This window comes from Pseudomonas migulae NBRC 103157, assembly GCF_002091715.1.
Classification (GTDB): Bacteria; Pseudomonadota; Gammaproteobacteria; order Pseudomonadales; family Pseudomonadaceae; genus Aquipseudomonas; species Aquipseudomonas migulae_A.
This window is the reverse complement of the sequence record NZ_BDAG01000042.1, coordinates 1-57,671: the sequence shown is the minus strand read 5'-3', so window position 1 is coordinate 57,671 and position 57,671 is coordinate 1. Positions and strand designations below refer to the sequence as shown.

Sequence of the window (57,671 nt, the reverse complement as noted above, 5' to 3'; positions counted from 1 at the left end):
GGAAGCGCAGAACACTTCGGCTTCGGTGTCCACCGCATCAGTGGCTTCATAGAGTTCGATCAGCTCGAACTTGCGTCCTTGGGCATCGCTGGCCAGTTCCAGCGCGCGGCGATTCTCGCGGGCCACTTCGGCATACACCGACTGCTTGTCATGGGTGGCATCCACCAGCAACACGCCGGGGCGTGCGAACGCGCAAACGCCATCGACATGGCCGTCCGTCATGTCGCCGGTCACATAGTCCGGATCACCCGGCAGCCAGATGGTTTTCTTCACGCCCAGCAGACGCGTGAAGATCTCCTCCATTTCAGCCTTGTTCATTCCGGGATTGCGGTTGGGATTGAGCAACACCGACTCGGTGGTGATCAGCGTGCCCTCGCCGTCCACATGAATTGCGCCGCCTTCGTTGCTCAACGGTGTGCCAAAGCACGGCAAGCCAAGGTGATTCAGCGCCCGCCGCGCCAGGCCTTCATCCAGATCGTGCGCCGACTTGCCGCCCCAGGCGTTGAAGCGCCAGCTCACCCCGGCCAGGCCTTGTTGCGGGTGGCAGACGAAGCTTGGGCCGGAGTCACGGCACCAACTGTCGTTCACCTCCAATTCGATCAGCTCGATGCCGGGTCCACACAGCGCCTGGGCACTCGCCATCGCCGACGGATCGACCACCATTTTCACCGGTTCGAAACGGGCGATGGCGTTGGCCACCCCGGCAAAATCGTTCTGCACTTGCGCCAGGGTAACGCGCCAACCCGACTCCCAGAGTGCCTGGTTGTGCGGCCAGACCATCCAGGTCGCGGCGTGTTTTACCCATTCTGCCGGCATCCACCAGCCATTGTTTTGATGTGCGTGCTGCTGCATGTTAAAAGCCCTTAGTTAAGTCATTGTGTTCAATGAAAACTGCCTTGGCGGTCTTGGCATGCATGCTACGGCCGTAAAAACAGGCGAACAAACGATGGATTTTGCAGAAAAGTGATTAGAGGAACTTATCAATATGCTCAAGCATTGGCCGCCGCTCAGCACCCTTCGCGGCTTCGAAGCAGCCGCTCGGCTGGGCAGTTTTCACAAGGCCGCCGACGAGTTGCACCTGACTCAGTCGGCCATCAGCCAGCAGATTCGAACCCTTGAGGCGTACCTTGAGCAGCCGCTGTTTTTCCGCAGTGGGCGCAGTGTCAGCCTGACCGATGCCGGTCACGATTTGCTCAGCACCACTCAGGCGCTATTGCAGCAACTGGCGGTCGGCATTCGCCGTCTGGGGCAATACCAGAAACCCAACCAACTGGTGCTCAACACCACGCCGACGTTTGCCCGCCATTGGTTGTTGCCACGCCTCGGAGATTTTCGTCGGCAACATCCGGAAGTCGATTTGTGGATTTTCAGCACCGACGAAGTCCCGGACATGACCACCCAGACCATCGACCTCGCGGTACGCGATGACATCAGCTCCCAGGCCGAATGCAGCTTCAAGGTCCTGCACGCAGACCGCCTCTATCCGGCCTGTCACCCGGATGTGTTGGCGGTGCCCATCGAACAGCGCACCACCCTTCACGGCGAGCGCGAAATGGACTGGAGTCATTGGGCCGTGGAGGCTGGTATCGACGTGGGGCAGAAGGATCAGGGGTTGAATTTTTCCGATCCTGGCTTGCTGCTGGATGCGGCGTGCGCGGGGCTGGGGATTGCGTTGGTCAGTCAGTTACTGAGTCGGCAGGCGCGCGCCGATGGACTGTTGCAACCGTTGGTAGAGGAAACCATTCGCGGGCCGAACTGGGCGTTGTTGACGCATCGGGACAGCGAGAACAATCCGTTGGCGCGGAGTTTTGTCGAGTGGTTGCTGGACAACCTGGCACCCGCCAGCGAGACGATGTAACGAACAGTTTTCCAAAAAGCGCCATCGTTGCAGGAGCCGGCTTGCTGGCGATCGCATCACCGCGGTGTTCCTGAAAAACCGAGGCTTACTCAATCGCCAGCAAGCCGGCTCCTACAGGTCGTGTATCACGCTCGCGAACTCAGCCTTTGGCCGCCATTGCGGTGACTTCCACACGCATGCCTTCAACCGCCAGCGAAGCCACGCCAACCGCAGCGCGAACCGGCCACGGTTTGGCGAAGAAACGCGTGTAAACCTCATTGAACGCGGCGCGGTCGGCCATGTCGGTGAGGTAGATGGTCAGGTGCATGACGCGGTCCATGGAACTGCCGGCGCGCTCCAGCGCAACCTTCAATGCCTGCAACGTGCACTCGCTCTGCAGGGTGATGTCACCCAGTTCCAGGCTGCCATCGGCGCGGGTAGGGATCTGCGTGGAGACCAGGATACCGTTGAAGCCGGCAACGTCGGAGGAGATGGAATCCGCGTCGGGATCGGGAGTAAAGGTGATGTCTTGGTTGGCCATGGGGTTCTCTTGTTTGAGGGAATAAAAAGTGTGGGCAGTTTACAGCGTCACATGGTGACTTGCGCCTTCTGACAGAGCATCGGGCCTGCGGCGGGTGAATTGCTGTTCGGTGACGACGCGACCCCACTGACTCCCTTGCTCCTCTTGCGTCAGCACAAATCCAGCCGATTCATAGAGTCGACGCGCGGCGTCAAGACCCTTGAACGTCGATAGCTCGATGGCCTCGAAGCCAAACCGATCGCAGAACTCGACCGCCTCGCGCAACAACTGGCGGCCAACCCCGCCACCACGACAACCATCGTCAAGGATGAACCAGCGCAGGTGGGCCTGGTTGTTGCCCAGATCCTGCCCATCGATGGCGATCGAGCCGACGATGCGATCATTCACTGTCGCCACCCAGAGGTTGTTGCATGGCTGATCCAGACGCCCCACGAACTCGGCAACGCCGCTGGCGACCATGCTCTCAAAAAACTGCCCGAATCCGGAGTGCCTGGCGTAGAAGGCGGCATGCATTTCCGTCACGCGCCCAACCACTCCAGGGCGGTAACCGGCGCTGATTTCGACCGAGGTGCGCGGCGTTTGGCCTTCGCCTGTACGACGCGCAGTCAAGGCATGGGCATACGCAGAAAGCCCCTGGGCGACCGCCTGTTGTTGCGAGGGATTCAAGTAGTCCAACGCCGTTTTGACTTGCGTTTGACTGTAGGCATGGATCGCAGCAACCGTGCGCCGGCCCTGCTTCGTCAGTTGCAGTCGCTTGATGCGACCATCGGTGCCGGCACTTTCCAACAACTCTCCGGCCTTGATGAGCCTGGCCACCATGCGGCTGACACTGGACTTGTCCAGGTCGAGCAACTGCACGAGCTGAGCGGCAGTCAGGGCCACTCGTGCCTCGATTTCCAACAGTGTGTGTACAGCGGAAGGTGAATAGTCGGTGGCCGCCAATGTGGCACGCATAAAGCCCAACTCACGAACCATTGTGCGCGAGGCAGAGCGGATTTCTTCAACCAGAGCGGGATGAGCAGTCACTTCAGGCCTCCCCTGAAAATAGTTGCACTATACAACCATATCCTGGCGCAGGGGTTCAACAGGCGCTGAGTCAAACGCTCTGCCTCAGTTATTTATACTCAAATGCCAGCTTAATAATATTTTACCGATACCAGGGTCATCCCTAGTCTTGAGCCCAAGAAATGGCAGGCCGCTCGCGACCTGACTCCAACGTCGAAGGGTATTGAGATGACCACTGAAAAAATAAAAACAGATACGCTGATTGTTGGCGCCGGTCAGGCTGGCGTGGCCATGAGTGAACACCTGAGCAAACTGGGCGTGCCGCACCTGGTGCTGGAACGTAACCGTATTGCCGAGCGCTGGCGCACCGGGCGTTGGGATTCGCTGGTGGCGAATGGTCCGGCGTGGCACGACCGCTTTCCGGGCCTTGATTTTGACGACCTCAGCCCCGACGCGTTTGCGCCCAAAGAACGTGTCGCCGATTACTTCGAAGCCTATGCGAAGAAGTTCAACGCGCCGATCCGCACCGGTGTGGAGGTGCTGAAGGTCGAACGCAACGTCGGTCGCGCGGGATTCACCATTGAAACCTCTGAAGGCGTGATCGAAGCCAACCGCGTGGTCGCCGCCACCGGGCCGTTCCAGCGTCCGGTCATCCCGCCGATTGCACCGCAAGATCAGCCGTTCCTGCAGATTCACTCCGCCGATTACCGCAACCCGCAGCAATTGCCGGAAGGTGCTGTTCTGGTCGTCGGTGCCGGCTCGTCGGGCGTGCAGATCGCCGATGAATTGCAGCGTGACGGCAAGCAGGTTTATCTCTCCGTCGGCGCCCACGACCGCCCTCCTCGCGCCTATCGCAACCGGGATTTCTGCTGGTGGCTGGGTGTGCTCGGCGAATGGGACCAGGCGGCGATGAAGCCGGGCCGGGAACACGTCACCATCGCGGTAAGTGGCGCGCATGGCGGCCGCACCGTGGACTTCCGTGGCCTCGCTCATCGCGGAATGACGCTGGTCGGCCTGACTCAATCATTCAATGGCGGTGTGGCGACGTTCCAACCGAACCTGGCCGAGAACCTGGCGCGTGGTGATGAGAATTATCTGGCGTTGCTCAACGCTGCCGACGCTTACATCGAACGCAATGGCCTCGATCTGCCGGAAGAACCTGAAGCGCGCATCACCTTCCCCGATCCGGCCTGCGTGACCCACCCGATTCTTGAACTCAACCTGGCCAAGGCCGGCGTGACCTCGATCATCTGGGCCACCGGGTTTGCCACGGATTACAGCTGGCTCAACGTTGACGCCTTCGACGACAAGGGCAAACCGCAACATCAACGCGGCGTGTCCAGTGAACCGGGTGTGTATTTCCTCGGGCTGCCCTGGCAGTCGCGTCGCGGGTCTTCGTTTATCTGGGGCGTTTGGCACGACGCCAAGTATGTGGCTGATCACATCGCCATTCAGCGTTCCTATCTCGACTACCACGATGCGGCGCAACGCGAGGCCGAAAAAGCCCCGGTCGCCCACAAAACAACGGTCAATGCCTAAGCCTTTTTCTGTCAGGAGCTTTAAATGTCCACGCCAACCCACACCCGTATTCGCATGTTCAACACCAAGGAAACCTACCCGAACCAGAGCCTGGACAACGACCTGTGCCAAGCCGTCCGCGCGGGCAACACGGTTTATGTTCGCGGCCAGGTCGGGACTGATTTCGAAGGCAATCTGGTGGGTCTCGGTGACCCGAGAGCCCAGGCCGAGCAGGCCATGCGCAACGTCAAGCAGTTGCTGGAAGAAGCTGGCAGCGACCTGAGCCACATCGTGAAAACCACGACTTACCTGATCGATCCGCGGTATCGCGAGCCGGTTTATCAGGAAGTGGGCAAGTGGTTGAAAGGCGTGTTTCCGATTTCGACCGGGTTGGTGGTGTCGGCGTTAGGGCAGCCGCAGTGGTTGATGGAGATTGATGTGATTGCGGTGATTCCCGAATAAACCGGTAGACCGCGTCGCGGCCATCGCAGGCAAGCCAGCTCCCACAGGTCAGTCGTCGTGTACACATTTTTGGGCCGCTGAAGATCCCTGCGGGAGCGGGCTTGCCCGCGAAGGCGTCAGATCTGACAACCACTTTGCCAAGGCAAACCAAGGAGCAAAAAACATGACCTTCTCCATCGCCGCCCGTTGCCCCGAAACCGGTCAGCTCGGCATTGCGATCAGTTCCTCCAGCATCGCCGTCGGCGCCCGCTGCCCCTGGCTGCTGCCGGGTGTCGGAGCCGTCTCCACACAGAACATCACCCTCCCGTCCCTAGGACCGGACGTCCTCGCCCTCCTGGAGCAAGGCCTCGCCCCAGCCGAAGCGCTGGACAAAGTGCTCACGCGCAACGGCTACAGCCAATACCGGCAGATCACTGCGATTGACCACCTCGGCCAGACCGCCCATTTCAGCGGCGCGCAAACCCTGGGCAACCACAACGCCGTGTCCGGCGAACAATGCGTCGCCGCCGGCAACATGCTTGCGGACCGCTCGGTGATTGAAGCCATGGTTGAAGCCTTCGAGCACGGCGAAGGGCAACTGGCCGACCGCTTGCTGGCCGCGATGAAAGCCGCCATCGCTGCCGGTGGCGAAGCCGGGCCGGTGCATTCGGCGGCGATGGTGGTGGTCGGCGAACTGACCTGGCCGATCATCAACCTGCGGGTCGACTGGGCGGACAAAGACCCCATCGGCCAGTTGGAAAAACTGTGGGACGCCTATCGCCCACAAGTCCAGGACTACATCGACCGCGCCCTCGCCCCGGACAAATCCCCCGGCTACGGTGTCGCCGGAGACGACCGATGAGCACCAGCCGCGATTTGCTGAAGACGCTGGTTGCATTCGACACCACAAGCCGCGAATCAAACCTGCACCTCATCGACTTTGTCCGCGACTACCTCGCGAGCTTTGACGTGCCGTGTGAGCGGGTCTACAACGAGCAACGCAGCAAGGCCAATCTGTTCGCCACCATAGGCCCGGCGCAGTTGCCGGGCATCGTGCTCTCGGGACATACCGATGTGGTGCCCGTCGACGGCCAGCCGTGGACCGTTGCACCGTTCGATCTCACTGAGCGCGATGGCAAGTTGTACGGTCGTGGAACGGCGGACATGAAGGGCTACATTGCCTGTGTGCTTGCCCTCGTTCCATCCTTGGTGAACGCCTCGTTGCGGCTGCCCGTGCATATCGCGCTCTCCTATGATGAAGAAGTCGGTTGCCTCGGCGTGCGTTCGTTGCTGGCGGAGCTGGAGCAACGGCCAGTCAAGCCGATGCTGTGCATCATCGGCGAGCCGACCGAGCTGAAACCGGTGCTCGGTCACAAAGGCAAACTGGCGATGCGCTGCGATATTCAGGGTCACGCGTGCCATTCGGCGTATGCGCCGCTTGGGGTCAATGCCATTGAATACGCCGCCGAACTGATCGGTGAGCTGGGACGGATCGGCGACAGGCTCAAAGCACCCGAGCATCAAGACGCGCGTTTTGATCCGCCTTTCAGCACCGTACAAACCGGCGTGATTGACGGCGGCAAGGCCTTGAACATCGTCCCTGCCGATTGCCGCTTCGACTTCGAGGTCCGTACCCTTCCATCCCACGATCCAGGCGACGTCGCCCAGGAACTGAAAACCTATGCCGAGCAGCAAGTGCTGCCGCGAATGCGTGCGGTGAGTGAACAGAGCGCGATTCGCTTCAGTGAACTCTCGGCATATCCCGGATTGGCGACGGATGCCCACAGCGAAGCGGCTGAGTTGATCGCCGCATTCTGCGGTTCCCGAGAGTTCGGCACAGTGGCCTTCGGCACCGAGGGCGGCCTTTTCGATGCCGCCGGAATTCCCACCGTCGTGTGCGGCCCCGGCAGTATGGATCAGGGCCACAAACCGGATGAATTCGTCAGCCTCGAACAACTGAATGGCTGTGACGCCATGCTGCAACGGATGCTGCTAACGATCAGCGAATAACAAAGATTTTGAACACCCCGAAAACCCTGCGGAAGCGGGCTTGCTCGCGAAGGCGGAGTGTCAGTCGACAATGATGTTGCCTGACACTCTGCCTTCGCGAGCAAGCCCGCTCCCACAGGGTTTTCGGCTGCCCGGCGACCTACATTTTTTAACGTCTATAACAACAATCTTTGTAATTTATCTATCCCCATCCACCGCACATCATCAACTCCAACAAGAAAAGCGTCGCCCCCGCGCGGCGCTCACCGAAGTACGTCCACGTACTCAAATTGCCTTGGAGTCCGTCATGGTTACCGCAGCAACAACCTCCGCCCCGCTCATCGAAAAACACACCATCGGCTATGTGCCGCCCGAAGATCGCCACGGCAAAACCCGTGACCTGTTCACCCTCTGGTTCGGCGGCAACATCGCCCCGCTGCCCATCGTCACCGGCGCCCTCGGCGTGCAGATGTTCCACCTGAATTTGGTGTGGGGCATCGTCGCCATCCTCGTCGGCCACCTGGTCGGCGGCGTGCTGATGGCGCTGCACTCGGCCCAAGGCCCGCAGATGGGCATTCCGCAGATGATCCAGAGCCGCGCCCAGTTCGGCTCCCTCGGCGCGCTGCTGGTGGTGCTGATCGCCGGCATCATGTACATCGGCTTCTTCGCCTCCAACATCGTCCTCGCCGGCAAATCCCTGCATGGCGTGGTCGACAGCGTGCCGGTGCCGGTGGGCATCGTCATCGGCGCCCTCGGTTCCGGCATCATCGGCATCATCGGCTATCGCTTCATCCATGTACTCAACCGCATCGGCACCTGGGTGCTCGGCGCCGGCATCGTGCTCGGCTTCGGCTACATCTTCACCCACGTGCAGACCGCCGACTTCCTCACCCGCGGCAGCTTCAACATCTCCGGCTGGCTCGCCACCGTCTCCCTCGCCGCGCTCTGGCAAATCGCCTTTGCGCCGTACGTCTCCGACTATTCGCGCTACCTGCCGGCCAACGTGCCCGTGGCCGCCACGTTCTGGACGACTTATCTGGGCACCGTGCTCGGTTCCAGCCTCTCGTTCATCTTCGGCGCCGTCGCCGTGCTCGCCACACCTGTCGGCATGGACACCATGGATGCCGTCAAACTCGCCACCGGCTCCATCGGCCCGCTGATGCTCGTGCTGTTCCTGCTCAGCGTCATCAGCCACAACGCCCTCAACCTCTACGGTGCCGTGCTGTCGCTGATCACCCTGGTACAAACGTTCGCCTACCGCTGGATTCCCACCGCGAAAAGCCGCGCCATCCTCTCGATCATCATTCTCGCCGCCTGCTGCTTCGCCGCCGTCGGTGCTTCCGCCAATTTCATCGGCCACTTCGTCGACATGGTGCTGGTGCTGCTCGTGGTGCTGGTGCCGTGGACCGCGATCAATCTGATCGACTTCTACGCCATTCACAAAGGTCAGTACGACATCAACTCGATCTTCAAGGTGGATGGCGGGATCTATGGCCGGTACAACCCCCAGGCGTTGCTGGCGTATGCGATCGGGATTGCGGTGCAGATTCCGTTCATGAACACGCCGCTGTATGTCGGGCCAATTTCGGAGCACATCAATGGGGCCGACTTGTCCTGGCTGGTGGGCCTGATCATCACCTCGCCGCTCTACTACTGGCTGGCCAACCGCGACACCGCATACAAACGCCGCCTCTCCACCGCAAAACTCGCCAACAGCCTCTAGCCCTCCACACTTCGATCGCAAAAAAACCGCATTGATTGCGGTTTTTTTATTGCTTGATCGTTTTCCGCAGTTCCAAGACTTTGACTATCGAACACCCTCAAAACGCCAACAAAACTGTTATTAAAAAATTGACATGTCTCAGCAACTTTACACCCCAAGTAAAATTTGATTTCGCTGATTAAAAAACTGTAAAGCTGGTGTTGCACTGCGCCAGTGCCCGCTCAAAAAATCGATATAGCCACTCGCCTGTTTTTGGTGCAAAAACACATACCCAGCTTATAGAATCAATCTCGATAAGTTTGTCATATAACTGTTTTTATTAACATTTTTTATTATTTTGTCTTTTGGCACTTTCCTTGTAAGCCCTACCACTTATATTGGCAGCTTGAACTGTTCGAAATTTCTGTTAAAAAAAATGACAGTGCCGGCGCAATGTTTGTCTACACTCTTGTTTCTGCAAGTTCTGCCCGAAAAACACGTTGAACCAAACTGCCGCTTAGTTAGCCAGATAGAGCAACTGTCGGCCTGTATGGCATGCCGATGGCCTTTCGAAATCAGGGTATACGGGGAACTCACCAATGCGTATCAGCATATTTGGTTTGGGGTATGTGGGCGCTGTATGCGCGGGCTGTCTGTGTGCTCGCGGTCATGACGTAATCGGGGTGGATATCTCGCAGGTAAAAATCGACCTGATCAATCAGGGCAAGTCGCCCATCGTTGAGCCAGGCCTGGAGACTCTGCTCGAGCAGGGGGTGCATGTTGGGCGGCTGCGGGGGACCGGTGATGTAAAGGCCGCCATGATGGACACGGATATGTCGTTCATCGCCGTCGCTACACCCTGCAAGAAGAACGGCGATCTGGATCTGGTGTACATAGAGTCAGTCTGTCGCGAAATCGGCGAAGCCCTGCACACCAAGGACAGCTGGCACACGGTGGTGGTGCGCAGCACCGTACTGCCGGGCACCGTGAAGAACGTGGTGATCCCGATTCTTGAAGACTGCTCCGGCAAGAAGGCCGGGGTCGACTTCGGCGTGGCGATCAACCCGGAGTTCCTGCGTGAAAGCACCGCGATCAAGGATTACAACTGTCCGCCCATGACGGTGATCGGTGAACTCGACCAACGCAGCGGTGACATGCTCGTCGCGCTCTATCAAGAGCTGGACGCCCCGCTCCTGCGCAGGAGCATCGAAGTGGCGGAGATGATCAAGTACACCTGCAACGTCTGGCACGCGACCAAAGTGACCTTCGCCAATGAGATCGGCAATATTGCGAAGGCCGCCGGCGTGGACGGTCGCGATGTGATGGACGTGGTCTGCCAGGACACCAAACTCAACCTCTCGCGTTATTACATGCGCCCCGGCTTCGCGTTCGGCGGTTCGTGCCTGCCCAAGGATGTGCGTGCACTGAACTATCGCGCCGGGCAACTGGATGTCGAGCACCCGCTGCTGGCCTCGATCATGCGCAGCAATGCGGCGCAGGTACAGCGAGCCTTCGACATTATCACCAGCTACGGCAAACGGCGTATCGCCCTGCTCGGCCTGAGCTTCAAGGCGGGCACCGATGACCTGCGCGAAAGCCCGCTGGTCGAGTTGGCCGAAATGCTGATCGGCAAGGGCTATGACCTGCATATCTTCGACCGCAACGTTGAATACGCGCGCATCTACGGGGCCAACAAGGACTACATCGAGTCGAAGATCCCGCACCTGGCTTCGCTGTTACGCGCCGACCTTACGAAAGTGATCGAGGAGGCGGATGTGATTGTGCTGGGTAACGGTGACGAGTCCTTCAAAGCCATCGCACTCGATGTGCCCGAAGGCAAGCAAGTGGTCGACCTGGTGGGTTTCATGCCGTACGCCAGTGACGATCGGCTCGAAGGCATCTGCTGGTAAGAGAAGCACCGAACTGCAACCCGAGCGATACGGGTCTATCGAACAGGGGCCACAGGTATGGATGATTCCAGGGATTACTTGCGCGAAGCTGCGGGGTGGCTGCTCTACGTCACCGCGTTGATGGGGCTTGCACTGTTGCTGCCGCGCTCAGTGTTCGATCCCCAATCCAGGGACTTTCTCCTGTTGCTGGGGGCGGTCGGTATCTGGCGCTATACGATGGGCGCGATCCATTACCTTCGCGGATTACTGTTCCTTTATCTGGTGTTCCCTTACTACCGGCGCAAAGTCACCCGGCTCGGCAGCAGTGCCGATCCGTCCCACGTGTTTTTGCTGGTCACCAGTTTTCGTATCGATGCGTTGACCACGTCGCAGGTTTACCGCTCGGTGATCGAAGAGGCCATCGGTTGTGGTTACCCGACCACGGTGGTCTGTTCCATCGTAGAGCTGGCCGATGAGCTGCTGATAAAGGCACTCTGGGACAGCTATACCCCACCGAGTCGGGTCAAGTTGAGCTTTGTGCGGATTCCCGGCACCGGCAAGCGCGATGGCCTGGCCCACGGTTTTCGGGCGATTTCCCGGCACGTGCCGGATGCCGATGCAGTGGTGGCGGTGGTCGATGGCGATACCGTGCTCTCCGCCGGACTGGTGCGTCAGACCGTCTGCTGGTTCAAGCTGTTTCCGAACGTCGGCGGGTTGACCACCAATGAGTTCTGCGAGGTACGCGGAAGCTACCTGATGAGCCAATGGCACAAGCTGCGGTTCGCCCAGCGGCACATCAATATGTGTTCGATGGCACTGGGCAAGCGCGTGCTGACCATGACCGGGCGGATGTCGGTGTTTCGCGCCCAGGTGGTGACCAACCCCGGCTTTATCCAGGACGTTGAGCGCGATTATCTGGAGCACTGGCGCCTGGGACGATTCCGCTTTTTGACCGGTGATGACAAGTCCAGTTGGTACAGCTTGATGCGGCTGGGCTACGACACCTTTTATGTACCCGATGCAGCGATCAACACCGTCGAGCATCCCCCGGAAAAAAACTTCTTCAAGGCCAGCCGCAAGCTGATGTTCCGCTGGTATGGCAACAACCTGCGCCAGAACTCGCGGGCCCTGCACCTGGGTGTGCGGCGGTTGGGCTGGTTCACCTCGCTGGTGCTGCTGGACCAACGCGTATCGATGTGGGCCAGCCTGCTCGGGCCTTCAGTGGCGATCATTGCCAGCCTCAAATACACCTTCGCCTACCTGATGATTTATGTGCTCTGGATCGGCGTGACGCGCTTGATCCTGAGTCTTCTGTTGCTGGCTTCGGGACACCCGGTCGGTCCGGCTTACCCACTGATTCTCTATTACAACCAGCTGGTCGGCGCCATGGTGAAAATCTATGTGTTCTTCCGTCTCGACCAGCAATCGTGGACGCGCCAGAAAACCAGACTCGACCGCGGCCTGGCCAGCTATCAGCGCTGGTTCAATACCTGGTCGTCGCGGGCCATGACGTTTTCGGCGGGCAGTGTGTTTTGCGCACTGCTGATGTGGATTGTGTAGCACAGGTGTCAGGGCAGTCGGCAGGCCGTGCCGGATCGGTATCCATCGATGGGAAGGAACGCGTTATGAACACAGCTTTTGTTGCTGCTGATGACAATGTCGTGCATGAGTCGGAGGTGCAGCGTCAGCATGCGCGGCTGACGCTACCGGCGAGGATCAAGTTCCACGGACCTGACCGGGAGGCGCTCGATTGCGAGCTGATCGACTTGTCGGCCGGCGGATTCAGCCTGAGTCAGCCGGGTACATCGCTGATCGTGGGCCGGCAACACAAAGGCAAACTGGTGTTCCAGGTCGATGCGCTCGGGTTTGCCATCGACGTGGAATTTGTCGTGCGCTCGATCAACGACGATGGGCAGCGGATAGGTTGCGAGTTTCACAACCTGCGCCCTCGTGCGATTTCCGCCTTGCGCTACGTGATCACCTCTTACCTCTCAGGCGGGGTGATCAGCCTGGGTGACATGCTTGCGACCCAGCAACGCGACAACTTCACCAAGCCGCGCAAGCACGAAAGCGGCAACGGAATGGGCATTTTCGCACGCTTGCGGGCGACCACGATAAGCCTGCTGATGTTCCTGGTGGGACTGGCTGCCTTTGGGTATGTGGTGCATCAGTTGTATGGCATTTACTACGTCACTCATGCCGAATCGGCGCGGGTCAATGTCCCGGGTCAGTTGATTGGCCTACCGCGCGACGGCAGCGTCAATTCGTTGGTCAAGGTCGGATCGGTGGTGGCCAAGGGGGCGCCGCTGGCGACCTTTTCCGCCTCGCTGCTGGATGTGATGAAAGGCAATTTGCCGCCCGGGCAGGCGACCCCGGAGAACCTTGAGCGCCTGTTCAGCCGAACCCTGCAAGGCTCGCTGACCAGCCCTTGCGATTGCCGGGTGGTGTCGCAGCTGGTGCCGGACGGCCAGGTCGTCGGCAAGGGCACCACGGTGTACGAATTGATGCCGATCGACGGTGTGGCAACCATCGAGGCGCGCTTCCCCTACAAGAACTTTGCCAAGATCCAGCCTGGCAAAGTGGTGAATTTCCAGCTGATCGGTGAAGAACTGCCTCGCACGGGCAAAATCACCGCGGTGGCGCTGGACAACGGCGGCCTGGCCTCCGACCTGCGGGTCACCATTGAGCCTGACAGCCCCTTGCAGACTGATCAGGCCGGGCGTCCGGTGGAGGTCAGTATCGAAGAGCTGCAGGGCAACGCTTTGGTGCAGAACGCCACGGCAGCCAATACCTGGGTGAAAAACGCCTGGATGAATAAAGTCATGGCGGCCGGAAAATGAACGGCGCATGGCGATCGGGGCTGCAGTTTTCAGCGCTGGCCGCTGCGCTGACGATAATCCACGGTTGCGGCACCCTGCCCGATCAAGGGTTGGCGCGCGAGGCCATGGAGCGCGGCGATTATGAAACGGCGCGCAAGAATTACGCGGCGCTGGCCGAGGACGGCTATGCCGATGCCCAGGCCGGGATGGGCGACTTGACCGCATCGGCGGGCGACCCGGCGAGCCTGAAAGAAGCAGAGGTCTTGTACCGGCAGGCCGCGCCGGAATCGGTCAAGGCGCAGTCGCGCCTGGGCCGTTTGTTGCTGCGTCAGAGCCCGGGCGATCCCCAGAAAGTGCAAGAAGCCCGGCAGTTGCTGGAAGGTGCGCTGGATAAAGGCGAATTCAGTGCGGTGGTGCCGCTGACGTTGTTGTACCTGGGCTACCCGCGAATGGCGCCCGTGGTGGATCCGCAGCAGAAAGTCGATAGCTGGCGTGCCCAGGGCATTGTCGAGGCGGACCTGGCGCAGATTCTGATTTACCGCAATCAAGGCACCTATAACGCGCACCTGCCGCAGATCGAACAGTTGTGCCGGGCTCGGCTGGCGGTACTCGATGCCTGTTATGTGGAGCTGGCCACCATCAACCGGATGCGTGCCCAGCCCAAGGCGCAGGCAGACCTGCTGGCGCAGTTGCGCCAAGGCTTTCGCGAGGGACGAGTCGCGCCCCTGCGAGTCGAATCAGTGGCGCGCGTACTGTCGTCGCCCGCCCTCGAAGGCCCGCCCGATCCGCAAAGCGCCCAGCGTCTGCTCGAGGAACTGGCACCGGTCTATCCGCCGGCCTGGACCAGCCTGGCACGGTTGATCGACGACTACCCCGCGCAAGGCGACGCGCCGCAATTGATCTCGGCCTTGCAGCGCGGGCGCGAAGCGGGCGATCCACGGGCGGAACTGCTGACCGGGCGGCTGTACTACCTCGGCAAATGGTTGCCACAGGATCCGCGCCTGGCGCAAGAGCATTTGCTCAAGGCGGCCGCAGCCGGTGAAGTCGGGGCGCATTACTACCTGGGCCAGTTGTACCGACGCGGTTATCTGGGCCAGGTCGAACCACAAAAAGCGCTGCTACATTTGTTGCTGGCAGCCCGCAATGGCTCGCCCAACGCCGATTTGGCCCTGGCCCACATGTTTTCCGACTCCCGTGGGGTCAAGGTCAATCGGATCAACGCTTATGTCTTTGCGCAACTCGCGCAACGCCAAGGCGCGGTCAATGCAGGGCCAGTACTGTCGGCCCTGCAGTCGGGTATGACCCCGGCGGAAAAGAAAATCGCGCAGCCCTTGCTTGAGGAAGAAGCCCAGGCTCGTCTGACGGGCGCGACTCTAGCCAGACTGCAAACTCCGGAAAATGGACAGGACTTACTATGAAGCAAGCATTATTGGCTGGTTGTGGTCTGGGAGTTTCGCTGTTGTGCAGCGCCGGTCTGGTGTTGGCAGCGGAAGTGGCGCCGAAGAATTTCGGCCTGGATGTGAAGATTACCGGTGAGTCGCAGGACGACCGGGACCTTGGCACGGCATCCGGTGGCACCCTCAACGATATAGGCATCGACTTGCGCCCCTGGGCCTTTGGCCAATGGGGCAACTGGAGTGCCTATACGATGGCGCAGGCGGTGGCGGCGACCGACACCATCGACACCGATACGGTGAACAACGGCGCCGACCAGAACAACACCCGTGAAGCGGATGACAGCTACCTCGCGCTTCGCGAGTTCTGGGTTGATTACTCGGGCATCACGGCCTATCCGGGCGAGCATCTGCGCCTGGGACGCCAGCGTCTGCGGGAGGACAGTGGCCAGTGGATGGACACCAACATCGAAGCGCTCAACTGGACTTTCGAAACCACGCTGCTGCGCACCCACATCGGCGCCGCCCAACGCTTTTCCGACTATCGCACCGATTTCGACGACCTGGCGCCCGAAGATGAAGATCGCTCCCATGTCTTCGCCGACATCTCTACGCAATGGACGCCCAATAACTGGGTGGGCCTGCGTGTCCATCACTCTGAGGACAGCGGCAGCCTGCCCGATCCTGGCGAGCAGGTCGATACACTCGACAAGACCAACACCGGCAGCCTGACCTGGGTCGGCCTCGAAGCGAACGGCGACGGCTACAACTATCGCTCGACGATGCCGGTCAATTACTGGGCCTCCGCGACCTGGCTGACCGGTGATCGCGAAAACCTCACCAGCGTGATCGACCCCGTCGGCGATCGAATCGCGACGGGCCACACCAGTGGCGACGTCAATGCCTGGGCCGCGGACCTGGGCCTGCGCTGGAACATCGATGAAAGCTGGCGCGTCGGTGCTGCCGCCGCCCGCGGCGACGGCGGTGGCAATGACCAGGAAAATCAGTACCAGCAAACCGGCCTGCAGAGCAACCGCTCCAACTTCACCGGCACGCGTTCACGCGTACACCGTTTCGGTGAAGCCTTTCGCGGTGAACTGAGCAACCTCCAGACGGCGACGCTGTTTGGCTCCTGGCAGATGCGCGAGGACTACGACGCCAGTCTCGTCTACCACCGCTTCTGGCGGGTCGACGACGAGCAGCAAACCGGCGACGACGGGATCGTCAATGCGGCGCTGGTGGACGGCGAGAAGGACCTGGGCCAGGAAGTCGATCTGGTCATGACCAAGTACTTCAAGCAAGGCCTGTTGCCCGCGAGCATGGTGGATTGGGTCGACGAACCTTCGGCGCTGATCCGCTTGCGCCTGGGCGTGTTCTTCCCGGGTGATGCCTACGCCAACGACACCGACTCGAGCATGCATCGGGCGTTCATTGATTTTGTCTGGAAAATCTAGGACCCGGTGATTGCCCACGGTGATGCCACCGTGGGCAACCGCACATTGATCACACCAGGCTGCATTTTTGATGAGTGAAACTTATGGACCGTGTCGTCAAGATAGGACTATTGCTCGCCGCAATGCTGTTGATGCAGACGGCAGGCGCCACGGCGGGTGACGTTCTGATACCGCGCTACTCCATCACCGAGGCTCCGGGAAAGCCGTTGCTGATCAAGGAACCGAAAATGCCCGACCTGTCCGGCTATACCGCCGAGGCAGTCGCCGCGAAGATTACCTACAAACCCGCCGGCCGCGCCTTGATCCAGCCGATGCTCAAGGAAAACGCACTCGACGAGTTCATCGGCGGACAGGATCGCTTCAAGGAATGGGTGGTGCGCCAGAAGCAAATGCCCGTGGCGATCTTCATCGACCGTGGCTACATGAGCCTGACGCAACTGGCCCGCAGCCTGCCGCAGACCGCCTTGCGCGAAACCGCGCCGGGGGTGTTTCTGGCGCGCCTGCCGATCGTCATTCGTCCCGGCGGGACTCTGCATATCGACAAATCGGTCAAGGAGTTGCGCTTGTCCCAGGACGGCGGTTCCTTCCTGGTCAATGACGGCAAACTCTTTATTACCGACACCAAGGTCAGCGCCTGGAGCGAGAAAGACAACAGCCCGGCCTGGTTCAAAAAAGACGACGTGTTTCGGCCGTTTCTCATCTCTTGGGGCGGCACCGAGACCTACATCGTCAACAGCACCATCACCAGCTTCGGCTACACCGAGAGCAAGAGCTATGGGGTGAGTATTTCCCAGTACAGCCCGAGCATGGCGCCGAAGATGAAGCGCAAAAAACCGACCGGCTGGCTGATCAATTCGCAGTTCGTCGACAACTATTTCGGCTTCTATTGCTACGAAGCCGACGACGTAGTGATTCTGCGCAACACCTATCGCGCAAACATCGTCTATGGCATCGACCCGCACGATCGTTCGCGTCGGCTGATCATTGCCCATAACGATGTCTTCGACACCCACAAGAAGCACGGCATCATCCTCTCGCGCGAGGTCAACGACAGCTGGATCATCTACAACCGCACCTACAACAATCAGCTGTCCGGCATTGTCCTGGACCGTTCCAGCTCAAATAACCTGCTGGCCTACAACGAGACCTACAAAAATCGCTCCGACGGCATCACCTTGTACGAGAGCGGCAATAACCTGATGTGGCGCAACCGCGCGGCAGACAATGACCGGCACGGGATCCGGGTGCGCAACAGCACCGGCGTGCGGCTGTATGAAAACGAGCTGATGGCCAATGCCCTGACCGGGATCTACGGTCACATCAAGGATTTGCGTGGCAGCGACCGCGATCTTAAAGAGGACCCCTACGAAGAAAAACTGTCGCTCACCGTGGTCGGCGGCAAGCTGATCGGTAACGGTTCCAGCCCCATCGCTGTGTTTTCACCCTCGCGCCTGGAACTCTATGACCTGACCTTTCTGGCGCCACAGAAACAGGACGGCCTGGCCTTCACCGGTTTGCTGGGAGAGGTTCAGGGTGACTTGATGGACATCCTCCTGCGCCGCCATGCCGCCGCGCTGATTTTGCCCGAGACACTGTGAGGAGCCTGCCGATGAACACCCTTCATGGATTTGCCGCTGTGTACCTGCTGTCCATGTCGATGGGGGCACAGGCGCTGCCGGAGTACACGGCCGAAGCCTGCTGCAAGCTGTGCCCGCAAGCGGCGCAGGCAACATTTTACGAGCAACCGGAGCTGAAAAATTATGCGACGCTGGTGGAGGCCAAAGACCAGTGGCTCTTCCGCACCCGTAGCGATTTGCGCACTGACTTCGGCCTCGATGACAACGGTTACAGAGCCCTCAAGCGCTTGCGCGACGGGCTCGCCCAACGCGGGGTCGAACTGGTGCTGGTGATGCCACCCAGTCGCGGCTTGTTGCACGCCGACCGCCTGACGCCGCTGGAACTGGCCACCTTCGATCAGGCCCGGGCACGGCAGAACTACGTGCAAACGCTGGACCGGGTGCGTGATTTGGGCATTCAGGTCGCCGACTTCAGCAACCTGCTGGGTGCGCCCCAGCCCGCCGGGCAGCCCTTCTACTTCAAGGGCGACCACAACTGGACACCCTTTGGCGCCGACCGCAGTGCCCAGTTGGTGGCGCAGACGCTCAAGGGCAGCGATGTGCTCAAGGCGTTGCCGCACCAGACCTTCACCAGCCAGCCGACCGGCCTGCTGGGACGCTCGGGTACGTTGCAAAAAGCCGCCGCGCAGATCTGCGGCAACGGCTATGCGGCGCAGTACGTCACCCGTTATCAAACCCGGGCCCAGGGCAACGCCAAAGGCCCCGCCAAGGTCGCCTTGATCGGCACCAGTGCCAGCGGCGAACTGTTCAACTTTGCCGGTTTCCTCGAACAATACCTGGAGACGCCGGTGCGCAATTTCAGCGTACCGGGCGGTGGCTACGATGATTCGATGATCGCCTACCTGCTCGGCGACGACTTCCAGAAAGACCCGCCAGCCGTGCTGGTTTGGGAAACCGATAATCTCGACAGCCTCGGCAAATCCAGCTTCTACCGGCAGGCGATGGCGGCGCTGAGCGATGGCTGCGAAAACCAGACGCCGCTGCTCAGAAGCCAGGCAAACCTGCACAGCGGACGCAACCAGGTGTTGTTCAACGGCGGTGGCGGCAATGTGTATCCGATCAAGGGCAATCGTTATCAGGTCGACCTCAGGTTCGCCGACCCGAGCGTGCGCATGATGAACGCGACCCTGACCTACATGAACGGTCGCCAGGAAAATATCAGTTTGAGCCGTTCCCCGACGGTCAATACCCAGGGCCGCTTCGCCTTCGAGCTGCGCGGCGACGGTGACTGGGACGATCAGACGTTTCTGTCCATGGACGTGCAGCCACCGCCGGGCATGAACACCACGTCGCTCTCGACCCGCTTGTGTGCCAAACCCGCCATCACGGCGGCACCGTCTCTGCGCACCGCGCAGTCGGAGGGACAATGATCCGTCAGGCGCACTGGGCCGCCATCAGCGTGGCCTTCATTCTGGCGGTGTCGAGCGTGCCGGTGACGGCCGCTCAACTTCGCCCGCCCCAGGGCTATTACGCGCCGGCCGTAGACAAAAAAGGCGACGCGCCGAGCTGCCCGACGACACCCAAACCCTATACCGGTGACCTGTTGATCCCCAGCAAGTACGAAGGCTCAGGCAAGGCGCGGGATCAGCTCAACGCCGAATCCAACAAACGCTACAAAGAAATGTCAGGCGATATCAACGAACTGGAAAAAGGCGTCAACAAACAAGTCGCCGCCTATTTGCGGCAAGGTCGCGCCGGTCATGTGGACTGCACATTGAGCTGGCTGGGCGACTGGGCCAAGGCGCAGGCGCTGCTGAGTACCACCTACACCCATACCGGCAAGTCGATGCGCAAATGGGCGCTGGGCAGTATTTCTTCGGCGTATTTGCGTCTCAAGTTTTCGCGCTCGCAACCATTGAAAGGCCGCGAGGCGCAGACCCGGCCGATCGAAGCCTGGATCGGCAAGGTTGCCGAACAGGTGGTGCGCGATTGGCGCGATCAGCCGCTGGACCGGCTCAACAACCACCAGTATTGGGCGGCATGGTCGGTCATGGCGGCCTCAGTGGTGGTCGATCGACGCGATCTGTTCGACTGGTCGGTTGCGCAGTTTCGCATCGGCGCTTCCCAGGTTGATGCGGACGGCTATCTGCCCAACGAATTGGGCCGCGAAACCCGCGCACTGGCTTACCACAACTACGCGATGGGGCCGCTGATGATGATCGCCTCCTTCGCCCAAGCCAACGGCGTCGACCTGCGCGAAGAAAACAATGGCGCCATGCGGCGTCTGGCCGCGCGGGTGGAAGAAGGCATCAAGGACCCAGGTTTGTTTGAACGCAAAACCGGCTACAAGCAGGCACTTGAGGACCTCAACGAGGACGGCAAGTTTGCCTGGCTGGAACCTTACTGCGCGCTGTACGACTGCTCGGCGCAAACCAACCGCTGGCGCCAGTCAGTCGAGCCGATGAAAAACTACCGCCTGGGCGGCGACATCACCCAGCTCTTTGCTGACCAGAAGGAATAACTGCATCAGCCGATGCGGCCATTCTGGATCGGGCTTGTGTTTTGAATAATGGAAGGCAGTCCTTCGCTGTGCGAAGCGCCTTTATGTCGATTGATGAAGGTGCGGGAGGTAAGAAAAATGATTCCAGTCATCCTGTCCGGCGGCAGTGGTTCGCGATTGTGGCCGCTGTCGCGCAAGTTGTACCCCAAACAATTCCTGAGCCTGGCCGGCGAAGGATCGCTGTTTCAACAAACCCTGCAGCGCCTGGCGTTCGATGGCATCGGCAAGCCGATCGTGGTCTGTAATCAGGAGCATCGCTTCCTCGTCAATGAGCAACTCGCCGCCATCGGCTGCACCCCGAAGGCGATCCTGCTCGAACCCTTCGGTCGCAACACCGCACCGGCGGTGGCGCTGGCGGCCCTGAAACTGATCGCCGATGGTCGCGACGAGCTCATGCTGGTACTGCCTGCCGACCATGTGATCAGCGACGTTCCCGCCTTGCGCGCCACACTGGCAAACGCGCAGGAGGAAGCGCTCAAAGGCAACCTCGTGCTGTTCGGCATTCCGGCAACGCGCCCGGAAACCGGCTTCGGCTACATCAAGGCCGACTGCAGTGATGCCGACGCCAGTGCTTTCAAGGTCGAAAAATTCATCGAGAAACCCGACGCACAAACCGCCGCCGAATTTGTCCGCTCCGGCGAGTACTTCTGGAACAGCGGCATGTTCCTGTTCCGTGCCAGCCGCTATCTCGAAGAGCTGCGCACGCACGAACCGGACATGTACGAGAACTGCGTGCTCGCCCTGGAGCGTAGCCCCAGCAGCGAAGGCGTGACCAGCATCGATCGGGCCACCTTCGAATGCTGCCCGGACAACTCCATCGACTACGCGGTAATGGAACGCACCCAGCGCGCCTGGGTCGTCCCGCTCAGCGCTGGCTGGAGCGATGTCGGTTGCTGGTCTTCGCTGTGGGATGTGCACGAAAAGGACACCAACGGCAACGTACTCAAGGGCGATGTCGTCAGCTACAACAGCCGCAGTTGCTACGTACATGGCAGTAGCAAGCTGGTGACCCTGCTCGGGGTGGAAAATCTGGTCGTGATAGAAACCGAGGATGCACTGATGGTCGCGCACCGCGACAACGTGCAAGACGTGAAAAAACTGGTGAATACGCTCGACGCCCAAAACCGCTCGGAAACCCAGAACAACTGTGCGGTGTATCGTCCTTGGGGCAGTTACCATTCGGTGGACAACGGCATCCGCCACCAGGTCAAACACATCACCGTGAAGCCTGGCGCGCAACTGTCCCTGCAAATGCATCACCACCGCGCCGAACACTGGATCGTGGTCTCAGGCACCGCCCAGGTGACCTGCAACGACAAGGTGTTCCTGCTCACTGAAAACCAGTCCACCTACCTCCCGATCGCATCGGTACATCGGCTGGCCAACCCCGGAAAAATCCCGTTGGAAGTTATCGAAGTGCAGACCGGCAGCTACCTGGGCGAGGACGATATCAAGCGTCTGGAAGATGTCTACGGCAGGAACCAGGAGGTAAAGAGCTGAGCCGGATCAGTAACCACACTGAGAATCACAAAGAGGTTATCAATTCAATAGTAACTTGTCGAATGCCTTTTGAGTGGTTACGCTAAACCTTATCAATCCAGGCTTTAGTGGACACCCTCATGAACAGCACTTCCCGTGGACCGGCCCTCTTCGTCGCCGACGCCGCCGCTCTCGATTTCCTGAACTCGATAGCAACGCCCGTCGATGAACCCGTCGACTGGATCGACGACGGCAACGGCTGGCTCGATTGGCTGAAACAATCGGGCTGGGTGGAAGACGAGATACTGCAACGGCTTCAGGCCCAAGCGATGCCGGGCGAGCTGGAAACAGTTGCGGCGCAGGCACGTTCATTGCGCGAGTGGTTTCGTGGCTTTGTCCTGAAATACAAAGGCAAACCGCTGGAGGCCGCGGCCCTGAAAGAGCTCGACGCCTTGAACCGCTTGCTCGAACGGGACGAGAAGTACACACAGATCAGGCTGCAGGACGGTAAAACACCGAAACTCGCCTGGGAACTGAAACGCCGCTGGCGCAGCCCGGATTCCCTGCTGCTGCCCCTGGGCGAAGTGCTCGCGCAGTTCGTCAGCGATGAAGATTTTACCAACGTCAAATGCTGTGAAGGACCGAGCTGCACCCTGATGTTCGTCGACCACACCCGTGGCAGAAAACGCCGCTGGTGCAGCATGGCCGTCTGCGGAAACAGGGCGAAAGCGGCGGCCCATCGCGAACGGCAAAAGAAAGCAATCGATGCATGAGGCCGAAAACAAGTAACCCCTTAAAATTGCTTTGACAGGTTACTTTTATCGTGCCAGATTCAGTCTCGCAAACCGGCTTGAACTCATCCAGGCGGTTACGAGGACAATAATCATGACGACCACCACTGCACCCATTCGCTACACATTCGCCGACGTCGACGGCGTCCGCGTCTTCTACCGTGAGGCAGGAGAACCAGGCAAGCCGACCCTCCTTCTGCTCCATGGCTTTCCCAGCTCATCCCACCAGTTCCGCCAGCTCATCCCGTTGCTCTCTGCGCACTTCCACATCATCGCCCCGGACCTGCCCGGGTTTGGATTCACCGAGGTGCCTGCGGAGCGCGAATACGCGTACAGCTTCGACGCACTGGCAGAAACGCTGGGCCATTTCGTCGAGACCCTCGGGCTGAAACGCTACGCGATGTACGTCTTCGATTACGGCGCACCGACCGGCCTGAGACTGGCGGTCAAACACCCCGAAAGAATGACCGCGCTGATCTCGCAAAACGGCAACGCCTACCTCGAAGGACTGGGCGATGCCTGGGCGCCGATCAGAGCTTACTGGGCAGAACCGTCGGCCGAGAACCGCCAGGTCATCGCCGATGCGATCCTGCACCTGGAAGGCACGCTCTGGCAGTACGAACACGGCGTCAGCACGCCGGAGCTCATCGCCCCCGAGTCCTACACCCTCGACGCGCTGCTATTGGAGCGGCCGGGCAACAAAGACATCCAGCTCGACCTGTTCCTGGACTACGCGAACAACCTCAAACGCTACCCGGACTTTCAGCGCTTCTTCCGTGAGACCCAACTGCCGACACTGGCCATCTGGGGCCAGAACGACCCCTTCTTCATCCCGCCTGGCGCAGAAGCGTTCAAACGCGACAACCCCAATGCCGTAGTCGAACTACTCGACACCGGACACTTCGCCCTCGAAACACACGTGGACTACATCGCGCAGCGCATCATCGAAGTGATTGGCAACGCCGCATAAAGGGATCACAGGCGGACGCAACAATGCGCCCGCCTAAACCACCCCACTGTGGGAGCGGGCTTGCTCGCGAAGGGGCCCGGACATTCAACATCACCCTCGACTGTCACACCTTTCGCGAACACACCCACCAAACACCCACAAATCTCAAAATTTAATGAACCCCACTTACCGCTCTCCACCTAACTGAATGACTATCAGGAGGTGACTCATGCAAATAGAAACGATCTGGATCGTACTCGCGGCAGTACTTTTGCTGGTTGAGTTGTGGGCGATAACCCGGGTACGCAAAGCCGAAGGCAAATCCAGCAACAAACTCGTATGGATGGTGGTCATCGTGTTTGTGCCGCTGTTCGGACTGATCGCGTGGGTATTGGCCGGCCCCAAACACACCGATCCGAATCCACATTCACCACAGACTCGCCAATGACGCCGGACAATCCGCGCTAACGATTTGGAAACCGCACGATTTGAAACGACAAAGCCCCGAGGATTCGGGGCTTTGTCGTTTCTGGCCACTCGACTTTCAAACCAGACATCCGAAAATCTCGTAGGAATTTACGCTTTGTGGCGAGGGGATTTATCCCCGTTGGGTCGCGAAGAGGCCCCAAAACCTGCACCCCATTTCCCAAGGCACTCCACACGGCCCAGAACACCGCGACAAGCCCTAAAACAGTGGCATTCAGCCTTGTCACAACAAACGCGAAAGCGTCCTACAGCCCGGTTGTGAGCACCAAAATAGCCGCCTATATTCGACCCGTCGCTGACACAGTTAGCGATGGGTTTCGCAGCCCAAAAACGAGATGTCCGATACCGTCGAATGAGAACTCTGGCAAACTTCGCCCGCGTTTCATTTCATGGCGGTTGTGCGTGGGAGACTTTCGAGTCTGCCGGGTGTCGGTCATCGCTCGGTCTGCGAACCCGCGTACAGCTGCCACCCAATTGTTTCGCAGCGAAAAGGTGGTGCCTCTATTTGCTTCCGCAGAGAGTTACTTATGACCATGAACAACCCGCCCCGCCGCTTCACCCCCATGTCCCAATTCGCCACCGACTACCCCGTCCTCCTCATCGACAGCGACGCCCCACTCCGCGAACTCCACAACTGCGTCAGCGAACGCCTCAACGCCGTCCTCAAGTATCTCAACCTCATGGCCTGCACCAGCCTGCCGGACTACGCCGAAAACGACATCAACACCGTCACCAACATCGCCCGGATCCTGGTCCAGGATGTAAGCGATGTGTTTCGGGTGATTGAGCAGCGGGGATTTGATACATCCAAGGGGCAGTGACTACGTTTTAGTCGTAGAAAACCCGCATTGATGCGGGTTTTCTAGCAATAACACTTGCTCAGATTTTTTGAAAACGGTCCAGACTTGTTTAAGCAGCGTCGTACACTTTTCTCAGTACTCAACCAATTGTAACCGCAGCCACTTCAAGCACACACCACCAGCCGGCCCTCTCTCAACTCTAACCGTCTATCACGCACCAGTTGTTCGATTCTTTCCTCCAGCAGCGCTGTTACTTTCGCTGTGGCGCGACCAAAGCCGAGTAGCCGAAGAGCTCCAGAGATCGCCTCGTCATGATTCATGGAAAAACCCGAGATGATGATTTCTATCACGGCCTGATCGAGCTCTTCAGGCGCGACCCACTCCAACTTACGCTCGGCGGACTCCCAATGCGCTCGGCTACGGATAACAACTGGCCGACTCTCGGCCAAGTGAAGAAATTCCCCTCGGCGTAAAAAGTGCCTCTGCTTAACGCCCATTCCGATGGCTTGCTCGACGGCGGCAGTAATTCTAGAACCTTGTCGCGTTACGCCGAAAGCGTCCATGAGCCGTCGGGTAACCTCCACAGAATGCACCGGTGATTCAACATCGACCACTGTCCGGATCAGTCGGAGCAAGTGTTCCGTCTGGTGTTGGTGCAGTTCCATCTGGGTGGTCATAGCGGTAAGCCGCGCCTTTTCATAAGGCCGGCTGGTCACCGGGTCGATTTCAGCAACGGTTTCATCGCGGAGAATTTCATGCAAAGGGTCGATCGCCGCTTCATTGACCGAGAAACTACGACGCTTGGCTATCCGTTCGCGGGCTGCCTCAATTGCCTCTACCGTACGAGTAATTTCTTGCTGCGGATTGCGAAACCAATCAGTGCTCCAGATGCGATGGAAGTTCCAACCCAACCCCTCAAGCACGCCTTGGCGTAGGCGGTCGCGGTCACGCGCAGAACGCGAACTGTGGTAGGCCGCACCATCGCACTCAACAGCCAGCACGTACCGGCCCGGGAACTCTGGGTCTCTCACGGCGAGGTCAATAAAATAGCCGGCAGTGCCGACTTGCGGTTCTACCTGATAGTTAAGATCGCGCAATGCGCGGACAACTTCATCTTCAAAGGGCGAGTCCGTAGCCTTGCCGGTTTCTTTGGCGACTTCAAGTTCGCCCGTTTCCGCGTACTTGAGGAAGTTTTTCAAGGCTCGTACGCCGTGTTTGGCGGTGGCATCGACGTCCAGTTCGTCACCTCGGAAGTTACAGAACACACGCATTGCCAATTTAGCCCGCGTGATCAAGACGTTAAGCCGACGATGCCCGCCATCCTTGTTGAGTGGACCAAATTCACGGGCGATACGACCGGATTCATTTCTGCCATAACCAATGCTGATGAAGATCACATCTCGCTCATCACCTTGAATGTTTTCAAGGTTTTTTACGAAGAATGATTCACTGCCCTGTCCGGTGAAAAATACTTCGGCCTGAGGTGTCTTACGCCGCAATAATTCAACTTCCACGCTGATCAAATCTCGCTGCGGGACACTAAATGCAGCCACCCCCAGGGAAAGTTCCGGCGTCTCCAGCGCATGTTTCATCACCGCATACGCGACTGCTTTGGCTTCATCCTTGTTGGTTCGTGTGCGACCACGATCATATAGTGCGTTTGGCAGATAATCGAAGCTCACACCCTTCGCGTGGAGATGCTGGCCAGCAGAAGGAAATACCACCAGCTTGCTGTCATAGAACTCAACGTTGGAGACGGCGATAAGTGATTCGTGCCGGCTGCGGTAGTGCCAACGCAAGTAACGCTCCTGGCTACCCGCAGCCTTGAACAGACTGAGGATGCTTTCGATGTCTGCGGTGGCGTCGTTCTCGTCATCAGGCGCGATGTCGCGGCTAAACAAATCGCTAGGCGGCATCTGCCGTGTGTCACCTACCACCACCACCTGCTTACCGCGCAATATCGCGCCGAATGCATCGACGGCCTTGACTTGAGACGCTTCGTCGAACACCACCACATCGAATGCCAGCTTGCCTGGAGGCAAAAAGTTGGCGATCGACATAGGGCTCATCATGAATACCGGCTTGATTTGCTGAATCGCCCGACCAGCCTTGTCGATCAGCTGGCGAATCGGGATATGCCGGCGCTTCTTGTTCAGCTCTGCACGCAGCGTTGCCATTTCACCGGGTTGGTTCACATTGGGCATGTGTTCCCATACTTGACGGGCCAAATAGGTTTGAGCATGGTTCAACGAGGCAGCATCAAGTGCCTTGAACCTGGCGATCTGATGTTCGTGTTTGATGCGGTCAAATTGCTGAAGCGCGGGCTTGTCGGCGTAGGCCTTTTGCACGAGCCCCGAATACCAGGAAAAGTCGAGAATAGCGGGTATCTGATCGGGCGTTCCACTGCACAGAGCGATGTTCAACAACTCGTCCAGTTGTGCCTGATGCATTTCGCCCGCCAGCACATTGAGACGAGCTATCTGGTAAAGCGAGCTCAGGCTGGTCTTCCACAGCTGTAAGCGCGCACCCAAGGCAGACAGATCCAGCTTGCGCAGCGCTTGAGCGTTGTCATCCTGCATGCCGATGACTTCCAAACCAGTCAGCAATGCCTGATCAAAGCCAGCGAGATGTGCCTCGATGTCACTGACCGTTTCCCCAAGCCCACTGGCATCCGTGTGCCCGGCGAGAAACGCAATGATGCCTTGTGGTACATGGCCATTACCGAGGTCTTCGTAAAGCTGGACTACCCAGCCACTGACACGCTCGAGTACCGCCCAGTCGGACTGTTGACGCTGCCATTGAGCACCGAAAAGCGCACTGCCTAAGCCCTCGTGCTGGTCATAAACCTTCTGGCTTTGTTGATAGCTCAGAACCGAATCAACCAGAGTAAGTTGGTCGGCATTGCTGCCCGGCAGCGCGCCCTGTGCAAGCCCTTGCAAACGAGCCTTTGAAGCGCGATAGCGTCCCGAAAACACCTTCCACCATTTGTCACCGTAAGCCAGCAGATTCTGCCGAACTTCCAACAGATCCTGCTCCCACGCGGCCTCGATCAACTGAGCACCATGGTTGACTCTGCACGTGCTCATGCGCTGGCCCGCATCAAGCAAGTCACGAATGGCGTCGCGGCGCAGCTGCCAATCGCCCGTGCTCAGCTCTACGCCTTGCAAACGGGGCGCTTCGGCCGCTCGCCTTGCGGCGCGGCAGATGACAGCAACGTCCGTGAGAGTGGCAGGCTGAGTCAGCATTAGTCGCATCGACAGAGCGTTGGCGGCGGCGTCCAGAGCAGCCAAATGCGCACTTGCTTGTTGCAACGCATCGTTCGCATCGTTCTGTTCAATAGGAGAGAAAAACGTTCGCTTGCTTCCCCAGAACGGATTTTGGTCCGGGCGGCCCATTTCCTTAAGATGAAGCGTTAATTCCTCGACCAGTTCGCGGCGTTTCAGCTGATCAGCCTGGGTCCATGATGCCATTGGCGCGAAAGCGATCGTAGGCAACACTCCGTAGCTGTGCTTGAGTTTAAGGTACCGCCCCAGCACCCCGACGAAATCCATGCCACTTACCCCCACAGGCGCACTCACCGCGGAGCAATAACGGTTCAAGCTGCCTTGCAATTCCGCCAGGTTGGCCAGATCATCCTCGCCCACCTTAGTCAGCGGCCGCCCTTGCTCAAGCGTGCGTCCAAGTTCTTTGAGCACCGACGTTTTGGTCGACTTGTGGCTGTGGAGCTCAAGCACTGCATCACCCAAGTGGCATTCATCGAGTCGACGCTTAACCACTTCAAGGGCGGCCATTTTTTCGGCAACAAACAACACAGTTTTTTTCTGGGCAATCAGTTCCGCGATGATATTAGTGATGGTTTGAGACTTACCGGTACCCGGCGGCCCCTGAATAACAAGATTGGCGCCCTCTCGTACTTCTAGAATCGCTTCAGTCTGGCTACTGTCTGCATCTTTAACGAATCGCACTTCCCCAGGTTGGAGAACCGAGTCGATGTTCACGTCTTCGGCATATGCAGGTCGCTGGTCACCGAAGCCAGACCCGAGAAGACGGTTCATTACCGGGTGAGCATCGGGCTGCAGGTCTTGAGGCCAGCTCTTCGGATCCAGATCTTTGAACATAAGAAACTTACCGAAGGAAAAAAACCCGAGAGCAGCCTCGTTTGTTGAAACCTTCCAGCGCGGTTGTTTGCATATTAAGTCTGAAACTTCGGCATAAAAGCTGTCGAGACTGCCCTCCGTAGCATCGAAGCGTTCCTCACTGAACTCACAGGCCGCAAGGTCGAGACCAAAATCAGTCTTGAGTTTCGCGATCAAAGACAGATTAGGCATCAACTCGTCGCCGGAGTATTTCAGCTTAAATGCGTCCTTTGCACCGCTTCGTTCAAGGGTCACTGGCAGCAACATCAAGGGAGCCTTGCGAAGGTTCTCTGAACTGTCCGCTTCGTACCAATGAAGGAAACCCAGTGCCAGAAACAGGGTGTTTACGCCTTGTTCTTCGATGAAAGCTCGCGCCTCACTGTGAATCCTCAACAACTGGAGGAACAGGCGCTCTTCATCCAAGGATGTCTGCAGGCGCGTGTCCGTATGTCGACGCGCTCGACCGGAATCGTCCAGTTCATCGTCGACAAAACCCGACTCGTCCACGCCGTTGAGTTCATGCAACAGCAATTCATCAGTCGCCACGTCCAGAGCGTCTTCGCCATCAGGCGTTGTGGTTTTATCCAACACCGCCAGCTTTTGGCGAGCCATTGGCGAAAAGCTCATGGCTCTATCTTGCCTGTAAAGCAGGTGGAACACCGACTCTGACAACTCATCCACCACTGCCAAGGTCTTGGCTGACGCGCGGAAGTTCAGCATGGTGTTGCGAAGGCCTATATCGAGCAGCTCCTTGCGGCTACCCTGCAGCTTTTGACTAATCCCTGAACTCATGAGAACTCTCTTGAAACGTGGTCGAGGCGGGAACGATGGGAAACAGATTTCCGTCGGTTCACTACAAATGCTGGATCATGAACGACGATCATAGCTGTCACAACGGACTAATGGTCCCAACACCACTATTTTTCTTTATGCCCCCAAATGCTGAAAGAAAAAATGCCCTCCTTTTACGTGAAGTAAGCGCTCCAATGCGCTGCACGAGCGAAACAATACCTGCTCCGATTTCCTGCAGCATCTACTGCTGACGCAGCTCCCGCGGTCCATGATGCCAAAATTGGCACGTTCATACCCGACACACGTTAGATGCCCACGCTATTGCTGATTGAAGGTAAAAAAACCGCTTGTAGGGTTCTTCCATCACAAATTTCTTTACTCGCCGTAAGACAACTCCGAACTCACTGGAATACTCAACCACACCAGACTATTCCCCGCAACGCACCTGTTATGTTCGAAATAGAGCGATCAGTTGACTATAGGGGCAGCACATATGGCTAATCACGGCTACATGACCATCACCGGCAACCGACAAGGTTTAATTTCGGCCGGTTGCTCCGGGGTGGATTCAATCGGAAACAAATGCCAGATCACTCATAAAGACGAAATCATGATTTTGGCCTATTCGCACAATATGATTACCGGCAATGACGGTGGAATTTCTGGTGGTCGCGGCAAGCATCTACCGATTGTAATTACCAAGAACATCGATAAATCTTCACCCTTACTGGCTAGCGCGCTCCATGAGCGCGAAACAATTGAGTGCACTATCCACTTCTACCGAACATCGGCCGCGGGAGGTCAGGACAAGTACTACACGATAAAACTCACTGGTGCAAAAATCGCTCATATCACACTTCAAGTTCCTCACGCCATCCATATGAACGATGCAGAACCACAAGAGTTGGTATCCATTCGATATCGGGATATTAGCTGGACGCACGTTCAGGCCGGGACGTGTGCCTATAGTGTTTGGGGGAGTGAGGATGAATGATGAGTATTGTGACCTTCATGACGTGACTAAAGCTGCGTCCGATCTAGTTGCGCTTGGCTGCTCTATCGGTGCCACGCAGTTGTACGATAGTTTTTTACAGCTTCAGTTTAGCGCGGTTGTTTCATCTTTTGCCAACGAGATTATTGATGCTGTAGATAAGGGCTTAATTAGTGCCCGACAGGGTTTACAGGATATCAGTAATGAGTACGCCGAGTTATCATCCAAAGCACTGTTTTACGCTCAGAATGGAGTCGGGGTCACAGCGGGAGTAATTCAAGTCCAAACTGGTGTTTCAATCATCGGGAATAAGAAAGTATTTAACGGCGTCACTGGCATCGCATACATTGGTCACGGAATGAACAATATTTATGAAGGTGTCGGAAATGTTTACAATGGCCCCGAGGCACCTGGTGTTGTAGGCCCGATTCGAAAAGGGTATCAATGGGTTGCTCAGGACGTTTATGCGGGCAACATGGCCTACTACTCTGTTGACTTGGGTCTATCAGCTAACGGCATGCTGAGATTTGTACGAAAAACTGGATCTACAGAATTTTTTTCTAGAGACCCTTTGAATTACGAGCGGGCATACAAACAAATGAGCCGCATATCTTTAGCCTTCGAAGTTTTGATTGATGCCATAACGATCAAATTCATGACTGACGAAAATACAGCAAAGCAGTAACGTGCCAACGCAACACTTTCCACAGACAAAATAACAACAATAGAAACATTCATATTCAAACATCCACAACAAAACCAAAACCAAAACCAAAACCAAAACCAAAACCAAAACCAAAACCAAAACCAAAACCAAAACCAAAACCAAAACTATCGTACACCAACACAAACCAAACACTGCACGCCCCTTGAATTCATCGGGCACGCAATGACTTTACCCGAATGACAAAACCTACAACCAAAATTAAAAAAACCAATATCGCTACAACCGAATAAAGTGTGCTTTCCAAGAAAAAAAAACGATCAACAAACATCATTATAAAAAATGAACCAAGCATAGAACCGGCAAAAATATCAAAATATATAGCAGCATTTGGTTTCTTTTTAGCACCTGAGGGAAGGCCAAGCACATCACTCTTTAGCTCTGGAACAACGTAGCGAATATTAAAAATCAGCAAACCAACAAATATCGCTCCAGCCACCACGAAAAATACCCAACCCTCTAGAACTACCAGTTTTTTTGTAAGCCACACAAAAAACGCAGCCTGAACTATACAGAGCGAAACAACCAACTGATACACGACAATAACAACGACGAGGTCTTTTATGCGCAAGAGAACCATCCCCTTAAATTGATAGCACTATAGCTGCCTGAAGCCTCGAACTCTGAACACAATCAAACACAAAAAGGCACCAAGAGAATCAACCTACAACCTCATACGGCTTTTCCTACACAGTGCAAAAAAAAGGTGACAGAACATTTAATAAAAGGAGATCTGTCCACCTTCTTAGCCTGGAGGCGCTTGGACTGCGCCAAAAGTAGACATTTCGGAGATTGCGAAGCAGTGGGTGGCGGTATGAGCGAAATGCGTGTTTTTGTTGGTCCTGGCTACAGAATCTACTTTGTACGCACCGGGATGACCGACTACACGATGCTTACTGGAAGCGATAAAACGGATCAAGCACGAGGCATCAAAAGAGCTAAACAGATCCTCGATGCCATGAAGGGTAAATGACATGAGCGAAACGACATTCAATCCCGAGGATATGCCTATCCTCAATCTCGACACTTCTGGCACAAGTCGTCACGAAGCTTCCCGCTTCCTCGACAGCCCGGAAATAATGGCGGCTTATATTGCTGAAAGTATGAAGGCAGGTGACACGGCGCTGGTTCATGCGCTGGGTGAGGTTGCAAAAGCTATTGGCGTAAATAAAGTCGCCCAGCAAGCTGGGGTCAACCGGGAAAGCCTTTATAAAGTGCTTAAAGGCGGAACGAAAACGCGCTTTGAGACAATCAGGAAGCTGATGACAGCGATAGGCCTGGAACTCACCGTACGCCCAGTGGCGACGCCAGCCGCAGCCCCAAGCAAGCCCAGACCTGCTCCAGGAAAATCCGCAGCCCGGCCTACTACTGGCAAACCGAAGTCCAAAGTTGCTACCAAACCTGTCCCAGCCTGAACCGGCTCGTTGTTGCCAGGTTTCGACAAAAAAGGGTGTCAGATCCATTTATTCAAATAGATCTGTCATCCTTTTTTTCCCGGAACTTTTCTACAGCATGATGTCGATATGATGGCCCGCCGATTCAAAAAATTCGGGATCAAGCAGCGTCAGGCTGTTACCTGACAAATCATGGAAGCCTGTGATGAGAGCAATTATTTTAATTTTGTTGATGTTCAGTGGGTATACCTACGCCAGCTGCGAAAACATCAAAGATGATGACCAGCGCAACTATTGCAGAGCCCAGGAAAGTGGCAGTGGTTGCGACAACATCAAAAACGACGACATGAGAAATGCTTGCAGAGGGGAAACAACCGGCAGCGGGTGCGACAACATTCATGATAATGATCAACGTAACTTGTGCAACGCAAAACAGAGCGGCAATGGCTGCGATAACATTAAAAATGACGATATGAGAAATGCTTGCAAAGGGGAAACAGGCGGTAGCGGGTGCGACAACATCCGCGATGATGACCAACGTAACTTGTGCAAAGCCAAACAGAATGGCCACGGGTGCGACAACATCAAAAACGACGATGTGCGTAATCAATGCAAAGCCGTTGCGCAATGATATAGCGGCCTCAATCCAGTTGGCCAAACTTCGTTGCAAGCCCTTGAACGAATGATAAAAATCCGATGCCTGAATAGGCATCGGATTTTTTATATTTGCGATTAACGCCTGATACTGATTGATCGGAGGTAATTGATAACGGGCGTCAATCCGACAGTGCGACTTTCTTTAGCAGCTCGTGAAGCCCATCAGGAACCAACGGCGCTTCGTCGGTGAAACTTGCCCACGGGAGCCACTTTGCAATAAAGGCTGCACCATTGCTTTCTTGTGCGCTCAAGTGCGGCAACGCATAAACGCTGGCATCCACAAACGTCGCATCGTACACCTGCACGATTTCGTGCCCTGGTGTGCCGTTATACGTAAATAGGCTTTCAAGCGTGCCGAGCAAGCGAACATCAGTAATGGGCAAACCGAGTTCTTCCCGTACTTCTCGCGTAACAGCCTGGGCACTGGTTTCGCCAAATTCGATTCCACCACCGATAGGACGGAAGAACGGCTTTTCAGTGATGGGGTCGCGAGCTTCGTTGACCAGTATCTTGCCATCGTGATGGAAGATGCAGAGTGCGAGGGGGCGGATGCGGGGTGTGGTCATGAGGTGAAGTCCATTTACTTGGCAGAGTGTGTACCGGTCACGATGCTAATCAATGTCTGCGGCCGGGTTTCCAGAAATAGTGAGAGAACACGGACACAGGACACGCGAAAACAATAAACAAAATTCCAACCGAGCCCCAATGCGGCAACTCTCTCAAAAACCCGACTTTATCAATGACCGGAAAACTGAGAACGGTCCCAATCGAAGCCCCGACGACAATCCCTACCCTCGACCCCCACACACTCGTGTACCGCTCCTCTTCGCCGAACTCAATCCGTTTCAACCTCGGCGCCAGGTAACACACGCCGAAAATGCAAAAGACCACGAAAGAGGCAAGTCCCACCGCGTTGAGATACGCGTCATCCACACCAAAAATTTGCTTCAGCCCCGCCATCAATATCACGGAGTAAAAACCTGAACTGGCAAAGACCATCAGCCATGCCCAGAGGTAGTAGCGACACGTTCGAGCATCCATACGCACACGATCCATTAGGGGTACAGCAATCAATCCCTGGTGAAATCAGAAGTTCGCCGGAGTGTTGGCGCTGATGATTTCCGCTTCATCCGCCCCGATATTGCGAAACTTGTGCGGCAGCGTTGTCGGGAAATAGTAGCCATCGCCGGCATTCAGCACACTAATCTGCCCATCGACCGTCAACTCAACCGTCCCCCGAGTAACCAACCCACACTCCTCGCCTTCAGAATGCACAATCGGCTCTTCCCCCGAACTCGCGCCCGGCGCGTATTGCTCGCGCAGCAAACGCATCTGCCGGCTCGGCACCGAAGCGCCAATCAACAGCAACCGCAACCCATGACGCCCTAGATCTGGCTGTTCATTGGCGCGGAACACGTATTGATGCTCGCGTGGCGGTTGGTCGAAGGTGAAGAAGTCCGCCAAAGACATGGGGATGCCTTCGAGCAGTTTTTTCAGGGAGCTGACGGAGGGACTGACGCGATTCTGTTCGATCAGGGAGATGGTGGCATTGGTGACGCCGCTACGCCGGGCCAGCTCGCGCTGGGAGAGTTTGTAGCTTTCGCGTACTAATTTGAGTCGTGAGCCCGTGTCCATGACAGCCTTATGCGAGGAAAACTTAAGGGTTATGGGGGTGGATGGCGGGCGACTTTTGGCCGCGAAAGTACCGCTTCCCTGTCCCGTAATTGTGAAAGGCGGGTATTAAATCACGTTTGTGGGTGTTGCTGTAGAAGCAGGCTTGCTGGCGATGGCGGTGTATCAGCCAAGGCAATTGTTGGCTGAACGGGCGCCATCGCCAGCAAGCCGGCTCCTACAGGTGGTGGTGTGTCAGGTGGCATTGATGGTGGTTGTTATGGCCTCTTCGCGAGCAAGCCCGCTCCCACAGTTTGGTTCGGGTTGGTCACAGGTTTTGTGTACACCCTAAATCTACTGTCGGAACTGAGCTTGCTGGCAATGGCGGTGTGTCAGCCAAGGCAATTGTTGGCTGAATGGGCGCCATCGCCAGCAAGCCGGCTCCTACAAGTGGTGGTGTGTCAGGTGGCATTGGTGGTGGTTGGCTTGACCCCTTCGCGAGCAAGCCCGCTCCCACAGTTAATCAATGTTTATCCCCCCCATTATCTACACCAGGGTTAGATGCCGAATCGGTCGCGCAGCGCGTAGTACGCGGCGCCCATGGCGGTGAGCGGGGCCTGGAAGGTGCGGCCGCCGAGCATGGGCATGTGCGGCAAGGATGCGAAAGCATCGAAACGTTCGGCGTCGCCGCGGATCATTTCCGAGATCAGTTTGCCGGCCAGGTGTGAGCAGGTGACGCCGTGGCCGCTGTAGCCTTGCATGTAGTAGGCGTTTTTCTCGATGCGACCGAATTGCGGCATGCGCGACATGGTCAGCAGGAAGTTGCCGGTCCAGCGGTAGTCGATCTTCACGTCCTTCAGTTGCGGGAAGGTCTTGAGAATTTTCGGCTTGATCAGTTGCTCGATGTCGTCCGGTTCACGGGCGCCGTAGACCACGCCACCGCCGTACAGCAGGCGGTTGTCGGCGGTGAGGCGGTAGTAGTCGAGCAAGTAGTTGCAGTCTTCGACGCAGTAGTTGTTTTTGATCAGGCTGCGCGCAACCTTCTCCGACAACGGTTCGGTGACGACGATTTGCGAGCCGCACGGCATGCTTTTGGCGGTCACACGATTGTCGAGGCCCTGCGGCAGGTAAGCGTTGCCGGCGATCAACAGGTATTTGGCGCGGACCAGGCCTTTGGCGGTGCGCACGGTAATCGGTTCGCCGTAGGTGATTTCCACCGCTGCCGATTGTTCGTAGATTTTGCCGCCCAGGCCGATGATGGCCGAGGCTTCGCCGAGGGCCAGGTTCAGCGGGTGGATATGGCCGCCCTGCATGTCGAGCAGGCCGCCAACGTAGTTGTCGCAACCGACTTCGCGCTTGATGTCGGCGGCGTCGAGCAGGGTCAGGTTTTTGTTGCCGTAGCGTTCCCAGCTGTTTTTCTGCTCGGCCAGGCCTTTGAGTTGTTTTTTGTTCAGTGCAGCGAAGATGCCGCCCGGCTTGTAGTCGCACTGAATGTCGTAGTGTTGTATGCGCTGACGGATGATGTCGGCGCCTTCGAAAATCATGCTGCCGAGGACTTCGGCGGTCTTGTCGCCGTAGCGTTCTTCGATGACATCGACGTCGCGGCTGTAGGAGTTGACCAGTTGGCCGCCGTTGCGACCGCTGGCACCGAAACCGACTTTGGCGGCTTCGAGCACGGTGACGCTGTAGCCGGCTTCGGCGAGGAACAGCGCCGAGGACAGACCGGTGTAGCCGGCGCCGATCACGCAGACGTCGCAGTCCACCGCTTGTTCCAGCACCGGGAAATCGCCGGTGAAGTTGCGGGTTGCGGCGTAGTAACTGTTTACATGAGTCTGTTTCATAGGTTTCTCCGATGGCCGCTGGCATGTGCCGGCGACCGCCGTTGTAGAAGTGTTAGAGCTTGATCCAGGTCGCTTTGAGTTCGGTGTATTTGTCGAACGCGTGCAGCGATTTGTCCCGACCGTTACCCGACTGCTTGTACCCGCCGAACGGCGCGGTCATGTCACCGCCGTCGTACTGGTTGACCCAGACGCTGCCGGCGCGCAAGCCGCGGGCGAAGGTGTGGGCCTTGCTCAGGTTGCTGGTCCAGACGCCGGCGGCCAGGCCGAAGATGCTGTCGTTGGCGATGGCCAGGGCTTCTTCAGCGGTGTCGAAGGTGATCAGCGAGAGCACCGGGCCGAAGATTTCTTCACGGGCGATGGTCATGGCGTTGGTCACGCCGTCGAAAATCGCCGGCTCCACGTACAGGCCGCCGGTGGCTTCGAGGGTGCGACTGCCGCCCGCGATCAGTTGCGCGCCCTGGTCTTTGCCGACCTGGATGTAGCGCAGCACGTTGTCCAGTTGACGCTGATCGACGACCGCACCGACGGTGGTTTGCGGATCGAGGGCGTGCCCCGGTTTCCAGGCTTGCAGCGCTTCCACCAGTAGCGGAATGAACTGCTCGCGAATCGAACGCTCCACCAGCAATCGCGAACCGGCGGTGCAGACTTCGCCTTGATTGAAGGCGATGCCGCTGGCCGCCGCTTGTGCTGCCGCGCGCAGATCCGGCGCATCGGCGAACACCACGTTCGGGCTCTTCCCCCCTGCTTCGAGCCAGACGCGTTTCATGTTGCTTTGGCCGGCGTAGATCATCAGCTGCTTGGCAATCGCGGTCGAGCCGGTGAAGGCCAGCACGTCGACGTCCATGTGCAACGCCAGCGCCTTGCCGACGGTGTGGCCGTAGCCCGGCAGGACGTTGAACACGCCTTTCGGGATGCCGGCGTCCAGTGCCAACTGCGCGATGCGGATCGCGGTCAGTGGCGACTTTTCCGAGGGCTTCAAGATGAACGAGTTGCCCGCTGCGAGCGCCGGGGCGAACTTCCAGCTGGCCATGATCAGCGGGAAATTCCACGGCACGATGGCGGCGACAACACCGGCAGGTTCGCGGGTGATGAGGCCGAGTTGGTCGTGCGGCGTGGCGGCGACTTCGTCGTAGATCTTGTCGATGGCTTCGGCGGTCCAGCGGATCGCGTTGGCGGTCGCCGGGATGTCGATGTTCATCGAGTCGTTGATCGGCTTGCCCATGTCGAGGGTTTCGAGCAGGGCGAGTTCTTCCTGGTTGGCCAGAATCAGGTCGGCGAAGCGGATCAGGATGCGCTTGCGCTCGGCCGGAGCGAGGTTGGCCCAGATGCCGGAGTCGAAGGTTCTACGCGCGACGGCGACGGCTTCGTTGGCGTCGGCTTCGTCGGTGCTGGCGACGTTGGCCAGGAATCGGCCGTCGACCGGGCTGACACATTCGAAGGTGTCACCGCTGAGGGCGGCGCGGTATTGGCCATCGATGAAGGCACGGCCTTCGATGGTTAGGGACTGGAAGCGTTGTTCCCAGTCGCTGCGAGTGTTTGTCATGGTTGTGACTCGACGCAGAGGAATGTTGGGTGGCCTTGGGCATTTGTGGTGGCTGAGCGGCCGCCATCGCCGGCGAGCCGGCTCCTACAGGGTTGTGTGACCGACAGCGATCAACTGTAGGAGCCGGCTTGCTGGCGATGGCGGTGGATCAATCAACATTGATCTCGCCTGATACACCGCTATCGCCAGCAAGCCGGCTCCTACAGAGTTTTGTGTCGTGCACGAGAGGTGTGGACGACGCAGATCTCGTCAAACGGTGTGCAGGTACCAGTTGTACTCAAGGTCCGAAATGGAGTTCTCGAACTCGGCCAGCTCGCTTTCCTTGCAGGCCACGAACACGTCGATGTACAGCGGGTCGATGTACTTGGCCATGACTTCGCTGTCGTCCAGCTCGCGCAGTGCATCGCGCAGGTTGTTCGGCAGGCTCTGCTCGTTTTGCTCGTAGCTGTTGCCTTCGACCGGAGCACCCGGTTCGATCTGGTTGGTCAGGCCGTGATGGATACCGGCCAGCACCGAAGCCATCAGCAAGTACGGGTTGGCATCCGCACCGGCAACGCGGTGTTCGATGCGCACTGAGTCCGCTGAACCGGTCGGCACACGTACCGCGACGGTACGGTTGTCGATGCCCCAGCTCGGCGAGTTCGGTACATAGAACTGAGCGCCGAAACGACGGTACGAGTTGACGTTCGGGCAGAGGAACGCCATCTGCGCCGGCAGGGTCTCGAGCACACCGCCGATCGCGTGTCGCAGCGCGGCGTTCTGCTCGGGATCCTCGCTGGCGAAGATGTTGTTGCCCTGCTTGTCGAGAATCGAAATGTGCACGTGCAGACCGTTGCCCGCCTGGCCCGGATACGGCTTGGCCATAAACGTGGTGTCCATCTCATGGTCGTAGGCGATGTTTTTCACCAGACGCTTGAGCAACACCGCGTAGTCGCAGGCCTTGATCGGGTCATTGACGTGATGCAGGTTCACTTCGAATTGCGCCGGGGCGCTTTCCTTGACGATGGCGTCGGCAGGAATACCCTGCTCTTTCGCGCCTTCGAGGATGTCTTGCAGGCAATCGACGTATTCGTCCAGGTCGTCGATCAAATACACCTGGGTCGACACAGGACGCTTGCCCGATACCGGCGAACGCGGCGACTGCGGACGACCGTTCACGTTGTCCTGGTCGATCAGGTAGAACTCCAGCTCGAACGCCGCGCAGATAGTCAGGCCGAGTTCGTCGAATTTGCGCACCACGTTGGCCAGCACTTCACGCGGGTCAGCGAAGAAAGGCTCGCCTTCCAGTTCGTGCATGGTCATCAGCAACTGAGCGGTTGGGCGCTTCTGCCACGGCTCGATGCTCAGGGTGCCAGGGATGGGGAAGCAGATCCGGTCGGAGTCGCCGATGTCCAGACCCAGGCCGGTGCTTTCCACCGTAGAGCCGTTGATGTCCAGGGCAAACAGAGACGCCGGGAGGTTGATGCCTTTTTCGTAAACCTTATGAAGACTGGTGCGCTCGATGCGCTTGCCGCGCACCACACCGTTCATATCCGCAATCAGAAGGTCGACGTACAAAACCTCAGGATATTTCTTAAGGAATGCGTTTGCTTCGTTGAGTTGAACGGCACGCAGAGGGACCGACATGATGCACCTATTAGCTGTTAATTATTATGTTCACTACCTTGTTGCGAGCCCAGTCAACCCGAACGGCAAAGTGAAGTCAATAGCGAACACTCAGCCTCTCATCCTTTATTTTCGGGGCTTTTTTGGACGCGAGAGTGCCAGATGAGCCTTGGACGCCGCGCAAAGACTAGCGATCGGACGTATGGCGTTTAGAATTTTTTACATGAGAGTTGTTAATTAAAATCAACAAGGCTAAGCTCCGGAAAAGCTCGTTCAAGTGTGAAACTTCGAGGTGATAAAAATGGCATTCAAGCCATTGATCGGTGTTACTGCGTGCATCAAACAGATTGGCCCGCACCCCTACCACATCAGCGGCGACAAGTACTTGCGTGCTGTCAGCGTCGCGGCTCTGGGGCTGCCTGTGGTCATTCCTTCCTTAGGCGAACTGACCGAAATCGAGGATGTGCTCGCGCACCTCGACGGTCTGTTGCTGACCGGCTCGCCGTCGAATGTGGAGCCTTTCCACTATCAAGGCCCGGCCAGCGCCCCCGGCACGGATCACGATCCGGCGCGAGACGCCACGACCCTTCCTTTATTGCGTGCGGCCATTGCGGCGGGCGTTCCTGTGCTCGGCATCTGCCGCGGCTTTCAGGAAATGAACGTGGCGTTCGGCGGCAGCCTGCACCAGAAGGTGCATGAACTGCCGGGCATGCTCGATCATCGCGAAGCGGACAGCCCCGAGCTGGCGGTGCAATACGCCCCGGCGCATGCGGTAACGGTGCGACCGGGTGGCGTGTTCGAAGCGCTGGAGCTGCCGGCCGAATTCATGGTCAATTCGATTCACAGCCAGGGCATCGATCGCCTGGCGCCCGGCCTGCGTGCCGAAGCGATTGCGCCAGACGGTCTGATCGAGGCGATCTCGGTGGACCATAGCCCGACCTTCGCCGTCGGCGTGCAATGGCACCCGGAATGGCAGGTGCTTTCGAATCCGCCCTATTTGAGAATTTTCCAGGCGTTCGGCGATGCCTGCCGGCGACGGGCCGCGCTGCGTAAAACCCGCTGACCCAAAACACCCATTTACTGCCCCCGCGAGTTTGGCGGGCGTGCCTTTGCGCGTCCGTGGCTCGCGACAACAACACACTGCAATAACAACAAGTACGACCCAGGCAGCCAGGACGGCGGCGCCGAATAAGCCCGAGCGGTATGGATGAAGCAATTGATCCAAACGCAAATCCCTGTGGGAGCGGGCTTGCTCGCGAAGACAGCGTGTCAGTCGACATCATTGTTGCCTGATACACCGCTTTCGCGGGCAAGCCCCCTCCCACAGGGGATCACTGCACCCCGGGCTTGCAATCCACTCTTAAGTCAGGCCGCGTTGGCCCGACGACTGAAACCTGTTGGGAGTTTCACATGGCAAACGCCTCCAGCATTTACAGGAAGGCTCTTGAAGGTCACCCGTCACCGAAAAAGGTGCTGGTGAAAGTCGACCGCGTCACCAAGAAATTCGACGAAACCACCGCAGTGGACGATGTTTCGCTTGAGATTCATCAAGGGGAAATCTTCGCCCTGCTCGGCGGTTCCGGTTCCGGCAAATCGACGCTGCTGCGCATGCTCGCCGGCTTCGAGCGCCCGACCGAAGGGCGGATTCTGCTCGATGGCGTGGACATCACCGACATGCCGCCCTACGAACGGCCGATCAACATGATGTTCCAGTCGTACGCCCTGTTCCCGCACATGACCGTGGCGCAGAACATTGCGTTCGGCCTCAAGCAGGACCGTTTGCCCGCCAGTGAAATCGACGCCCGCGTAGAAGAAATGCTGCGCCTGGTGCACATGACCCAATACGCCAAACGCAAACCCCATCAGTTGTCCGGCGGTCAGCGTCAACGTGTGGCCCTCGCCCGCTCCCTGGCCAAGCGTCCGAAGCTGTTGCTGCTCGACGAACCGATGGGCGCGCTGGATAAAAAGCTGCGTTCGCAAATGCAACTTGAACTGGTGGAAATCATCGAGCGCGTCGGCGTGACCTGCGTGATGGTGACCCACGATCAGGAAGAGGCCATGACCATGGCCCAGCGCATCGCGATCATGCACCTGGGCTGGATCGCCCAGATCGGCAGCCCGGTCGACATCTATGAAGCTCCCGTCAGCCGCATGGTTTGCGAATTCATCGGCAACGTGAACGCCTTCGAAGGCACGGTCGTGGAAGACCTTGAAGGTCACGCGATCATTCACAGCAAGGATCTGGAACAGAAGATCTACGTCGGTCACGGCGTCAGCACTTCGGTGCAGGACAAGTCGATCACCTACGCGATCCGTCCGGAGAAAATGCTGGTCAGCACCACCCAGCCCGAAAGCCGCTACAACTGGTCCCAGGGCAAGGTGCATGACATCGCCTACCTCGGCGGACACTCGGTGTTCTACGTCGAACTGCCTGGCGGCAAAGTCGTGCAGTCGTTCATGGCCAACGCCGAACGCCGTGGCGCGCGTCCGACTTGGGACGACAAGGTCTACGTGTGGTGGGAAGACGACAGCGGCGTGGTACTGCGCTCATGAAAACACTCAATCAGCAGTTCATGCGGCTGATGCCGAGTGGTCGAAAGCTCGTCATCGGGATTCCATTCCTGTGGCTGTGCCTGTTTTTCCTGTTGCCGTTCTTCCTGGTGATGAAGATCAGCTTCTCGGAAGCGGCGCTGGCCATTCCTCCTTACTCCGAGATCTATACCTTCGCCGAACAGAAATTCCAGCTGTTCCTGAATGTCGGCAACTACCTGCTGCTGACCGAGGATGAGCTGTACATCTCGGCCTACTTCGGCTCGTTGAAGGTCGCGTTTTTCAGCACGCTGATGTGCCTGGTGATCGGCTTCCCGATGGCCTACGCGATCACCAAAGCGAGCAAGGAAGCGCAAAACGTCTTGCTGCTGTTGATCATGATGCCGACCTGGACCGCGATCCTGATCCGCGTTTATGCGTGGATGGGCATCCTCAGCAACAACGGTTTGCTCAACGCGTTTTTGATGTGGACCGGGCTGACCGATCACCCGATCGAGATCCTCAACACCAACACAGCCGTGTACATCGGCGTGGTTTATGCCTACCTGCCGTTCATGGTGTTGCCGTTGTACGCCAACCTGGTCAAGCACGATCAAAGCTTGCTGGAAGCGGGTTCGGACCTGGGTTCGAGCAACTTCAACAACTTCTGGAAAATCACCGTGCCGCTGGCCAAGAACGGGATCATCGCCGGTTGCATGCTGGTGTTCATTCCGGTGGTCGGTGAGTTCGTGATTCCGGAACTGCTGGGCGGCCCGGAAACCCTGATGATTGGCCGTGTGCTGTGGCAAGAGTTCTTCAACAACCGCGACTGGCCGGTGGCATCTGCCCTGGCGGTGGTGATGCTGTTGATCCTGATTGTGCCGATTCTGCTGTTCAACCGCAGCCAGGCCAAAGAGATGGAGGCACGGGGATGAAACGCTTCGGATTTTCAAAGTTCATGCTGGTATTCGGCCTGTCGTTTATCTACTTGCCGATGCTGATTCTGGTGATCTACTCGTTCAACGCTTCCAAGCTGGTCACCGTTTGGGGTGGCTGGTCGTTCAAGTGGTACGCCGGGTTGCTCGATAACACGCAACTGATGGGCTCGGTGGTGCGCTCGCTGGAAATCGCCTGCTACACCGCGATTGCGGCGGTGGCGCTGGGGACACTCGCGGCGTTTGTGCTGACTCGCGTGACGCGTTTCAAGGGTCGTACGCTGTTTGGTGGTTTGGTGACCGCGCCGTTGGTGATGCCGGAAGTGATCACCGGGCTGTCGCTGTTGCTGCTGTTCGTGGCCATGGCGCAGCTGATCGGCTGGCCGATGGAGCGTGGCATCGTCACCATCTGGATTGCCCACACCACGTTCTGCGCGGCGTATGTGGCGGTGGTGGTGTCGGCGCGTTTGCGTGAGCTGGACCTGTCCATCGAAGAAGCGGCCATGGACCTCGGGGCGAAGCCGTTCAAGGTGTTTTTCCTGATCACCATTCCGATGATCGCGCCGTCGCTGGCGGCCGGCGGCATGATGTCGTTTGCCCTGTCGCTGGATGATCTGGTGTTGGCGAGCTTCGTGTCCGGCCCGGGTTCGACGACCCTGCCGATGGAAGTGTTCTCGGCGGTGCGTCTGGGGGTGAAGCCTGAGATCAACGCCGTGGCCAGCCTGATTCTGCTCGCCGTTTCGATCGTGACCTTCATGGTCTGGTACTTCAGCCGCCGCGCCGAAGCCACCCGTAAACGGGCGATCCAGGAAGCGATGGACCAGACCGCCAGCGAATCCTGGCAACAGCCGAAAAAGCAGGTGGTAGAAGCGACGGCGTAACACCGCCCCCGCACCTGTAGGAGCGAGCTTGCTCGCGATGGACTTCAACGATAACGCGGGCTGTCTGATTGAACGCGGCGTCCTCAGGTTTTTCGCGAGCAAGCTCGCTCCTACAAGGAACGTGCAAGCTTTCTTGCTGTGTGATTTTGAATAAAAAGAGAATGGAGTTGTACCGATGAAAATGTTTGGCAGGACTCTGCTGACACTGTCCTTAATGGGCGCAATGGCCACCGGCGCCCAGGCCAATGACAAGGTACTGCGCGTCTACAACTGGTCGGATTACATCGCCCCGGACACCGTCAAGAAGTTCGAAGACGAGACCGGCATCCGCGTGACCTACGATGTGTTCGACAGCAATGAAACCCTTGAAGCACGCCTGCTCGCGGGCAAATCCGGCTACGACATCGTCGTGCCGTCCAACAGCTTTTTGGCCAAGCAGATCAAGGCTGGCGTCTACCAGGAACTGGACAAGTCGAAGCTGTCGAACTGGAAAAACCTCAACCCGGTCCTGCTGAAAAACGCCTCTGCCAGCGATCCGGATAACGGTCACGCCTTCCCGTACATGTGGGGCTCGATCGGTATTGGTTTCAACCCGCAGAAGGTCAAGGAAGTGCTTGGCGCCAACGCCCCGACCCACTCCTGGGATTTGCTGTTCAAACCGGAAAACGCGGAAAAACTGAAAGCCTGCGGCATCAGTTTCCTCGATTCGCCGACCGAGATGCTGCCCGCGGCCCTGCACTATCTGGGCTACCCGGTGAACTCCCAGGACAAGGCGCAGATCGCCGAAGCGGAAGCGCTGTTCATGAAGATCCGGCCGTCGGTGGCGTACTTCCATTCGTCGAAGTACATCTCCGACCTGGCCAACGGCAACATCTGCGTGGCGGTCGGTTATTCCGGCGACGTGCTGCAAGCCAAGGCCCGCGCGCAGGAAGCGGGCGACAAGGTGAAGATCGACTACAGCATTCCGAAAGAAGGCGCCGGCAGTTTCTACGACATGGTCGCGATCCCGCGGGATGCGGCGAACGTCGAGAACGCCTACCTGTTCATGAACTTCCTGATGCGTGCGGACATCATTGCCGAGATCACCAACAACATCGGCTACAGCAACGCCAACGCAGCGGCGACGCCATTGGTGGATGAGGCGATCCGCAATGATCCGGGGTCGTATCCGCCTCTGGCCGTGATGGCGACGTTGTATGCGATTCCGGACATGCCGATCGGGGTTCAGCGGGTGATGACCCGTGGCTGGACGCGGGTGAAGCTCGGGAAATAGTCGCTGAATCCGAAATCGCCATCGCCGGCAAGCCAGCTCCTACAGGGTATGCGTCGCGCCGCAGATCATTGTAGGAGCCGGCTTGCTGGCGATGAGGCCATAACCTTCAACATAGATGCTGGCCACTTACCGTTTTCCGTTCACGCAGCGCCTTACCACCGCTGCACTCCTCTCTGACGAACGGCCTCACCTGGCTTCCTCGGTTAAGGTGAGTTTGGCGCCCTCCTCGGGCGCTTTTTTTATGCCGGAACCAGCGGCCATTCGGCCAGCGCCCGATAGCGGCCCTTGTGCGATTCGAACAAAGCAAATCGGTCTGCCCGCAGAAAAAACTCCGGCGGCGTCGCCGATTCAGGCACCGGCGCCCGATAGTCGCGCATCAACGTCAGGTGCGGCCGGAATTCCTTCGACGCCTCGTCAAAGCCGAACGGCAACATCGCCTGCTCCAGCGCATACACCAGCCGCAACAACTCCGGCGGCGCCTGCTCCGGCGCGAGGATCAGCACCCCCGCCCTGCGCCAGACATCCAGCCGATCCAGTGCCACCCGCAACGCCACACCCGGCACACGAACTTTCGCCACCGCCACGCAGATCTCGGCAATCTGCGCTACACCCACCGCGCCCAGAAACAGCAATGTCAGATGAAAGTTTTCCGCCGGCACCGGGCGCCCATTGCGCAATTGCAGCGCGCTGCGCCATTGGGCGATGGCCTTGCGTTGCTCGGGCGGGCAACCCAAAGCAAAAAACAGCCGTTTGACCGGCTCCGGGGTTTCGTCGCTCACGCCTGGCACCTCCTGACACGCACGTTATAGTTGAACCAACCGAATCGACGGGAGGGCCCCATGCGAGAGATCATCAGCAAAGAGCCATGGTGGGCCACGCCACCGCAACCGGGTCAGGATGAGTCAGAGCTGGAATGGGGCTGGCTGGTTCACTATAGCGAAGGTGAGCCGCGTTTCGAGTTCGTCAGGGAGCGACCGACGGACAGCGAGATCCGTAATCGAAAAAGTTGCAGGATCACCCCGGCGCCGGAGTGATCCTGCGGTTGAGGCTCACGCTTTCACGATCATTTCAAAACCACCGAACACCAGACGCTGCCCGTCGAACGGCATCGGATTGACGTCCGGCTGCATGCGCGGATCGTTCATGAGTTTTTCCATCCCGGCGTCGCGGGTCGCCTTGTCCGGCCAGACGATCCAGGAAAACACGACGGTTTCGTCTTCCTTGAGTTTCACCGCCATCGGAAACGAAGTCACCTTGCCGTCGGGCACGTCGTCCCCCCAGCATTCGGCGAGGCTCAGCGCGCCGCTTTCCTTGAAAATGGCCGCAGCGGTTTCGGCGTGTTTTTTGAATTTTTCGCGGTTGGCCGTAGGTACGGCTGCGAGGAAGCCATCAACGTAGGACATGGTCGTTCTCCTTGGGTTATGGGGCGATCTGCGGGTTAGTCGGTTCGGACGGACTCCAATCGACAGCGTCGCTGCCCGAACTGACCGACGGTATTTCGGCACTCCCCGCCAGATTGCCCTCAATCTGCCCTGCCATGTACAACGTGCCCGCCATCACACCGGTGGTTGGGTTCTGCACCATTTTTATCCAGGCCTTGTCGAACGTGTTGCCCAGACTGCTGCGAATCAGTGCCTCACTGTCCGGTCGGTCGTTGGCCTGGATCAGCGCGCGAATCCCCGCCACGCCCAGCGTAATCAAGCCTCCGGCGAGTTTGCCCACCGCTGCGGACACCGCGCTGGCGGCACCGCGCGGGGCCATTTCGGCTTCCATCCTTTTGCTGGCGCGCTTGGCCACGGGCGCCATGGCGGTGTCGGTCGAATCAACCCCCTTGCTACCGCCGGCCTTGTGAATCTTGTCGATCAGCGCTGCGTACGCCGGCAGGGTATTGAGCGGCTGGGTGTGCACGACCTGGTACAGCGAAGCGTCCCGTGCGGGCGGCGGCCCGAGGGCGATGGCCGGGATTTTCTGGATACGGCCATTGAGCTGGGCCATTGGAACGCCGTGGCGTTGGGAGATTTTTTGCAGTTCTTCCTGAAGAATATCCACGTAGAACGCCGTGGCCAGACCGAGGATCTGCTCGGGATCAATCTCTACCGCGGCCGGCGCCAGCACACGCTTCTGGTATTGCTCCAGCAGATAGGCTGCCAGGCGCTTGGACGAAGCTTCCTGCTCGCCTTGGGCACTGAGGGAGTACCAGCTGACCTTCATCGACAGCCATTCCTGGGTCCAGTAGCTACTGAACCAGGGGATGAAGTTTTCTTCGGTCAGTTGATAGACCCGGGTTCGCCAGTAAGCCATGGCGCCGCGCGAGTAGATTCTTGCCTGTTCGGTAGCGGACTGGGACGCGGCGACGATGTCCCGATCCACCTGCTGCCAGGTGATCGGGGAAATGATCACCGGCGGCGCTGGCGCCGGCGCACGCGCAGGCGTGACGCATCCCGCCAACACCAGCAGCACGGCGACGATCAGCGAACGCAGGTTCAAGATCGCATGTCCTACGGTCTTCCCCCGAACAGGATATCCGGGGGTTAAAGCACCCTGATTTGAGTATAGGCGGCAGTGGGTGCCTGCTCTGGGGTTGATGGTGTTCTCATGGGCCTCTTCGCGAGCAAGCCCGCTCCCACAGGGGACCAGCGTCGCTCACGAATCTTCGTTACACCACACAACACTGTGGGAGCGGGCTTGCTCGCGAAGAGGCCTGAATGAACACCACAAAACCCGACCATCAGTCACATCGATATTCACCATCGCCGTGAATGCCTTCCGCTCATGAACCGTCAGCGTAGGATCAACTTCAACCCGACACAAAACCCCGAACCGGAGGGGCAAATCATGTTGATCCATCTGCTGACCTGCCTGGCCCTGACAGCCTTCACGCTGACCGTTTTTTCGTGGTACGTCCTGACCGAGGAGCGCACATCATGATCCACACCGTCACCCTCGCCGTGAGCTTTCCGGTGTTCGGCAACAACTACTACTCGCAACAGGTCGTCTCGCGCAAAGTGCTGTCGCTGGTGTTCGACAAAAATTTCGAAGCGCTGCTGATGCCAGCCGCCGCCAACCACTTCAGCAACGAAGTGGTCGGGCTCAACGATCAGTTCCGCTTTTTGAATGATGTGCTGGCCGAACACCTGCTGGATGCCGAACTGGCTCAGCACTCGTCTCGGTCGTTCACTTTTTGAGGTCACCCGTCAACACCATTCAGTGACATACGCCGGCGCAACCCTACCGGCGTGCTCCGGCACCGGTGGCAGCGGTGCCGACTTGATCGGCAGCACACCCGCCCAGATCGGCAAATCCAGATCAGCGTCTGCGTCCTTCGGCCCGTCCGTGCGGATCTTGCAGGAAAACTCGTTCATCAAGACACGCAACACCGTGGTCGCGGCCATTTCCTGCGCGTAGCCGCGACGTTATTGCGCGCAGACCTCACGAACACACCCTCGTAGCCAGCGATGCACCGGATCGGCATCCAGCCGTGGATGCCACAGCATCGCTACAGTGAACTCCGGCAAGGAAAGCGGCAGCGCAAAGCTGTGCATGCCCGCCCGCAGGTTTTCGGTGTGGCGCTCAGGAACGGTAGCGATCAGGTCAGTGGCGCGGGCGAGCGCCAACGCAGTCGAGAAACCGGCAACGGTGGTCACGACTTGCCGTTCCAGTTGCAGCGTCGCCAGCGCTTCATCGACAGGCCCCTTGTCGAGCCCACGCCGCGAGACGCTGATATGGCCGCCTGCCGCAAAACGCTCCGGAGTGATCTCGCCCTGGTTCAGCGGGTGATCCGTTCGCACCACCCCGATAAAACGGTCGCGGAACAAACCCTGCGTACGCAGCTCAGGCCCGGCGGCACTCCCCACCACACCGGTTTCCAGATCAACGGTCCCGTCACGCAGCGACGTGCTGTCCTTGTCAGGTTTGTGCATGAAGCGCAGACGCACGCCGGGGGCTTGTTCGGCGAGGCGTGCAATGAGCGGCGCGCCGAAGTTCTCCACAAAACCTTCGCTGGTGCGCAATGTGAACGTGCGGACCACTTGCTTCAGGTCTGGCTGCTGCGCCGGACGCAACACTGCTTCGGCGTCCTGCACCAACTGGCTGACCCGCTCTCGCAGTTCCAGCGCCCGAGGCGTGGCGACAAGCCCGCGCCCGGCCCTGACCAGCAGCGGGTCGCCTGTGGTTTCTCGCAACCTTGCCAACGCCCGACTCATCGCTGAAGGGCTCAACCGCAAGCGTTTGGCCGCCCGCGCCACGCTGCCCTCGGCGAGCAGCACATCGAGGGTGACCAGCAGATTGAAATCGGGATTGGACATGGATCGCCCCGCGGCAAAGTGAGATGGCGTTGAACGCACGAGTACAGTGCAAACCGTGCGCCTTCCGCCATGTTAGGCGCCGGCGTAGATTTCCGATAGCTCCGCTTCGGGAGTGGCCAGATCAAGAGAGACAGAATGAAGCCGACTATTGCCCTCGTAGACAGCGCACCACAGACCCCTTCCGTACGCTGGGCGCTGATCAGCCTGTCGCTGTCGATGCTGCTGTCGTCGCTCGGCACCAGCATCGCCAACGTGGGGTTGCCGACGCTGGCGCAGGTGTTCAACGCGACGTTCCAGGAAGTGCAGTGGATCGTCATTGCTTATCTGCTGGCGATCACCACCCTGATCGTCAGCGTCGGTCGGCTCGGTGACCTGATCGGGCGTCGCCGGCTGCTGCTTGGCGGCATCGGTGTGTTCACCGTGGCCTCGGCGCTGTGCGCTTGTGCACCGACACTGGGGATGTTGATTGGCGCCCGGGCACTGCAAGGGCTCGGCGCGGCGATCATGATGGCGCTGACCATGGCCTTCGTTGGCGAGACGGTCGCGAAGAACAAAACCGGGAGTGCCATGGGTTTGCTCGGGACGATGTCGGCGATTGGCACCGCGATGGGACCGTCGCTCGGCGGTTTGCTGATTGCCGGATTCGGCTGGCGGGCGCTCTTCGTTGTCACCGTGCCCTTGGGCCTGATGACGTTACTGCTCGCGCATCTCTATCTGCCCGCCGACCGCCAGAAGCCAGCAACCGAGGGGGCCCGTTTCGATGCGTGGGGCACGCTGGTGTTGGCGCTGACGTTGGCGGCGTATGCGCTGGCCATGACCCTCGGTCGCGGCCATTTCGGGCTGTTCAATATGGGGTTGCTGCTGGCGTCGGGGGTCGGTGTCGGGCTCTTCGCGTTCATCGAGACACGAGTTGCCTCGCCGTTGATTCGACTGCCGATGTTTCGCAACCCGGTGCTGAGCGCCAGCCTGACGATGAGCACGCTGGTGGCGACAGTGATGATGGCGACGCTGGTGGTCGGGCCGTTTTATCTGGCCCACGGGCTTGGGTTGAAGGCGGTTGTGGTGGGAATAGTGCTCGCGGTCGGGCCGTGTGTCGCGGCGCTGACGGGTGTGCCCGCCGGCCGGATCGCCGACCGTTTCGGCGCACAACGGATGACGGTCGCCGGGCTGATCGCGATGGCCATCGGTTGCCTCACGTTGTCGGTGTTGCCGCTGACAGTCGGCATCGGCGGCTACGTTGCGCCGATGGTGGTCATCACACTCGGCTATGCCGTGTTTCAGACAGCCAACAACACCACAGTCATGTCGGATGTTGCGCCAGACCAGCGCGGTGTTGTCTCGGGCATGCTCAACCTGTCGCGCAATCTCGGGCTCATCACCGGAGCCTCCGCGTTGGGCGCCGTGTTCGCCTTCGCCTCGCAGGCGGTGGACGTCACCCTGGCGCAGCCCGAAGCGGTTGCCCACGGAATGCGGGTCACCTTCGCGGTCGCGCTGGGGCTGATCGTTGCTGCGCTGGGCGTCGTGCTAGCCGCCAAGCGTTGAAACCCTGTAGGAGCCGGCTTGCTGCGGGCGGCGTTCCGATGATGGTGTGTCAGTCGACATCGACTCAGCTGACACACCATCGCCAGCAAGCCGGCTCCTACAGGGGATTTGCGGTGCTTTTGACTTACTGTTTGATCACAACCAGCGGTTCGCCTTTCTTCACGATATACGTCGCCAGTTCGGAGCTGGTTTTTGTCCCGATGTTCTTCGCTATATGCGCGACGCCAGCCGGGATGTACAGCGAGTCACCGGCCTTCAGCGTGACCGGTGGCTGCCCTTCCAGTTGATATTCGAACGTGCCGTCGATGACATAAGCCACTTCCACACCGGGATGGGAGTGGTTGGGCGACGAGACACCCGGATCGATATCAACCCGCACCTGGATCACTTCGCGACCGTCGATGTCGAGATCCTTTTTCAGCAGATCGGTGCGATGAATCCCTGTCTGCCAGCTTTTTGCTGGGGCCTTCACTTCTTCGGCCTGAGACACGCCGGAGAACGCGGCGAGCGCGGCAGTGGTGACAACAGCGACACCGAGCATTTTGACGGTGTGACGAGCATTGATGCGGAACATGGCGTTTCTCCGGTTATACCGTTGTGGTGCCCTCATTAGGCCGCCGCCGTGTATCCCGTACGTGTCGCGGATGGCATGGATTTGTAAGCGAAGATAGCTGTGGGCGCGGCAGATACGCAGGGATACAAAAAGTCCCCCGCCCCACATTGCAGGCCCGACGCTGCTACTGGTTGCGTTACGGCGACTGTGTGTTGAGCACCACCGCCGCACGAATGAGCGCCTGCAGCGCCTTCTCGTCAATCGCTTCGCCCTCATGCACATCAATGGCCCGTCGGGTGTTGCCCTCAAGGCTGGCGTTGAACAGGCCTGCAGGGTCTTCCAGCGAAGCGCCTTTGGCGAAGGTCATTTTCACCACCGCTTTGTAGGTTTCGCCGGTGCAAATGATCCCGGCATGCGACCACACCGGCACGCCTCGCCACTTCCATTCCTCGACCACGCCGGGGTCTGCCTGTTTGATGATCGCCCGGACGCGCGCGAGCGTCTCGCCCCGCCAGTCACCCAACTCCTTGATTCGTGTGTCGATCAGCGCAGAGGCCGATTCGCCCGCGCTGCTTTCCTGCTTCATGGTGCTCGCTCCTGCGCAATAATCGTCGACTCAGTATTGTCGACTTGCGCAATCTCTCCAGCCGCGACGTGACCGGCTGGCCGCACGAGGTTGCGAGTGAGCCAATCGCGGCCTATGGTCCAAGCGATGCATTGTTGGCGACGGGCGCGCGAGGACGTGCCGCCGGTTGCCGTCCTTCAGTGCGAATACCCGCGAAGAGGTGACAACATGCCGAACGATTCCCGCCCTGCCGTGCTTGAACTGATTGGCAACACACCGCTAGTGCGCGTCAGCCGTTTTGATACCGGCCCGTGCACCCTGTTTCTCAAGCTCGAATCGCAGAACCCCGGCGGCTCGATCAAGGACCGCATCGGCCTGGCGATGATTGACGCCGCCGAGCGCGACGGTCGGCTCAAGCCCGGCGGCACCATCGTCGAAGCCACCGCCGGCAACACCGGGCTCGGCCTGGCGCTGGTCGGCCGCGCCAAGGGTTATCGGGTGGTGTTGGTGGTGCCGGACAAGATGTCCACCGAGAAAGTCCTCCACCTCAAGGCCATGGGCGCCGAAGTGCACATCACCCGCTCCGACGTCGGCAAGGGCCATCCCGATTATTACCAGGACGTTGCGGCGCGGCTGGCGCTGGACATTCCCGACGCATTCTTCGCGGACCAATTCAACAACCCGGCCAACCCGCTCGCCCATGAGTGCAGTACTGCGCCGGAGATCTGGGCGCAGACCCAGCATGACGTGGATGCCATCGTTGTCGGTGTCGGTTCGGCCGGCACGCTGACCGGGTTGACCCGTTTCTTCAAGCGCGTACAGCCGAACCTGACGATGGTACTGGCCGATCCGGTCGGTTCGGTGATGGCCGAATACAGCCGCAGCGGCACCATGATCACACCCGGTTCGTGGGCGGTGGAAGGCATCGGTGAAGACTTCATTCCGTCGATTGCCGACCTGTCCAGCGTGGGCCATGCCTACTCGATCAGCGACGAGGAAAGCTTCGATCACGCCCGCCAGCTGTTGCGCGCCGAAGGCATTCTCGGCGGCTCTTCGACCGGCACCTTGCTGGCGGCGGCGCTGCGTTATTGCCGCGAGCAAACCGAGCCGAAGCGCGTGGTCAGTTTCGTCTGCGACACCGGCACGCGCTACTTGTCGAAGGTCTACAACGACCAATGGATGAACGATCAAGGGTTGCTCGCACGCAAACCCTATGGCGATCTGCGCGACGTGATCGCACGCCGCTTCGAGGATGGCCGGGTGATCAGCGTCGGCCCGGACGACACTTTGCTCACGGCATTCCAGCGCATGCGCCTGGCGGATGTGTCCCAATTGCCGGTGCTGGTGGACGGAAAGAAACTGGTCGGCGTGATCGACGAATCCGACATTCTGCTGGGCATGCAGGAAGACCCTTCACACTTCCGCTTGACCGTGGCCAGCGCAATGACCGACAAAGTGGAAACACTGCCCGCCAGCGCCAGCATGGCCCAGCTGCAGACAGAACTCGATCGCGGGCTGGTGGCGATCATCGCCGACGCATCGGGCTTCCACGGCCTGATTACCCGCGTCGACCTGCTCAATCATTTGCGGAGATCCCTTGCATGAGTCAACACGATGAAAACGCCGCGCCGCGCGCCTTCGCCACTCGGGTGATCCACGCCGGGCAGACGCCGGACCCGACCACCGGCGCGTTGATGCCGCCGATTTATGCCAACTCCACCTACCTGCAACAGAGCCCCGGCGTGCACAAGGGCTTCGACTACGGCCGTTCGCATAACCCGACGCGCTTTGCCCTGGAACGTTGCGTCGCCGACCTTGAAAGCGGCACCCGGGCCTTCGCGTTCGCCTCCGGGCTGGCGGCGATCTCCACTGTGCTGGAACTGCTCGACGCTGGCTCGCACATTGTCTCCGGCAATGACCTGTATGGCGGCACCTTCCGGCTGTTCGACAAGGTGCGCAAACGCAGCGCCGGGCATCGCTTCAATTTCGTCGACCTGACTGACCTGACAGCCTTCGAAGCCTCCTTGCAGGACGACACGCGGATGGTCTGGGTCGAGACGCCGAGCAACCCGCTGCTGAGCCTCACGGACCTGGCCGCCGTCGCACGCATCTGCCGCGCACGCGGCATCATTTGCGTGGCCGACAACACCTTTGCCAGCCCGTGGATCCAGAGGCCGCTGGAGCTGGGTTTCGACATCGTGCTGCACTCGACCACCAAATACCTCAACGGCCACTCCGACGTGATCGGCGGTATCGCCGTGGTTGGCCAGAACCCTGAACTGGCGGAACGCCTGGGTTTTTTGCAGAACTCAGTGGGCGCGATCGCCGGACCGTTCGACGCCTTCCTGACCCTGCGCGGCGTGAAGACCCTGGCACTGCGCATGGAACGTCACTGCAGCAACGCGCTGGAACTGGCGCAATGGCTGGAACGTCAGCCGCAGGTAGCGCGCGTCTACTATCCGGGCCTGCCGTCACACCCCCAACATGAATTGGCGAAGCGGCAGATGCGCGGTTTCGGCGGGATGATTTCTGTCGATCTGAAAAGTGATCTGGCCGGCGCCACGCGCTTCCTCGAGAACGTGCGCATCTTCGCCCTGGCCGAGAGCCTGGGCGGCGTGGAAAGCCTGATCGAGCACCCGGCGATCATGACCCACGCCACTATCCCCGCCGACACCCGCGCACAACTGGGGATCGGTGACGGGTTGGTGCGATTGTCGGTGGGGGTTGAGGATGTCGAGGATTTGCGTGCGGACCTGGCTCAGGCGCTGGCGCGGATCTGAACAAACCGAAAGCTCGGTGGCCTGACGCCGAAACCTGTAGGAGCCGGCTTGCTGGCGATGGCGGTGGGGCAATCAGCATTGATGTTGGCTGACCCACCGCTATCGCCAGCAAGCCGGCTCCTACAGGGGAATGCATAGCTCGCCCCTGAGTGTTACTCGCCGGACTTGATGCTGGTCCAGACCCGCGTGCGAACCCGTTCAAGTTTTTGCGGTAGCGGTTGCACCACATAGAGCGTTTTCAACGCTTCGCTGGTCGGCGTCAGGTTCGGGTTGTCGGTGATCTCTTTGTTGATCAGCGCAATCGAATCCTTGTTGGCGTTGGGGTAGCCGAGGAAGTCACTGATCGGGGCGATGACTGTCGGGTCCAGCAAGGTGTTGAGAAACTCGTGGGCCTCTTCGACGTTCTTCGCGCTTTTTGGAATGGCGAAGGTGTCAAACCAGATCGGCGCGCCCTCCTTCGGCAAACGCCAATCGACCACCACCCCGTTGCCCGCCTCCTTGGCGCGATTGCCGAACTGATAGAAGCTGCCGGAATAGCCGATGGCGACGCAGATATCGCCGTTGGCGATGTCGGTCATGTACTTGGCGGAGTTGAAGTAGGTGACGTAAGGGCGAATCTTCAGCATCAACGCCTTGGCTTTTTCGTAGTCGTCCGGGTTCTGGCTGTTAGGGTCCAATCCCAGGTAGTGCAACGCCAGCGGCAGGATTTCCGAAGGCGAGTCGAGCATGGCCACGCCGCAGGATTTGAGCTTCGCCATGTTCTCCGGCTTGAACACCAGATCCCAACTGTCCACCGGCGCATTCTCGCCCAGCGCGGCCTTGACCTTGGCCGGGTTGAAGCCGATCAGCACGGTGCCGTACATGTAAGGCACACCGTACTGATTGCCGGGGTCGTTCTTGTCCAGCAACGCGAGCAGTGCCGGGTCCTGATGCTTCCAGTTCGGCAGTTTGGATTTGTCGAGTTTCTGGAACACACCCGCCTTGATCTGGGTTTCGATGAATTGGTTCGACGGCACCACCAGGTCATAGCCCGAGTTGCCGGTGAGCAACTTGGCTTCCAGCGACTCGTTGGTGTCAAAGGTATCCCAGGTCACTTTGATGCCGCTTTTCTCGGCGAAGTCCTTGGGCACGGACGGCAGGATGTAATCCGCCCAGTTGTACACCCGCAGTTCCCGCTGTTCGGCGTGCACGGCGCTGGCCAGCAGCGTCAGCCCACACACGGTGGCGCCCAGTATGCGTTTCATCGTGACCATGAATGAATTCCCCAAGTGTGTCGCTCGTTGGTTTTTATGTTCTGTACACGGCAGGACTTGAAAATTGCCAAGGGCAAGGAAAACAGGTTTCTCGTTGTGGTGTTGCGAGCGTGCTGGAACAGCAGCGCTGCTTCGATTCTTGCTGACGAACTGGACAGTTCATAGAGTGATGTCGGCCAAAAGGGGATCGAAATGGCCAATATCGGTGTCCCGCTTGATCTGGTCAGTAATTGCAGGGCGTTGGTTTCCCGCTTGGGGGGATATCCATTGTTTGGGTGATGGCGGGTATTGGTTCCGCCCTGACGGCGGGTTACTTGGAACAGTGCCAAGTAACCAAACGCTTTTGCCCCTTCGTTCGGTGTCTCGAGGGGGGCGACTACCGCCACAGCACCACGAGGCGGCCTGCGGGCCGACCTGTCATTTGAGGCGTTTGCGTTCCCCTGTAGGAGCTGGCTTGCTAGCGATGGACGTCCAGACACCGCGTTCATTCAGACCGCACGCGTAATCGTTAACGTCCATCGCTAGCAAGCT

At 58.7% G+C, this 57,671-nt stretch carries 52 protein-coding genes and 1 pseudogene (1 of these 53 running past the window's edge); 33 read left to right on the top strand and 20 right to left on the bottom strand.

Going from position 1 to position 57,671, the window contains the following annotated elements:
* On the bottom strand, positions 1–852 hold the 5' portion of the coding sequence (locus PMI01S_RS25490; RefSeq protein WP_084322881.1) for an agmatine deiminase family protein. It extends 201 nt beyond the left edge of the window; 852 of the gene's 1,053 nt are visible here — the first part of the coding sequence; it begins with the start codon at positions 850–852; the stop codon falls past the left edge of the window.
* A 133-nt stretch (positions 853–985) separates the two neighbouring features.
* Between PMI01S_RS25490 and PMI01S_RS25485 the strand changes: the two genes are divergently transcribed.
* Positions 986–1,858, top strand: a complete 873-nt coding sequence (locus PMI01S_RS25485; RefSeq protein ID WP_084322880.1) for a LysR substrate-binding domain-containing protein — start codon at positions 986–988, stop codon at positions 1,856–1,858.
* 139 nt (positions 1,859–1,997) lie between these two features.
* Here the strand turns inward: PMI01S_RS25485 and PMI01S_RS25480 are convergent, their stop codons facing one another.
* A complete protein-coding gene (locus PMI01S_RS25480) occupies positions 1,998–2,378 on the bottom strand; it encodes a RidA family protein (RefSeq protein WP_084322879.1) in 381 nt (126 codons plus the stop codon).
* A gap of 39 nt (positions 2,379–2,417) precedes the next feature.
* Positions 2,418–3,404, bottom strand: coding sequence for a bifunctional helix-turn-helix transcriptional regulator/GNAT family N-acetyltransferase (locus PMI01S_RS25475; RefSeq protein WP_090473901.1), 987 nt, complete (start codon positions 3,402–3,404; stop codon positions 2,418–2,420).
* Positions 3,405–3,611: 207 nt separating this feature from the next.
* Between PMI01S_RS25475 and PMI01S_RS25470 the strand changes: the two genes are divergently transcribed.
* The 18 genes from PMI01S_RS25470 (at position 3,612) to PMI01S_RS25385 (ending at position 25,252) form a co-directional block, all read left to right on the top strand.
* The gene (locus tag PMI01S_RS25470) at positions 3,612–4,922 is read left to right on the top strand and encodes a flavin-containing monooxygenase (RefSeq protein WP_084322877.1); all 1,311 of its coding nucleotides are present in this window, start codon (positions 3,612–3,614) and stop codon (positions 4,920–4,922) included.
* A 24-nt stretch (positions 4,923–4,946) separates the two neighbouring features.
* Complete coding sequence (locus PMI01S_RS25465) at positions 4,947–5,363, top strand: RidA family protein (protein WP_046027689.1); 417 nt, start codon at positions 4,947–4,949, stop codon at positions 5,361–5,363.
* 163 nt (positions 5,364–5,526) lie between these two features.
* The gene (locus tag PMI01S_RS25460; protein WP_084322876.1) at positions 5,527–6,204 is read left to right on the top strand and encodes a DUF1028 domain-containing protein; all 678 of its coding nucleotides are present in this window, start codon (positions 5,527–5,529) and stop codon (positions 6,202–6,204) included.
* Positions 6,201–7,352, top strand: coding sequence for an acetylornithine deacetylase (gene argE / locus PMI01S_RS25455; protein WP_084322875.1), 1,152 nt, complete (start codon positions 6,201–6,203; stop codon positions 7,350–7,352). Before PMI01S_RS25460 ends, argE begins: the two co-directional genes overlap by 4 nt.
* A 286-nt stretch (positions 7,353–7,638) precedes the next feature.
* A complete protein-coding gene (locus PMI01S_RS25450; protein WP_084322874.1) occupies positions 7,639–9,054 on the top strand; it encodes a purine-cytosine permease family protein in 1,416 nt (471 codons plus the stop codon).
* A 578-nt stretch (positions 9,055–9,632) separates the two neighbouring features.
* Positions 9,633–10,943: a nucleotide sugar dehydrogenase gene (locus tag PMI01S_RS25445; protein ID WP_084322873.1), complete on the top strand. Its 1,311-nt coding sequence runs from the start codon at positions 9,633–9,635 to the stop codon at positions 10,941–10,943.
* 57 nt (positions 10,944–11,000) lie between these two features.
* Positions 11,001–12,482, top strand: coding sequence for a glycosyltransferase family 2 protein (locus PMI01S_RS25440; RefSeq protein ID WP_084322872.1), 1,482 nt, complete (start codon positions 11,001–11,003; stop codon positions 12,480–12,482).
* 65 nt (positions 12,483–12,547) lie between these two features.
* Complete coding sequence (locus PMI01S_RS25435; protein WP_084322871.1) at positions 12,548–13,762, top strand: alginate biosynthesis protein Alg44; 1,215 nt, start codon at positions 12,548–12,550, stop codon at positions 13,760–13,762.
* Positions 13,759–15,159 carry an SEL1-like repeat protein gene (locus PMI01S_RS25430; RefSeq protein WP_084322870.1) on the top strand — a complete coding sequence of 467 codons (1,401 nt, stop codon included), beginning with the start codon at positions 13,759–13,761 and terminating at the stop codon, positions 15,157–15,159. Before PMI01S_RS25435 ends, PMI01S_RS25430 begins: the two co-directional genes overlap by 4 nt.
* Entirely contained in the window at positions 15,156–16,589 is a 1,434-nt protein-coding gene (locus PMI01S_RS25425; RefSeq protein ID WP_084322869.1) for an alginate export family protein, read from the top strand. Before PMI01S_RS25430 ends, PMI01S_RS25425 begins: the two co-directional genes overlap by 4 nt.
* 83 nt (positions 16,590–16,672) lie before the next feature.
* On the top strand, positions 16,673–18,187 hold the full coding sequence (gene algG, locus PMI01S_RS25420; protein WP_084322868.1) for a mannuronan 5-epimerase AlgG: 1,515 nt from the start codon (positions 16,673–16,675) through the stop codon (positions 18,185–18,187).
* 11 nt (positions 18,188–18,198) lie between these two features.
* Positions 18,199–19,596: an alginate O-acetyltransferase AlgX-related protein gene (locus tag PMI01S_RS25415; protein ID WP_084322867.1), complete on the top strand. Its 1,398-nt coding sequence runs from the start codon at positions 18,199–18,201 to the stop codon at positions 19,594–19,596.
* The gene (locus PMI01S_RS25410) at positions 19,593–20,687 is read left to right on the top strand and encodes a mannuronate-specific alginate lyase (protein WP_235864422.1); all 1,095 of its coding nucleotides are present in this window, start codon (positions 19,593–19,595) and stop codon (positions 20,685–20,687) included. Before PMI01S_RS25415 ends, PMI01S_RS25410 begins: the two co-directional genes overlap by 4 nt.
* Positions 20,688–20,804: 117 nt before the next feature.
* Positions 20,805–22,226, top strand: a complete 1,422-nt coding sequence (locus tag PMI01S_RS25405; RefSeq protein WP_084322866.1) for a mannose-1-phosphate guanylyltransferase/mannose-6-phosphate isomerase — start codon at positions 20,805–20,807, stop codon at positions 22,224–22,226.
* A 119-nt stretch (positions 22,227–22,345) separates the two neighbouring features.
* Positions 22,346–22,978: a CGNR zinc finger domain-containing protein gene (locus PMI01S_RS25400; RefSeq protein ID WP_084322865.1), complete on the top strand. Its 633-nt coding sequence runs from the start codon at positions 22,346–22,348 to the stop codon at positions 22,976–22,978.
* A gap of 112 nt (positions 22,979–23,090) precedes the next feature.
* The gene (locus PMI01S_RS25395) at positions 23,091–23,966 is read left to right on the top strand and encodes an alpha/beta fold hydrolase (RefSeq protein ID WP_084322864.1); all 876 of its coding nucleotides are present in this window, start codon (positions 23,091–23,093) and stop codon (positions 23,964–23,966) included.
* Between the two features lie 208 nt (positions 23,967–24,174).
* The gene (locus PMI01S_RS25390) at positions 24,175–24,393 is read left to right on the top strand and encodes a PLD nuclease N-terminal domain-containing protein (RefSeq protein WP_084322863.1); all 219 of its coding nucleotides are present in this window, start codon (positions 24,175–24,177) and stop codon (positions 24,391–24,393) included.
* A 565-nt stretch (positions 24,394–24,958) separates the two neighbouring features.
* Entirely contained in the window at positions 24,959–25,252 is a 294-nt protein-coding gene (locus PMI01S_RS25385) for a fructose-bisphosphate aldolase (protein ID WP_084322862.1), read from the top strand.
* Between the two features lie 143 nt (positions 25,253–25,395).
* Here PMI01S_RS25385 and PMI01S_RS25380 read toward each other — a convergent pair whose 3' ends face one another.
* Positions 25,396–30,159 carry a DUF3320 domain-containing protein gene (locus PMI01S_RS25380; protein ID WP_084322861.1) on the bottom strand — a complete coding sequence of 1,588 codons (4,764 nt, stop codon included), beginning with the start codon at positions 30,157–30,159 and terminating at the stop codon, positions 25,396–25,398.
* A 493-nt stretch (positions 30,160–30,652) separates the two neighbouring features.
* Between PMI01S_RS25380 and PMI01S_RS25375 the strand changes: the two genes are divergently transcribed.
* Positions 30,653–31,153, top strand: a complete 501-nt coding sequence (locus tag PMI01S_RS25375) for an Hcp family type VI secretion system effector (RefSeq protein WP_084322860.1) — start codon at positions 30,653–30,655, stop codon at positions 31,151–31,153.
* Complete coding sequence (locus tag PMI01S_RS25370; RefSeq protein ID WP_084322859.1) at positions 31,146–31,835, top strand: DUF4225 domain-containing protein; 690 nt, start codon at positions 31,146–31,148, stop codon at positions 31,833–31,835. Before PMI01S_RS25375 ends, PMI01S_RS25370 begins: the two co-directional genes overlap by 8 nt.
* Positions 31,836–32,025: 190 nt before the next feature.
* On the opposite strand, the gene PMI01S_RS25360 is transcribed toward PMI01S_RS25370, so the two are convergent.
* Positions 32,026–32,445, bottom strand: a complete 420-nt coding sequence (locus PMI01S_RS25360; protein ID WP_139273029.1) for a hypothetical protein — start codon at positions 32,443–32,445, stop codon at positions 32,026–32,028.
* Between the two features lie 186 nt (positions 32,446–32,631).
* Here PMI01S_RS25360 and PMI01S_RS25355 point away from each other — a divergent pair.
* Both PMI01S_RS25355 and PMI01S_RS25350 read left to right on the top strand, forming a co-directional pair.
* Positions 32,632–32,847 (top strand): annotated as a pseudogene (locus tag PMI01S_RS25355) (type II toxin-antitoxin system RelE/ParE family toxin); the annotation flags it as partial.
* A gap of 1 nt (position 32,848) precedes the next feature.
* Complete coding sequence (locus PMI01S_RS25350) at positions 32,849–33,289, top strand: addiction module antidote protein (protein ID WP_084322856.1); 441 nt, start codon at positions 32,849–32,851, stop codon at positions 33,287–33,289.
* A gap of 199 nt (positions 33,290–33,488) precedes the next feature.
* Here the strand turns inward: PMI01S_RS25350 and PMI01S_RS32540 are convergent, their stop codons facing one another.
* From PMI01S_RS32540 to PMI01S_RS25315, 7 genes are all read right to left on the bottom strand, one after another.
* Entirely contained in the window at positions 33,489–33,980 is a 492-nt protein-coding gene (locus tag PMI01S_RS32540; protein WP_159439531.1) for a hypothetical protein, read from the bottom strand.
* Between the two features lie 64 nt (positions 33,981–34,044).
* Complete coding sequence (locus tag PMI01S_RS25340; protein WP_084322854.1) at positions 34,045–34,491, bottom strand: NUDIX hydrolase; 447 nt, start codon at positions 34,489–34,491, stop codon at positions 34,045–34,047.
* Positions 34,492–34,540: 49 nt separating this feature from the next.
* Positions 34,541–34,966: a hypothetical protein gene (locus PMI01S_RS25335; protein WP_084322853.1), complete on the bottom strand. Its 426-nt coding sequence runs from the start codon at positions 34,964–34,966 to the stop codon at positions 34,541–34,543.
* A gap of 45 nt (positions 34,967–35,011) precedes the next feature.
* The gene (locus tag PMI01S_RS25330; RefSeq protein ID WP_084322852.1) at positions 35,012–35,560 is read right to left on the bottom strand and encodes a cupin domain-containing protein; all 549 of its coding nucleotides are present in this window, start codon (positions 35,558–35,560) and stop codon (positions 35,012–35,014) included.
* 533 nt (positions 35,561–36,093) lie between these two features.
* Positions 36,094–37,377 carry an NAD(P)/FAD-dependent oxidoreductase gene (locus PMI01S_RS25325; RefSeq protein WP_084322851.1) on the bottom strand — a complete coding sequence of 428 codons (1,284 nt, stop codon included), beginning with the start codon at positions 37,375–37,377 and terminating at the stop codon, positions 36,094–36,096.
* A 52-nt stretch (positions 37,378–37,429) separates the two neighbouring features.
* A complete protein-coding gene (locus tag PMI01S_RS25320; RefSeq protein ID WP_084322850.1) occupies positions 37,430–38,920 on the bottom strand; it encodes an aldehyde dehydrogenase in 1,491 nt (496 codons plus the stop codon).
* 249 nt (positions 38,921–39,169) lie between these two features.
* A complete protein-coding gene (locus PMI01S_RS25315; RefSeq protein WP_084322849.1) occupies positions 39,170–40,546 on the bottom strand; it encodes a glutamine synthetase family protein in 1,377 nt (458 codons plus the stop codon).
* A gap of 280 nt (positions 40,547–40,826) precedes the next feature.
* Here PMI01S_RS25315 and PMI01S_RS25310 point away from each other — a divergent pair, with 280 nt between their 5' ends.
* From PMI01S_RS25310 to PMI01S_RS25290, 5 genes are all read left to right on the top strand, one after another.
* Positions 40,827–41,588 (top strand): gamma-glutamyl-gamma-aminobutyrate hydrolase family protein, encoded by a 762-nt coding sequence (locus PMI01S_RS25310; protein WP_084322848.1) that lies wholly within the window; start codon positions 40,827–40,829, stop codon positions 41,586–41,588.
* A 347-nt stretch (positions 41,589–41,935) separates the two neighbouring features.
* Positions 41,936–43,078, top strand: a complete 1,143-nt coding sequence (locus PMI01S_RS25305) for an ABC transporter ATP-binding protein (RefSeq protein ID WP_017338191.1) — start codon at positions 41,936–41,938, stop codon at positions 43,076–43,078.
* A gap of 29 nt (positions 43,079–43,107) precedes the next feature.
* Positions 43,108–43,989: an ABC transporter permease subunit gene (locus tag PMI01S_RS25300; RefSeq protein WP_162491080.1), complete on the top strand. Its 882-nt coding sequence runs from the start codon at positions 43,108–43,110 to the stop codon at positions 43,987–43,989.
* Complete coding sequence (locus PMI01S_RS25295) at positions 43,986–44,870, top strand: ABC transporter permease subunit (RefSeq protein WP_084322847.1); 885 nt, start codon at positions 43,986–43,988, stop codon at positions 44,868–44,870. Before PMI01S_RS25300 ends, PMI01S_RS25295 begins: the two co-directional genes overlap by 4 nt.
* A 175-nt stretch (positions 44,871–45,045) precedes the next feature.
* Positions 45,046–46,143, top strand: coding sequence for a polyamine ABC transporter substrate-binding protein (locus tag PMI01S_RS25290; RefSeq protein WP_084322846.1), 1,098 nt, complete (start codon positions 45,046–45,048; stop codon positions 46,141–46,143).
* Between the two features lie 239 nt (positions 46,144–46,382).
* Here the strand turns inward: PMI01S_RS25290 and thpR are convergent, their stop codons facing one another.
* Positions 46,383–46,922 (bottom strand): RNA 2',3'-cyclic phosphodiesterase, encoded by a 540-nt coding sequence (thpR, locus tag PMI01S_RS25285; RefSeq protein ID WP_084322845.1) that lies wholly within the window; start codon positions 46,920–46,922, stop codon positions 46,383–46,385.
* Between the two features lie 60 nt (positions 46,923–46,982).
* On the opposite strand from thpR, the gene PMI01S_RS25280 reads away from it, so the two are divergent.
* Positions 46,983–47,177, top strand: coding sequence for a hypothetical protein (locus PMI01S_RS25280; RefSeq protein ID WP_084322844.1), 195 nt, complete (start codon positions 46,983–46,985; stop codon positions 47,175–47,177).
* 15 nt (positions 47,178–47,192) lie between these two features.
* On the opposite strand, the gene PMI01S_RS25275 is transcribed toward PMI01S_RS25280, so the two are convergent.
* Both PMI01S_RS25275 and PMI01S_RS25270 read right to left on the bottom strand, forming a co-directional pair.
* On the bottom strand, positions 47,193–47,546 hold the full coding sequence (locus PMI01S_RS25275; RefSeq protein ID WP_084322843.1) for a DUF1428 domain-containing protein: 354 nt from the start codon (positions 47,544–47,546) through the stop codon (positions 47,193–47,195).
* A 16-nt stretch (positions 47,547–47,562) separates the two neighbouring features.
* Entirely contained in the window at positions 47,563–48,630 is a 1,068-nt protein-coding gene (locus tag PMI01S_RS25270; protein WP_084322842.1) for a hypothetical protein, read from the bottom strand.
* Between the two features lie 437 nt (positions 48,631–49,067).
* On the opposite strand from PMI01S_RS25270, the gene PMI01S_RS25265 reads away from it, so the two are divergent.
* The gene (locus PMI01S_RS25265; RefSeq protein ID WP_084322841.1) at positions 49,068–49,328 is read left to right on the top strand and encodes a hypothetical protein; all 261 of its coding nucleotides are present in this window, start codon (positions 49,068–49,070) and stop codon (positions 49,326–49,328) included.
* 9 nt (positions 49,329–49,337) lie between these two features.
* On the opposite strand, the gene PMI01S_RS25260 is transcribed toward PMI01S_RS25265, so the two are convergent.
* Positions 49,338–49,535 (bottom strand): hypothetical protein, encoded by a 198-nt coding sequence (locus tag PMI01S_RS25260; protein ID WP_084322840.1) that lies wholly within the window; start codon positions 49,533–49,535, stop codon positions 49,338–49,340.
* 21 nt (positions 49,536–49,556) lie between these two features.
* Positions 49,557–50,447, bottom strand: coding sequence for a LysR family transcriptional regulator (locus PMI01S_RS25255; RefSeq protein WP_084322839.1), 891 nt, complete (start codon positions 50,445–50,447; stop codon positions 49,557–49,559).
* A gap of 135 nt (positions 50,448–50,582) precedes the next feature.
* On the opposite strand from PMI01S_RS25255, the gene PMI01S_RS25250 reads away from it, so the two are divergent.
* Positions 50,583–51,989, top strand: a complete 1,407-nt coding sequence (locus PMI01S_RS25250) for an MFS transporter (protein WP_084322838.1) — start codon at positions 50,583–50,585, stop codon at positions 51,987–51,989.
* Between the two features lie 124 nt (positions 51,990–52,113).
* On the opposite strand, the gene PMI01S_RS25245 is transcribed toward PMI01S_RS25250, so the two are convergent.
* Positions 52,114–52,563, bottom strand: a complete 450-nt coding sequence (locus PMI01S_RS25245; RefSeq protein WP_084322837.1) for a cupin domain-containing protein — start codon at positions 52,561–52,563, stop codon at positions 52,114–52,116.
* Between the two features lie 175 nt (positions 52,564–52,738).
* The gene (locus PMI01S_RS25240) at positions 52,739–53,128 is read right to left on the bottom strand and encodes a DUF1801 domain-containing protein (RefSeq protein ID WP_084322836.1); all 390 of its coding nucleotides are present in this window, start codon (positions 53,126–53,128) and stop codon (positions 52,739–52,741) included.
* A 207-nt stretch (positions 53,129–53,335) separates the two neighbouring features.
* Between PMI01S_RS25240 and PMI01S_RS25235 the strand changes: the two genes are divergently transcribed.
* On the top strand, positions 53,336–54,712 hold the full coding sequence (locus PMI01S_RS25235) for a pyridoxal-phosphate dependent enzyme (RefSeq protein WP_084322835.1): 1,377 nt from the start codon (positions 53,336–53,338) through the stop codon (positions 54,710–54,712).
* Complete coding sequence (locus PMI01S_RS25230; RefSeq protein ID WP_084322834.1) at positions 54,709–55,887, top strand: cystathionine gamma-synthase; 1,179 nt, start codon at positions 54,709–54,711, stop codon at positions 55,885–55,887. Before PMI01S_RS25235 ends, PMI01S_RS25230 begins: the two co-directional genes overlap by 4 nt.
* A gap of 152 nt (positions 55,888–56,039) precedes the next feature.
* Here PMI01S_RS25230 and PMI01S_RS25225 read toward each other — a convergent pair whose 3' ends face one another.
* Positions 56,040–57,140 carry a polyamine ABC transporter substrate-binding protein gene (locus tag PMI01S_RS25225; RefSeq protein WP_084322833.1) on the bottom strand — a complete coding sequence of 367 codons (1,101 nt, stop codon included), beginning with the start codon at positions 57,138–57,140 and terminating at the stop codon, positions 56,040–56,042.
* Positions 57,141–57,671 lie beyond the last annotated feature (531 nt).

Coding starts and splice junctions, on each gene's coding strand:
- PMI01S_RS25380 (WP_084322861.1), bottom strand. CDS start 30,159: ATGAGTTCAGGGATTAGTCAAAAGCTGCAGGGTAGCCGCAAGGAGCTG.
- PMI01S_RS25480 (WP_084322879.1), bottom strand. CDS start 2,378: ATGGCCAACCAAGACATCACCTTTACTCCCGATCCCGACGCGGATTCC.
- PMI01S_RS25410 (WP_235864422.1), top strand. CDS start 19,593: ATGATCCGTCAGGCGCACTGGGCCGCCATCAGCGTGGCCTTCATTCTG.
- PMI01S_RS25405 (WP_084322866.1), top strand. CDS start 20,805: ATGATTCCAGTCATCCTGTCCGGCGGCAGTGGTTCGCGATTGTGGCCG.
- PMI01S_RS25445 (WP_084322873.1), top strand. CDS start 9,633: ATGCGTATCAGCATATTTGGTTTGGGGTATGTGGGCGCTGTATGCGCG.
- PMI01S_RS25265 (WP_084322841.1), top strand. CDS start 49,068: ATGATCCACACCGTCACCCTCGCCGTGAGCTTTCCGGTGTTCGGCAAC.
- PMI01S_RS25300 (WP_162491080.1), top strand. CDS start 43,108: ATGCCGAGTGGTCGAAAGCTCGTCATCGGGATTCCATTCCTGTGGCTG.
- PMI01S_RS25240 (WP_084322836.1), bottom strand. CDS start 53,128: ATGAAGCAGGAAAGCAGCGCGGGCGAATCGGCCTCTGCGCTGATCGAC.
- PMI01S_RS25275 (WP_084322843.1), bottom strand. CDS start 47,546: ATGTCCTACGTTGATGGCTTCCTCGCAGCCGTACCTACGGCCAACCGC.
- PMI01S_RS25320 (WP_084322850.1), bottom strand. CDS start 38,920: ATGACAAACACTCGCAGCGACTGGGAACAACGCTTCCAGTCCCTAACC.
- PMI01S_RS25370 (WP_084322859.1), top strand. CDS start 31,146: ATGAATGATGAGTATTGTGACCTTCATGACGTGACTAAAGCTGCGTCC.
- PMI01S_RS25470 (WP_084322877.1), top strand. CDS start 3,612: ATGACCACTGAAAAAATAAAAACAGATACGCTGATTGTTGGCGCCGGT.
- PMI01S_RS25385 (WP_084322862.1), top strand. CDS start 24,959: ATGACCATGAACAACCCGCCCCGCCGCTTCACCCCCATGTCCCAATTC.
- PMI01S_RS25430 (WP_084322870.1), top strand. CDS start 13,759: ATGAACGGCGCATGGCGATCGGGGCTGCAGTTTTCAGCGCTGGCCGCT.
- PMI01S_RS25305 (WP_017338191.1), top strand. CDS start 41,936: ATGGCAAACGCCTCCAGCATTTACAGGAAGGCTCTTGAAGGTCACCCG.
- PMI01S_RS25485 (WP_084322880.1), top strand. CDS start 986: ATGCTCAAGCATTGGCCGCCGCTCAGCACCCTTCGCGGCTTCGAAGCA.
- PMI01S_RS25250 (WP_084322838.1), top strand. CDS start 50,583: ATGAAGCCGACTATTGCCCTCGTAGACAGCGCACCACAGACCCCTTCC.
- PMI01S_RS25335 (WP_084322853.1), bottom strand. CDS start 34,966: ATGGATGCTCGAACGTGTCGCTACTACCTCTGGGCATGGCTGATGGTC.
- PMI01S_RS25235 (WP_084322835.1), top strand. CDS start 53,336: ATGCCGAACGATTCCCGCCCTGCCGTGCTTGAACTGATTGGCAACACA.
- PMI01S_RS25450 (WP_084322874.1), top strand. CDS start 7,639: ATGGTTACCGCAGCAACAACCTCCGCCCCGCTCATCGAAAAACACACC.
- PMI01S_RS25310 (WP_084322848.1), top strand. CDS start 40,827: ATGGCATTCAAGCCATTGATCGGTGTTACTGCGTGCATCAAACAGATT.
- PMI01S_RS25390 (WP_084322863.1), top strand. CDS start 24,175: ATGCAAATAGAAACGATCTGGATCGTACTCGCGGCAGTACTTTTGCTG.
- PMI01S_RS25325 (WP_084322851.1), bottom strand. CDS start 37,377: ATGAAACAGACTCATGTAAACAGTTACTACGCCGCAACCCGCAACTTC.
- PMI01S_RS25460 (WP_084322876.1), top strand. CDS start 5,527: ATGACCTTCTCCATCGCCGCCCGTTGCCCCGAAACCGGTCAGCTCGGC.
- PMI01S_RS25245 (WP_084322837.1), bottom strand. CDS start 52,563: ATGTTCCGCATCAATGCTCGTCACACCGTCAAAATGCTCGGTGTCGCT.
- PMI01S_RS25400 (WP_084322865.1), top strand. CDS start 22,346: ATGAACAGCACTTCCCGTGGACCGGCCCTCTTCGTCGCCGACGCCGCC.
- PMI01S_RS25350 (WP_084322856.1), top strand. CDS start 32,849: ATGAGCGAAACGACATTCAATCCCGAGGATATGCCTATCCTCAATCTC.
- PMI01S_RS25465 (WP_046027689.1), top strand. CDS start 4,947: ATGTCCACGCCAACCCACACCCGTATTCGCATGTTCAACACCAAGGAA.
- argE (WP_084322875.1), top strand. CDS start 6,201: ATGAGCACCAGCCGCGATTTGCTGAAGACGCTGGTTGCATTCGACACC.
- PMI01S_RS25330 (WP_084322852.1), bottom strand. CDS start 35,560: ATGGACACGGGCTCACGACTCAAATTAGTACGCGAAAGCTACAAACTC.
- PMI01S_RS32540 (WP_159439531.1), bottom strand. CDS start 33,980: ATGCCTATTCAGGCATCGGATTTTTATCATTCGTTCAAGGGCTTGCAA.
- PMI01S_RS25255 (WP_084322839.1), bottom strand. CDS start 50,447: ATGTCCAATCCCGATTTCAATCTGCTGGTCACCCTCGATGTGCTGCTC.
- PMI01S_RS25225 (WP_084322833.1), bottom strand. CDS start 57,140: ATGGTCACGATGAAACGCATACTGGGCGCCACCGTGTGTGGGCTGACG.
- PMI01S_RS25425 (WP_084322869.1), top strand. CDS start 15,156: ATGAAGCAAGCATTATTGGCTGGTTGTGGTCTGGGAGTTTCGCTGTTG.
- PMI01S_RS25340 (WP_084322854.1), bottom strand. CDS start 34,491: ATGACCACACCCCGCATCCGCCCCCTCGCACTCTGCATCTTCCATCAC.
- PMI01S_RS25415 (WP_084322867.1), top strand. CDS start 18,199: ATGAACACCCTTCATGGATTTGCCGCTGTGTACCTGCTGTCCATGTCG.
- PMI01S_RS25290 (WP_084322846.1), top strand. CDS start 45,046: ATGAAAATGTTTGGCAGGACTCTGCTGACACTGTCCTTAATGGGCGCA.
- PMI01S_RS25280 (WP_084322844.1), top strand. CDS start 46,983: ATGCGAGAGATCATCAGCAAAGAGCCATGGTGGGCCACGCCACCGCAA.
- PMI01S_RS25395 (WP_084322864.1), top strand. CDS start 23,091: ATGACGACCACCACTGCACCCATTCGCTACACATTCGCCGACGTCGAC.
- PMI01S_RS25440 (WP_084322872.1), top strand. CDS start 11,001: ATGGATGATTCCAGGGATTACTTGCGCGAAGCTGCGGGGTGGCTGCTC.
- PMI01S_RS25260 (WP_084322840.1), bottom strand. CDS start 49,535: ATGGCCGCGACCACGGTGTTGCGTGTCTTGATGAACGAGTTTTCCTGC.
- PMI01S_RS25315 (WP_084322849.1), bottom strand. CDS start 40,546: ATGTCGGTCCCTCTGCGTGCCGTTCAACTCAACGAAGCAAACGCATTC.
- PMI01S_RS25295 (WP_084322847.1), top strand. CDS start 43,986: ATGAAACGCTTCGGATTTTCAAAGTTCATGCTGGTATTCGGCCTGTCG.
- PMI01S_RS25230 (WP_084322834.1), top strand. CDS start 54,709: ATGAGTCAACACGATGAAAACGCCGCGCCGCGCGCCTTCGCCACTCGG.
- PMI01S_RS25435 (WP_084322871.1), top strand. CDS start 12,548: ATGAACACAGCTTTTGTTGCTGCTGATGACAATGTCGTGCATGAGTCG.
- PMI01S_RS25375 (WP_084322860.1), top strand. CDS start 30,653: ATGGCTAATCACGGCTACATGACCATCACCGGCAACCGACAAGGTTTA.
- algG (WP_084322868.1), top strand. CDS start 16,673: ATGGACCGTGTCGTCAAGATAGGACTATTGCTCGCCGCAATGCTGTTG.